Origin of the sequence: Exiguobacterium sp. SH5S13, assembly GCF_004337085.1 — a bacterium.
GTDB lineage: Bacteria > Bacillota > Bacilli > Exiguobacteriales > Exiguobacteriaceae > Exiguobacterium > Exiguobacterium aurantiacum_A.
Map to the genome: position 1 here is coordinate 1 of NZ_SJUS01000001.1, position 57671 is coordinate 57671.

Annotated in this window: 60 protein-coding genes (1 of these 60 running past the window's edge); 4 read left to right on the forward strand and 56 right to left on the reverse strand. The window is 53.4% G+C overall.

From position 1 onward, the window contains the following. Window positions 1–309 precede the first annotated feature (309 nt). From EVJ30_RS00005 to bshB1, 15 genes are all read right to left on the reverse strand, one after another. Window positions 310–1542 (reverse strand): MFS transporter, encoded by a 1233-nt coding sequence (locus EVJ30_RS00005; protein ID WP_131456095.1) that lies wholly within the window; start codon window positions 1540–1542, stop codon window positions 310–312. A 151-nt stretch (window positions 1543–1693) separates the two neighbouring features. Beyond that, complete coding sequence (gene nth, locus EVJ30_RS00010; RefSeq protein ID WP_131456097.1) at window positions 1694–2353, reverse strand: endonuclease III; 660 nt, start codon at window positions 2351–2353, stop codon at window positions 1694–1696. Continuing rightward, on the reverse strand, window positions 2353–2940 hold the full coding sequence (locus tag EVJ30_RS00015) for a DnaD domain-containing protein (protein ID WP_070327409.1): 588 nt from the start codon (window positions 2938–2940) through the stop codon (window positions 2353–2355). The genes nth and EVJ30_RS00015 overlap by 1 nt, the downstream gene beginning before the upstream one ends. A gap of 61 nt (window positions 2941–3001) precedes the next feature. Beyond that, window positions 3002–4303 (reverse strand): asparagine--tRNA ligase, encoded by a 1302-nt coding sequence (gene asnS / locus EVJ30_RS00020; RefSeq protein ID WP_131467743.1) that lies wholly within the window; start codon window positions 4301–4303, stop codon window positions 3002–3004. 20 nt (window positions 4304–4323) lie between these two features. Further along, entirely contained in the window at window positions 4324–5511 is a 1188-nt protein-coding gene (locus EVJ30_RS00025; RefSeq protein ID WP_131467745.1) for a pyridoxal phosphate-dependent aminotransferase, read from the reverse strand. 22 nt (window positions 5512–5533) lie between these two features. Then, complete coding sequence (locus EVJ30_RS00030; RefSeq protein WP_236635467.1) at window positions 5534–5980, reverse strand: hypothetical protein; 447 nt, start codon at window positions 5978–5980, stop codon at window positions 5534–5536. A 29-nt stretch (window positions 5981–6009) separates the two neighbouring features. After that, the gene (locus tag EVJ30_RS00035) at window positions 6010–6195 is read right to left on the reverse strand and encodes a YpmA family protein (RefSeq protein WP_016509977.1); all 186 of its coding nucleotides are present in this window, start codon (window positions 6193–6195) and stop codon (window positions 6010–6012) included. A gap of 64 nt (window positions 6196–6259) precedes the next feature. Beyond that, window positions 6260–9127 (reverse strand): ATP-dependent DNA helicase DinG, encoded by a 2868-nt coding sequence (dinG, locus tag EVJ30_RS00040; RefSeq protein WP_370250771.1) that lies wholly within the window; start codon window positions 9125–9127, stop codon window positions 6260–6262. Between the two features lie 59 nt (window positions 9128–9186). After that, on the reverse strand, window positions 9187–9570 hold the full coding sequence (gene panD, locus EVJ30_RS00045; RefSeq protein ID WP_070327414.1) for an aspartate 1-decarboxylase: 384 nt from the start codon (window positions 9568–9570) through the stop codon (window positions 9187–9189). A 5-nt stretch (window positions 9571–9575) separates the two neighbouring features. After that, entirely contained in the window at window positions 9576–10406 is an 831-nt protein-coding gene (panC, locus tag EVJ30_RS00050) for a pantoate--beta-alanine ligase (protein WP_131456109.1), read from the reverse strand. Then, the gene (panB, locus tag EVJ30_RS00055) at window positions 10403–11239 is read right to left on the reverse strand and encodes a 3-methyl-2-oxobutanoate hydroxymethyltransferase (protein WP_070327416.1); all 837 of its coding nucleotides are present in this window, start codon (window positions 11237–11239) and stop codon (window positions 10403–10405) included. Before panB ends, panC begins: the two co-directional genes overlap by 4 nt. Window positions 11240–11453: 214 nt before the next feature. Continuing rightward, window positions 11454–12416 carry a biotin--[acetyl-CoA-carboxylase] ligase gene (locus EVJ30_RS00060; protein ID WP_131456111.1) on the reverse strand — a complete coding sequence of 321 codons (963 nt, stop codon included), beginning with the start codon at window positions 12414–12416 and terminating at the stop codon, window positions 11454–11456. Further along, complete coding sequence (locus EVJ30_RS00065) at window positions 12389–13528, reverse strand: CCA tRNA nucleotidyltransferase (RefSeq protein ID WP_131467747.1); 1140 nt, start codon at window positions 13526–13528, stop codon at window positions 12389–12391. Before EVJ30_RS00065 ends, EVJ30_RS00060 begins: the two co-directional genes overlap by 28 nt. Further along, complete coding sequence (gene bshA, locus EVJ30_RS00070) at window positions 13525–14646, reverse strand: N-acetyl-alpha-D-glucosaminyl L-malate synthase BshA (protein ID WP_131456115.1); 1122 nt, start codon at window positions 14644–14646, stop codon at window positions 13525–13527. The genes EVJ30_RS00065 and bshA overlap by 4 nt, the downstream gene beginning before the upstream one ends. Further along, the gene (bshB1, locus tag EVJ30_RS00075; protein WP_131467749.1) at window positions 14643–15326 is read right to left on the reverse strand and encodes a bacillithiol biosynthesis deacetylase BshB1; all 684 of its coding nucleotides are present in this window, start codon (window positions 15324–15326) and stop codon (window positions 14643–14645) included. The genes bshA and bshB1 overlap by 4 nt, the downstream gene beginning before the upstream one ends. 113 nt (window positions 15327–15439) lie before the next feature. Here bshB1 and EVJ30_RS00080 point away from each other — a divergent pair, with 113 nt between their 5' ends. Then, window positions 15440–16315: a YitT family protein gene (locus tag EVJ30_RS00080; protein WP_016509982.1), complete on the forward strand. Its 876-nt coding sequence runs from the start codon at window positions 15440–15442 to the stop codon at window positions 16313–16315. A gap of 60 nt (window positions 16316–16375) precedes the next feature. Here EVJ30_RS00080 and EVJ30_RS00085 read toward each other — a convergent pair whose 3' ends face one another. From EVJ30_RS00085 to prsW, 27 genes are all read right to left on the reverse strand, one after another. Further along, window positions 16376–16840 (reverse strand): GreA/GreB family elongation factor, encoded by a 465-nt coding sequence (locus EVJ30_RS00085; protein WP_131467751.1) that lies wholly within the window; start codon window positions 16838–16840, stop codon window positions 16376–16378. Between the two features lie 50 nt (window positions 16841–16890). Next, the gene (locus EVJ30_RS00090; RefSeq protein WP_131456121.1) at window positions 16891–17574 is read right to left on the reverse strand and encodes a zinc metallopeptidase; all 684 of its coding nucleotides are present in this window, start codon (window positions 17572–17574) and stop codon (window positions 16891–16893) included. Between the two features lie 38 nt (window positions 17575–17612). Further along, window positions 17613–18230, reverse strand: coding sequence for a DUF1405 domain-containing protein (locus tag EVJ30_RS00095; protein WP_070327423.1), 618 nt, complete (start codon window positions 18228–18230; stop codon window positions 17613–17615). Window positions 18231–18318: 88 nt separating this feature from the next. Continuing rightward, entirely contained in the window at window positions 18319–19113 is a 795-nt protein-coding gene (locus EVJ30_RS00100; RefSeq protein ID WP_070327424.1) for a menaquinol-cytochrome c reductase cytochrome b/c subunit, read from the reverse strand. Between the two features lie 33 nt (window positions 19114–19146). Beyond that, a complete protein-coding gene (gene qcrB / locus EVJ30_RS00105) occupies window positions 19147–19818 on the reverse strand; it encodes a menaquinol-cytochrome c reductase cytochrome b subunit (RefSeq protein ID WP_016509980.1) in 672 nt (223 codons plus the stop codon). Between the two features lie 16 nt (window positions 19819–19834). Beyond that, window positions 19835–20338, reverse strand: a complete 504-nt coding sequence (locus EVJ30_RS00110; protein WP_131456123.1) for a QcrA and Rieske domain-containing protein — start codon at window positions 20336–20338, stop codon at window positions 19835–19837. Between the two features lie 110 nt (window positions 20339–20448). Then, on the reverse strand, window positions 20449–20889 hold the full coding sequence (locus EVJ30_RS00115) for a DUF2487 family protein (protein ID WP_236635468.1): 441 nt from the start codon (window positions 20887–20889) through the stop codon (window positions 20449–20451). 166 nt (window positions 20890–21055) lie between these two features. Beyond that, complete coding sequence (locus EVJ30_RS00120) at window positions 21056–21589, reverse strand: ReoY family proteolytic degradation factor (RefSeq protein WP_016509965.1); 534 nt, start codon at window positions 21587–21589, stop codon at window positions 21056–21058. Window positions 21590–21613: 24 nt separating this feature from the next. Continuing rightward, the gene (locus tag EVJ30_RS00125) at window positions 21614–22885 is read right to left on the reverse strand and encodes a tetratricopeptide repeat protein (protein ID WP_070327427.1); all 1272 of its coding nucleotides are present in this window, start codon (window positions 22883–22885) and stop codon (window positions 21614–21616) included. Between the two features lie 35 nt (window positions 22886–22920). Beyond that, window positions 22921–24171: a 3-phosphoshikimate 1-carboxyvinyltransferase gene (gene aroA / locus EVJ30_RS00130; protein WP_131456125.1), complete on the reverse strand. Its 1251-nt coding sequence runs from the start codon at window positions 24169–24171 to the stop codon at window positions 22921–22923. Continuing rightward, a complete protein-coding gene (locus EVJ30_RS00135) occupies window positions 24171–25220 on the reverse strand; it encodes a 3-dehydroquinate synthase (RefSeq protein ID WP_131456128.1) in 1050 nt (349 codons plus the stop codon). The genes aroA and EVJ30_RS00135 overlap by 1 nt, the downstream gene beginning before the upstream one ends. Further along, window positions 25214–26377, reverse strand: coding sequence for a chorismate synthase (gene aroC, locus EVJ30_RS00140; protein ID WP_070327430.1), 1164 nt, complete (start codon window positions 26375–26377; stop codon window positions 25214–25216). The genes EVJ30_RS00135 and aroC overlap by 7 nt, the downstream gene beginning before the upstream one ends. A 10-nt stretch (window positions 26378–26387) precedes the next feature. Continuing rightward, complete coding sequence (locus tag EVJ30_RS00145) at window positions 26388–27167, reverse strand: CheR family methyltransferase (RefSeq protein WP_070327943.1); 780 nt, start codon at window positions 27165–27167, stop codon at window positions 26388–26390. 117 nt (window positions 27168–27284) lie between these two features. Then, the gene (gene ndk / locus EVJ30_RS00150; protein ID WP_131456130.1) at window positions 27285–27701 is read right to left on the reverse strand and encodes a nucleoside-diphosphate kinase; all 417 of its coding nucleotides are present in this window, start codon (window positions 27699–27701) and stop codon (window positions 27285–27287) included. A gap of 91 nt (window positions 27702–27792) precedes the next feature. Next, window positions 27793–28728, reverse strand: a complete 936-nt coding sequence (locus tag EVJ30_RS00155; protein WP_236634003.1) for a polyprenyl synthetase family protein — start codon at window positions 28726–28728, stop codon at window positions 27793–27795. A 30-nt stretch (window positions 28729–28758) separates the two neighbouring features. Continuing rightward, a complete protein-coding gene (locus EVJ30_RS00160) occupies window positions 28759–29460 on the reverse strand; it encodes a demethylmenaquinone methyltransferase (protein WP_035386712.1) in 702 nt (233 codons plus the stop codon). Window positions 29461–29480: 20 nt separating this feature from the next. Then, on the reverse strand, window positions 29481–30053 hold the full coding sequence (locus EVJ30_RS00165) for a heptaprenyl diphosphate synthase component 1 (protein ID WP_131456134.1): 573 nt from the start codon (window positions 30051–30053) through the stop codon (window positions 29481–29483). Between the two features lie 127 nt (window positions 30054–30180). Continuing rightward, the gene (locus tag EVJ30_RS00170) at window positions 30181–30456 is read right to left on the reverse strand and encodes an HU family DNA-binding protein (protein ID WP_198010937.1); all 276 of its coding nucleotides are present in this window, start codon (window positions 30454–30456) and stop codon (window positions 30181–30183) included. Window positions 30457–30563: 107 nt separating this feature from the next. Beyond that, entirely contained in the window at window positions 30564–31265 is a 702-nt protein-coding gene (locus EVJ30_RS00175; RefSeq protein WP_201738317.1) for a hypothetical protein, read from the reverse strand. Between the two features lie 12 nt (window positions 31266–31277). After that, complete coding sequence (locus EVJ30_RS00180) at window positions 31278–31457, reverse strand: DUF2768 domain-containing protein (RefSeq protein ID WP_233589594.1); 180 nt, start codon at window positions 31455–31457, stop codon at window positions 31278–31280. Between the two features lie 101 nt (window positions 31458–31558). After that, entirely contained in the window at window positions 31559–32602 is a 1044-nt protein-coding gene (locus EVJ30_RS00185; protein WP_131456138.1) for an NAD(P)H-dependent glycerol-3-phosphate dehydrogenase, read from the reverse strand. A gap of 17 nt (window positions 32603–32619) precedes the next feature. After that, the gene (der, locus tag EVJ30_RS00190) at window positions 32620–33930 is read right to left on the reverse strand and encodes a ribosome biogenesis GTPase Der (RefSeq protein WP_035386714.1); all 1311 of its coding nucleotides are present in this window, start codon (window positions 33928–33930) and stop codon (window positions 32620–32622) included. A 129-nt stretch (window positions 33931–34059) separates the two neighbouring features. Next, entirely contained in the window at window positions 34060–35208 is a 1149-nt protein-coding gene (rpsA, locus tag EVJ30_RS00195; RefSeq protein ID WP_070327437.1) for a 30S ribosomal protein S1, read from the reverse strand. 141 nt (window positions 35209–35349) lie between these two features. Continuing rightward, window positions 35350–35973: a lysophospholipid acyltransferase family protein gene (locus tag EVJ30_RS00200; RefSeq protein ID WP_131456140.1), complete on the reverse strand. Its 624-nt coding sequence runs from the start codon at window positions 35971–35973 to the stop codon at window positions 35350–35352. Further along, window positions 35970–36647, reverse strand: a complete 678-nt coding sequence (gene cmk / locus EVJ30_RS00205) for a (d)CMP kinase (protein ID WP_070327439.1) — start codon at window positions 36645–36647, stop codon at window positions 35970–35972. Before cmk ends, EVJ30_RS00200 begins: the two co-directional genes overlap by 4 nt. Before the next feature lie 74 nt (window positions 36648–36721). Beyond that, window positions 36722–37387, reverse strand: coding sequence for a flagellar brake protein (locus tag EVJ30_RS00210; protein WP_070327440.1), 666 nt, complete (start codon window positions 37385–37387; stop codon window positions 36722–36724). A 19-nt stretch (window positions 37388–37406) separates the two neighbouring features. Next, entirely contained in the window at window positions 37407–38063 is a 657-nt protein-coding gene (prsW, locus tag EVJ30_RS00215; RefSeq protein ID WP_131456142.1) for a glutamic-type intramembrane protease PrsW, read from the reverse strand. Between the two features lie 108 nt (window positions 38064–38171). Here prsW and EVJ30_RS00220 point away from each other — a divergent pair, with 108 nt between their 5' ends. Together EVJ30_RS00220 and EVJ30_RS00225 are read left to right on the forward strand one after the other, a co-directional pair. Beyond that, entirely contained in the window at window positions 38172–39143 is a 972-nt protein-coding gene (locus EVJ30_RS00220; protein ID WP_070327442.1) for an asparaginase, read from the forward strand. 28 nt (window positions 39144–39171) lie between these two features. After that, window positions 39172–40182, forward strand: a complete 1011-nt coding sequence (locus EVJ30_RS00225) for a YpdA family putative bacillithiol disulfide reductase (RefSeq protein WP_131456327.1) — start codon at window positions 39172–39174, stop codon at window positions 40180–40182. A gap of 76 nt (window positions 40183–40258) precedes the next feature. Here EVJ30_RS00225 and EVJ30_RS00230 read toward each other — a convergent pair whose 3' ends face one another. The 6 genes from EVJ30_RS00230 to EVJ30_RS00260 form a co-directional block, all read right to left on the reverse strand. Next, window positions 40259–41527: a Glu/Leu/Phe/Val family dehydrogenase gene (locus tag EVJ30_RS00230; protein ID WP_131456144.1), complete on the reverse strand. Its 1269-nt coding sequence runs from the start codon at window positions 41525–41527 to the stop codon at window positions 40259–40261. A gap of 147 nt (window positions 41528–41674) precedes the next feature. Next, window positions 41675–42592, reverse strand: a complete 918-nt coding sequence (locus EVJ30_RS00235; RefSeq protein ID WP_131456146.1) for a D-alanine--D-alanine ligase — start codon at window positions 42590–42592, stop codon at window positions 41675–41677. 96 nt (window positions 42593–42688) lie between these two features. Next, window positions 42689–43270, reverse strand: coding sequence for an adaptor protein MecA (locus tag EVJ30_RS00240; protein WP_071399645.1), 582 nt, complete (start codon window positions 43268–43270; stop codon window positions 42689–42691). Between the two features lie 60 nt (window positions 43271–43330). Beyond that, the gene (locus EVJ30_RS00245) at window positions 43331–44188 is read right to left on the reverse strand and encodes a MerR family transcriptional regulator (protein ID WP_131467753.1); all 858 of its coding nucleotides are present in this window, start codon (window positions 44186–44188) and stop codon (window positions 43331–43333) included. A gap of 415 nt (window positions 44189–44603) precedes the next feature. Further along, the gene (locus EVJ30_RS00255) at window positions 44604–46031 is read right to left on the reverse strand and encodes a RecQ family ATP-dependent DNA helicase (RefSeq protein ID WP_131467755.1); all 1428 of its coding nucleotides are present in this window, start codon (window positions 46029–46031) and stop codon (window positions 44604–44606) included. After that, window positions 46015–47037, reverse strand: coding sequence for a YpbB family protein (locus tag EVJ30_RS00260; RefSeq protein WP_236635953.1), 1023 nt, complete (start codon window positions 47035–47037; stop codon window positions 46015–46017). The genes EVJ30_RS00255 and EVJ30_RS00260 overlap by 17 nt, the downstream gene beginning before the upstream one ends. A 144-nt stretch (window positions 47038–47181) precedes the next feature. Here EVJ30_RS00260 and EVJ30_RS00265 point away from each other — a divergent pair, with 144 nt between their 5' ends. Next, complete coding sequence (locus tag EVJ30_RS00265; RefSeq protein WP_016510114.1) at window positions 47182–47430, forward strand: ferredoxin; 249 nt, start codon at window positions 47182–47184, stop codon at window positions 47428–47430. A 38-nt stretch (window positions 47431–47468) separates the two neighbouring features. Here the strand turns inward: EVJ30_RS00265 and EVJ30_RS00270 are convergent, their stop codons facing one another. The 8 genes from EVJ30_RS00270 to EVJ30_RS00305 form a co-directional block, all read right to left on the reverse strand. Continuing rightward, window positions 47469–48278 (reverse strand): thermonuclease family protein, encoded by an 810-nt coding sequence (locus EVJ30_RS00270; RefSeq protein ID WP_131467757.1) that lies wholly within the window; start codon window positions 48276–48278, stop codon window positions 47469–47471. Between the two features lie 83 nt (window positions 48279–48361). Beyond that, window positions 48362–49321 carry an ABC transporter permease gene (locus EVJ30_RS00275; protein ID WP_070327452.1) on the reverse strand — a complete coding sequence of 320 codons (960 nt, stop codon included), beginning with the start codon at window positions 49319–49321 and terminating at the stop codon, window positions 48362–48364. Further along, the gene (locus tag EVJ30_RS00280; protein ID WP_131456154.1) at window positions 49318–50382 is read right to left on the reverse strand and encodes an ABC transporter permease; all 1065 of its coding nucleotides are present in this window, start codon (window positions 50380–50382) and stop codon (window positions 49318–49320) included. The genes EVJ30_RS00275 and EVJ30_RS00280 overlap by 4 nt, the downstream gene beginning before the upstream one ends. Next, on the reverse strand, window positions 50379–51905 hold the full coding sequence (locus EVJ30_RS00285) for an ABC transporter ATP-binding protein (protein WP_131456156.1): 1527 nt from the start codon (window positions 51903–51905) through the stop codon (window positions 50379–50381). Before EVJ30_RS00285 ends, EVJ30_RS00280 begins: the two co-directional genes overlap by 4 nt. A 61-nt stretch (window positions 51906–51966) precedes the next feature. After that, window positions 51967–53052, reverse strand: a complete 1086-nt coding sequence (locus tag EVJ30_RS00290) for a BMP family lipoprotein (RefSeq protein ID WP_131456329.1) — start codon at window positions 53050–53052, stop codon at window positions 51967–51969. Window positions 53053–53183: 131 nt separating this feature from the next. After that, complete coding sequence (locus EVJ30_RS00295) at window positions 53184–53903, reverse strand: GntR family transcriptional regulator (protein ID WP_016510124.1); 720 nt, start codon at window positions 53901–53903, stop codon at window positions 53184–53186. Between the two features lie 404 nt (window positions 53904–54307). Continuing rightward, complete coding sequence (locus tag EVJ30_RS00300) at window positions 54308–56497, reverse strand: FtsK/SpoIIIE family DNA translocase (protein ID WP_236635469.1); 2190 nt, start codon at window positions 56495–56497, stop codon at window positions 54308–54310. 61 nt (window positions 56498–56558) lie between these two features. Further along, window positions 56559–57671, reverse strand: partial view of a ribonuclease J gene (locus tag EVJ30_RS00305; protein WP_070327456.1) — the 3' portion only. Its footprint extends 555 nt past the window's final position; only the last 1113 of its 1668 coding nucleotides appear in the window; its start codon lies off the right edge, out of view; the stop codon is at window positions 56559–56561.

Sequence of the window (57671 nt, forward strand, 5' to 3'; positions counted from 1 at the left end):
TGGCATCATCGGGATCGCCTCCAGGATGTGTAGTTATAGCCAGTTTAGTCCGAAACGGCAAGGACGTACAGCGTCGCCCCGAGGGCACGCCGACTCCCGGGGGAACAGCGGGCAAGGCGAGACCCAGCAGCGACATCGTCGCGATGCGGCTCGCTGACCGCCCCCAGGAAAGCGGCGTGCCGGACAGGGCGGCTCGAAGGGCAATGAAAGCAGATGAGCGTCATCCCATCCGGGACGACGCTCATCTGCTTAAAAACATTTGAAGTTTTTCAGTGCCCTCAGCCATCTACGAGGCGATTTTTATGTTGCTCAATCTTGCGGACGAAGCCCCGGTAATGTCTCACGCAGTCTTTTGAGCGCAATCAGTCCAGCCATGAACGGGAGCAGTGCCACAATCCCGATTGCCCAATCAATTGACAGCACGTCGGTCAATAAACCAGCCAACAACGCCCCAAACGCATAGCCACTGTCTCGCCAAAACCGATAGACGCCCATCGCTGACGCTCGCCAGCTCGGCTCGGCCACGTCACTGATTGAAGCTTGGAGCGTCGGATAAACCATCGCCGTCCCGATGCCAAGCAAAACGGCGGCAAACATCCAGAGCGAATAGTCGTTGACGAGCAGGATCAGCCAAAGCGATCCCGCCTGGACCCACATCCCTCCGACAATCAACCCTTTTCGTCCGATGCGATCACTCAACCCACCTGTGAACAGTTGGACCAACCCCCATGCGGCCGGATAGATGGCGACGATCAGACCAATCTCCGATAGATTCAGCCCTTTATAGGCGAAGTAGATCGGAAACAACCCCCACGCCATGCCGTCCTTTAGATTCGTTGAAAGTCCTGCCAGCGTCAGGCTCGAGAGCGAACGGTCTTGCCAAGTCGTCGTCAAGAACACGTCTTTGGCCGAGCGTTTCTGTCCCGTTCCCACACCTGTTGACTGCAAGTGCAACTGTTGTCGCGTATCTTTGACAAAGATTGATAACGTGAACCCGATGACGACGATCAAAATCCCCACGTAAAACGGTTCCGGCCGGTTGCCGTACGTACTGGCGATGAATCCTGAGACCGCGGCCATGGTAGCGACCCCGACATAACCGGCAAATTCGTTCAAGCCGACGGCAAGCCCTCGTTCCATCGGTTTAGCCAAATCAATCTTCATGTTGACTGTCATCGACCACGTCAAACCTTGATTGATCCCTAGTAACACGTTGGCGACGATGATCATCCACCAAGACGTCGCAAAGATGACGAGTAACGGGACGAACAAACCAAGTCCCCAACCAACTAATAAGACTTTCTTGCGACCGAACCGGTCTGCGATCGCCCCGGCAAAATAGTTGACGATTGCTTTTGAGAAACCAAAACTGATAATGAATGACAGCGCCGCGCTCGTCGACACTAATCCAAAATCTTCTTCCCCGATTACAGGCAGGATGGTCCGTTCAAGACCGACCATCGATCCGACGAAGAAGTTCGTCACGACGAGCATGATAAAGTTCATCCGATTTTCATGTATGCCGATTCGTGTTTGAGTCATTAAACGTGCCCCCCTTGCCTTTCAGTCGATCTGTAGAATTGAACGATTGTATCGTTTCGATGTTGACTAGATCGAGTATAGCAAAAAATACCCCCATACGTATAAAAAGCGTCTTCCCGATTCAAAAATCAGGAAGACGCTTGCGTCATCATTATCCAGTCGCTTGCTGCGACTTCATCCGCTTCTTGCCTTCGCGGCACATATGCAAGAGCGGACACGTCTCGCAGCCGGGCCGTTGTGCCTTGCAGTGATACCGTCCGAAAAAGATAAACTGGTGGTGGAGCTGTGACCAGTCTTCACGGGGAAACTTCTTCATGAGCGTGTCTTCGACTTGACGGACGTTGTCTTTCCAACGGCAGATGCCGAGCCGTTTGGACACACGCTCGACGTGGGTATCGACCGCGAACGCCGGTTCATGAAAGGCGACCGACAAGACGACGTTCGCCGTCTTGCGCCCGACTCCAGGCAGCGCCTCGAGTGATTCCCGGTCGTCCGGGACGATGCCTCCGTGCAGATCAAGAATTCGCATCGACAGCGCTTTGACGTTTTTGGCCTTGTTTCGAAACAGACCGATTCGTTTAATGAGCGACTCGATTTCCGCTACGTCAGCCGCAGCCATCGCCTCGACCGTCGGGAACGCCTCGAACAGTCCAGGCGTCACTTGGTTGACGAGCGCGTCCGTCGCCTGCGCGGACAGCGCCACGGCGACGACGAGTTCGAACGGGTTGCGGTGGGTCAGCTCACAATGGGCGTCCGGGAACATTTGCCGCATCGTCTCCGAGATTTCGTTCAATTGAGCTCTCGTCAACATCACTTTTTCCTCCGTTGATACTCGACCAAGTCTTCGAGTGACTCGACTTTATGGTCTTGCCAAACGCTCAAGATTTTATCCATGTACTTGAAGTTGCGGACGTTACGCAGTTTCGCCTCGCGGAGCGCGGCCAAAATGAGTTCTTCACTGAAACCGTCTTCGGTCAACCAGCCGACGATTTGCTCGATCTCAAACGGCGTGATCGTCCCGAACTCCCGCTCGAACGTATGGATGAGGTTCTCGTTTAGCGACTGCGTATTTTTTTCAGGGGCGCCGTCTTCTTCGAGTGCTTGGAAAAGAGGGAGCAGACTGTATCGCTCCACTTCCGCCGACGCATCGATGGCGACGAGCTCTTTTTGCAGCAGCCCGAGCAGAACAGAGCGTGCCTCGCTCTCGGGAACGTTCATCCGGTCGCCGAGCTCGCTCGGAAGCGGCATCTCGATGCCTTCTCCCGTCAACTCCAACAAGTGGACGACGAGACAAAACTCGACCGGGTTGAGATTGAGACGACGTGCATCGGTGAACAGCTTCCTCGGAACGACGACCGGACTTTGTTCAAACAGCTTGATCAGATTATGTGCATCCATGTCGCACATCCTTTCTAGACAAATCAATCGGGGAAGACAATTAGTCATCCCCGATTGGCGATTATGGGTGAATTCGGTTCAATAGACGTGGGAACGGAATCGCTTCACGGATGTGTTCGATTCCGCTGATCCAAGCGACGGTCCGTTCAAGACCGAGCCCGAAGCCCGAGTGTGGGACCGAGCCGTACTTACGCAACTCAAGATACCAGTCATACGCATCAGTCTCATCAAGTCCTTCTTTGGCGATCTCTTCTTTCAAGCGGACATAGTCGTCTTCACGCTGCGAGCCGCCGATGATCTCGCCGTAACCTTCAGGTGCGATCAAATCGGCACAAAGGACGAGTTCAGGGTTCTCTGGGTCGACTTTCATGTAGAACGGCTTGATTTCTTTCGGCCAATGGGTGATGAACACCGGCAAATCATGCGCGTTGGCGATCGCCGTCTCATGCGGCGCCCCAAAGTCATCCCCGTACTCGATGTCATCGAAGCCTTCTTCTTTCAAGAACGTGATCGCGTCCGTATAACGAATACGTGGGAACGGCGCTTGAACTTTTTCAAGCTTCTCCAAGTCGCGTCCGAGCAACTCAAGCTCGTTCCGGCAATGGTCAAGCGCTGACTTCGCGATGTATGACACATAACGCTCTTGCAGATCAAGACTCATATCATGGTCGAAGAATGCCATCTCCGGCTCGATCATCCAAAACTCGATCAAGTGACGACGTGTCTTCGATTTTTCAGCGCGGAACGTCGGACCGAACGAGAACACTTTGCCGAGCGCCATCGCTGCGGCTTCCATATATAACTGACCTGTTTGCGACAAGTAGGCCGGCTGACCGAAGTAGTCCGTCTCGAACAACTCGGTCGTCCCTTCCGGCGCGCTCGACGTGATGATCGGCGGATCGATCTTGACGAATCCTTCTTGGTTATAGAACTCGTATGTGGCCCGGATCAATTCGTTCCGGACTTTCATGATCGCGTGCTGGCGACGCGACCGGAGCCAGAGGTGACGGTTGTCCATCAAGAACTCCGTCCCGTGTTCTTTCGGTGTGATCGGATAGTCGATCGATTCCGAGATGATTTCCATCGCTGTCACTTCGAGTTCGAAGCCGAGCGGCGTCCGGCCGCCGTCCGATTTGACGTTCCCCGTCACCCAGACTGACGTCTCTTGCGTCACGCCTTTTGCGAGGGCGAACAGTTCTTCCGCGACTTCTGCTTTGACGACGACGGCTTGGGCGAACCCGCTCCCGTCCCGGAGTTGAAGGAAGGCGATTTTACCACTCGAACGTTTGTTGGCGATCCAGGCACCGACCCGGACCGATTGTCCTTCATAATCTTTAAATTGGCTAATTGAAATAGTTGTCATGTTCATATCCATCCTTTCGCTTATCGAGCGCTACTCTTGATAAAGTTTTCCACTCGATCGAGCGCTTCTAGTACTCGCTTCAATTCTGTTGCATAAGACAAGCGGACGTAATCGTCCTGCCCAAAGCCCGATCCCGGCACGAGCGCGACGAATGCTTCACCGAGCACTGCTTCGCACCATGCGTCGACCGAGTCGTAGCCGCTCATCGACGCGGCTTGTTTGGCGTTGGCGTATAAGTAGAATGCCCCTTGCGGTTTTAGGCACGTGATGCCTGGTATGTTGATCAATCGCTCATAGACGATTTCAAGGCGCTCTTCAAATGAGACCCGCATCATCTCGACGTCATCTTGCGAGCCGTTGTACGCCTCGACGGCCGCCGCTTGGGCGATCGACGTCGGATTCGACGTCGAGTGCGATGCGAGGTTCGTCATCGCTTCGATGATCGTCTTGTCTCCGATCGCGTACCCGATGCGCCACCCGGTCATCGCATGTGACTTCGAGACCCCGTTGATGATGATCGTCCGCTCACGCATGTCAGGAAGCGTGGCGATCGAGACGAACTTGCTATCGCCATAGATGAGCTTCTCATAGATCTCGTCACTGACGACGAGCAGGTCGTGGCGCTTGACGACTTCGGCGAGTGCGACCAACTCTGACTCCGTATAGATCATACCGGTCGGGTTGGACGGGCTGTTCAAGATGACCGCTTTCGTCCGGTCTGTGATGGCGGTTTCAAGTGACTCTGGCGTCAGCTTGAACGTCGTCGCCTCGGTCGTCTCCACATAGACCGGGACACCGTCGGCAAGTTTCACTTGTTCCGGATAACTCACCCAATACGGGACCGGGATGATGACTTCATCACCTTCGTCGAGAATCGCTTGGAACAAGGCGTATAACGCATGTTTCGCCCCTGAGGCGACCATGACCTCGTTACGCTCGAACGTGAGGTCGCTGTCGCGTTTCGTCTTCTCGATGATGGCATCTTTTAAAGCGACCGTTCCGCCTGAAGGCGTATACTTCGTATCGCCGTCACGTGCAGCCTTGCATGCGGCCTCAATAATTCGTTCAGGCGTATTGAAGTCCGGCTCACCGGCCCCGAGCCCGATCACGTCTTGTCCCGAGGCTTTCAGCGCTTTCGCTTTCGCCGTGATCGCGAGCGTCGTCGAAGGTGTTAACTGTTTTACACGTCTTGCCAATAGATGTTCCATCGATATCCTCCTCTAATCTCGTTCAGTTCGAATCCGCCAGTTGGACCCGTCTTACAAAGTCTCCGGTTTGAAGCGTGTAATAGGAATACGTATACGTCGCCCCTGATTTCGTCACGACTTCGATGAGCGCACGCTCATCGAACCCGTACTTACAACTGACGAGCATACCACCGGTCTCCTCGAGCGAATCGGCACAGACTTGATCTAAGTCGACCGACGCGATCTCACGTGTCTCGATCGGTTGCTTGCTGTCGACCGGCACGAACAGGACACGGTCCGTCTCCTCGAAGACGACGTACGGTTCCGTCCCGTTAAAGAGCTCAGCCCGTTCGATCCGGACCGTCGGCTGTTCGGCCTCAAGACGATTGCGCGCTTCCGCGATCATGTTTTGTTTTGTCCGTTCCGTATGACCGACCGTGAACCAATAAATCCCACTAAACACGATGACGACACCGATGAGTGCCGTCATAAGAGCAACCACTACTTTTTTCTTCCGCGTCATTCTGTCCGATAGATGGTGAACACCATCTCTTCTTTCTTCGGATCATTCACTTTTTTCTCTAATGCAAGACCGAACATCAAATCTTGGCTCTTCAGTGTACGATTCAATAGGTCGACGATTTTGTACACGTCTGCCGTCGGCTCGATCCGAACGGTCGCGAGCGTCTCAATATTCGAATTCATGTTTACTCCTCCTTCAAAACACTATACCCATCATTATAAAGCGATAATTTCACGCTGCCTAGCGTTATCTCTGATTTCCTAGAGTCGTCTCTTCTTTCTCATCTAAAAACAGTTCGAGCTCGGCCAGTGACGTCTCGAGCGATCCTTCGATCCGGTCGACGGCCGGGAGACTATTGAGAAACTGTTTCCCGTAACGCGTCGTCTCGACACGGCGGTCGAAGACGAAGATGGCGCCGTAATCCTCTTTCGAGCGAATGAGGCGACCGACGCCTTGTTTGAAGCGGATGACCGCTTGCGGAAGTGACAGTTCAAAAAACGACGACTTCCCGGTCGCTTCAATTTTTTCGGACCGCGCCTGAATGACCGGTTGGTCGGGCGGGGCGAACGGGAGACGCACGATGACGAGGCAGGTGAGCGCCTCTCCCGGGATATCGACCCCTTCCCAGAAGCTGGCCGTCCCGAACAAAATCGACTGATCGATTCGTTTGAACTGCTTCGTCAAACGGCTGCGCGAGCCGCCGCTGACGCCTTGGGCAAGCAACGTATACGCGTCGTCTAGCTGATGTCTCACCGCCTCGTGCGTCAAACGTAACAGCTCGTTCGACGTGAACAAGACGAGCATGCGTCCTTTCGTCACGTTGGCAATCCGGGCAATCGAAGCGGCGATTTGATCGACGAAATGCGGCAACGGCACTTCGTTGATCAACGGGATGTCTGACGGGACGAACAATTTCGCCTGTTTCTTGAAGTCAAACGGCGAAGCGAGGACGACTCGTCTCACGTCCTGCCCGTCGAGACCGAGCCTGCGCTCGATAAAGCCGAAGCGACCGGACACGGTCATCGTCGCCGACGTCAAAATCGTCGGTCGTTTCGCAAACAAGCGCTCATGGAGCAACGGTCCGATTTCGACCGGTTGCGTATAGACCGAGGTCAATTTGCGGTTGGCCAAGTTCAACTCGACCCAACTGACAGCGTCGTCGTCGCGGGTGAGCATCGTTTCATACAGCACGCTCTCAATCTCTCGCACGTCACCGATGAACGCCTTCAAGTCACCGATCACGGCGCGTTGCTTGAACGTCATATGCTCTTTATGCTCATCGAGAAGACGAAGCATCTGCCGGAGCGACATCCGAAGCGTCCGTAAACGGTTCTCAAGCCGCTTCGCCACTTCACGGATCGGTCGGAACACGTCACCTTCCCGTTCGAAGCGAACGGTTTGCCGTTGATCTTTTTTCTTGCCGAGCGACTGGAGCGCCGTCAACAGGTCGTCTAGTTCGACATCGACTTGGGCTAACGCCTGGTCGGTCTCTTTACTGAACGCTTCCGTCTCTTCGGACACGGACGTCAAGTCGGCAAGTTGCAGCAGCCGGGAATGGAACTTTCCGTCGGCCCCGTAGCCGAACCATTTGAATAAGCGATCGAACTGGATCGCGTCGAACGTGACGCCGAAATGATGCGAGGCGACCTCTTCGACTTGATGCGCCTCGTCCAAGATGAGCGGCGTGTCGGTCGGGAGAATCCCGGCCTGATGCTGCAGATCCGAGAAGAGCAACGCATGATTCGTGACGATGATATCCGCCTCTTTCGAACGCAGGACGGCCCGCGTGAAGAAGTCACGGCTATACCATGGGTCAAAGCGGCCGAAGTCCGTTGCCGCGTCGGCTTGAATGAGCCGTTTGAACGAAGCCGGCCCTTGTGTCGCCGCTCCAGGGAGTGACAACTCTTCCAAGTCCCCTGTCTCCGTCTCGGTCAACCAGACGAGCACCATCGCCTTGCACATCGCCGAGAGCATCCCGTCATTCGTCTCCTCGAGCACCATCTCAAACTTCCGGAGATCAATATAGTTGCGTCTTCCTTTCAGAAGCGTGAACTCGATTTCCGGGAAGATAGCTTTTAAGATCGGCAAGTCCCGGTTGAGCAGCTGTTCTTGTAATTGGATCGTATGCGTGCTGACGACGACCGGTCGTTTCGTCTCAAGGGCGTGATGCGCGCTCGGGATCAAGTAGGCTAACGTCTTGCCTGTGCCGGTCCCGGCCTCGATGAGAAGCGTCGCCTCATCGTCGAGCGCCTTATAGACGTGCCGCATCATCTCGAATTGACTTTGTCTCGGTTCGAATTGGTCGAACAGTGACGGAAGCGTCTCTTCGATCGTCCGATGAAGGAACGGTTCGAACGGTTCGCGCTCGACCGCCGGCTCAAACGAATCAGTCAGGCGACGGAGTGCGATTTTCCGGTGGATATCGTACGTCGTCTCGTCATCTGGCCGAATACCAATCTCGACGATGAGATCATCGAGCAACGGCTCGATGTTGCTCGTCCACGACTCGGACAGACGGCGCAACTGTTTTAGCGTCACGACCGGTAGCGTCCGCAGGCGATTGAGTTGTTGAATAAACAACTCCGCGGTCGCCTCGGCATCGCTGAGGGCGCGGTGCGCGTCCGTGTGCACCAAGCCGAACGTGTCGGCGAGCGACTCGAGCGCATGGCTTTCAAGTGTCGGATACAAGATGCGCGCGAGTTCGACCGTATCGATGGCCCGCCCTTGGAAAGGTAAATATCCTGCCAGTTCTAAACTCTCATTTAAAAAATTCAAATCAAACGAAACGTTGTGGGCAACGAACACTCGCCCATCTAACATCTTCCAAATATCAGGGATGACGTCTTCAAACGCCGGAGCGGACGCCACATCCTGATCTGTTATCGTCGTCAACTGCGTGATAAAAGGAGGGATTGGACGACTCGGTCGAATCAACGTACTGTAGCGCTCAATCACTTCACTACCTTGTACGACCACCGCCGCGAATTCAATCAGTTCATCGCCGGATTTGACGGAATGACCGGTCGTCTCTAAATCCACTATCACATAAGTGTCCATAACATCCATCCCATCTTCGGCACGCTCGTGCTTTCTGTCTCTTTCTGTCTGTCTCATCTTACCATAGAACGATGCACGAAAAAACGGGGTTGCCTCTAAGGGCATCCCCGCTCTGTTCATAGAATCGTATGTGCGATTTCTTCATATAACAGTTGATCGACTTCGTTGCGATCGTTCAACACCGCAACTTTCGGACGATGCGATCTCGCCTCTTCAGCCGTCATCTGACCGTAGGCCATGATGATGACGACATCGCCGACTTGGAAATGGCGGGCCGCCGCCCCGTTTAGGCAGATGACGCCTGAACCGCGCTCACCCTTGATGACGTATGTCTCAATGCGGGCGCCGTTATGGTTGTTCGTGATGTGGACGTGCTCATTTTCCATAATCCCGACCGCGTCCATCAAATCCTCATCAATCGTAATCGAGCCGACGTAGTGTAAATTCGCCTCGGTCACGGTCGCCTTGTGTAGCTTGGCGTGCATAAATGTTCGAATCATTTGATTCACCCTCTCTTCCAAATCGTATTATCAATCAAGCGGGCGCGTTCAAACTGCACCGCCACTGCAATCAACAGTTCTGTCGACGAGTCTGTCACGTGCGAAAGCGTCGGATAGTCGACCAGTTCGACATAGTCGATCGTACTGTTCGGGATTGCCGACAGCCGTTCGACGAGCCGTTCTTGTACCGACGTGATCGCGTCCCCTTCAGTCAACGCGTCACGCGCCTCGATGAGTGCTCGATTGATGTCGCTCGCGTCAATCCGTTCCGTTTCAGACAAGTAGACGTTACGCGACGACTTGGCGAGTCCCGAGTCCTCACGAATGATCGGACAGCGGATAATCTCGACCGGCACGAAATAGTCCCGAACGTATCCCTCGATCAGTGCGACTTGTTGGGCGTCCTTCAAGCCGAAGTAAGCACGCGTCGGCCGCACCAAGTTGAACAGTTTTGAGACGACCGTCAACACACCGTCAAAATGACCGGGCCGGCTGGCGCCGCATAAGACGTCGGCTCCGGTACGCACCGTCACGCGCGCCATATCGAGCGGATACATCGTCGCGGTATCCGGATAAAATAGTACGTCTACCCCCGCTTCTCGCGCCAACTGTTCGTCCCGTTCAAAATCTCTCGGATAACGATCAAGGTCTTCATTCGGCCCAAATTGGGTCGGATTAACGAAGATGCTCATGACGACGCGATCGTTTTCGCGTTTGGCCGCCTCGACGAGACTCAAGTGTCCTTCATGCAGGTAACCCATCGTCGGCACAAAGCCGACGGTCAACCCGTCGGACAGAGTTTCACGTAACGACATCGGATCGGTGACGATCCTCATGCTTTGCCACCGTACAACGTGTCGAGCAGCGTCTCATCCATCGTGAACGTGTGGCGTTCGAGCGGGAACGAGCCGTCTTTCGTCGCTTGAACGTAAGAGCCGATGGCACTCGTCGCGACCGCGTTCACATCGGCGTAAGCCTCGACGAATTTCGGGAGACGGTCGACCCCATACTTCAAGACGTCGTGATAGACGAGTACTTGGCCGTCGACGTCGGCACCGGCACCAATCCCGATGACCGGGATGTGAAGCGCTTCGGCGATTTTTTTGGCGAGTTGATGCGGCACGCACTCGAGGACGAGCATTTTGGCCCCGACCCGTTCGGCCTCGAGGCTGTCGTTGATCAGTTGCTCGGCATCCTCAAGTGACTTCCCTTGGACCTTATAGCCTTCGAGCACACCGACCGATTGTGGTGTGAGCCCGAGGTGGGCGACACAAGGCATGCCGACTTTCGTCAATCGTTCGATCGTCTCGAGCACTTCGCCCGCCCCTTCAAGTTTGATGGCGTCGGCATGTCCGTCTTGGAACAATGTCGCCGCCGCTTGAAGCGTTCGGTCGAAATCACCGTGATACGTCGCGAACGGCATATCGACGACGACGAACGTGTCCTTCGCCCCGCGGCGCACCGCTTTGGCATGGTGGACCATATCATGAATCGTCACCGGGATCGTCGAGTCGTAACCGAGCACGACCATTCCTAGTGAGTCTCCGACGAGGATGATGTCCACTCCCGCCGCTTCGGCCAGTTTCGCCGACGGATAATCGTAAGCGGTCAACATGACCAACTTCTCTTCTTGCTTCATCTTTTTCAATAATGAAGTCATCGTATGCATATGTTCTCCTCCTAAATGTGGAGACAGGAAAGGAAAAACGCCTTCTTACACGATTGGCAAGAAGGCGCACGAAAACAAACTCAAGGTTGAGTGTCCTTCTGTCCCTGTCAAAATGATCAAGGCAGACAATTAACTAAAACGACGGTCTGCAATTCCGGTACACTTCTTGCGATAGCGTCCGACACGTTCATTATAGACCACGAATACGTTTCCATCAATCATTCCAGACTGCGATTTCAGCGGAATAGATGGCTTCGATGGCACCATGACGCTCGAGCAGGAGCGCCCCCTGTTCTGAGATGCCGCGCATGATACCGCGTTTAGACTCCCCCGAGGCGGTCAACGTCACTTCTTCATTCAAATAAGCGGCGTGCTCTAGCCAGTTGTCGCGGACCGGGCCGAACCCGGATTCGAGCAACGCGTCATATTCGGTCTCGAGCTCGGCCAATAGATCGGCGAGCACTTCACTGCGTCGTAATGCGACGCCCGTCTCCAATTTGATCGACGTCGCCCGGTGAACCAAGTCAGTCGGGATCGACTCCGTATTGACGTTCAATCCGAAGCCGAGGATGACGGCTTGGATGCGGTCGCCTTCAGTTTGCATCTCGGTCAAAATCCCGCCGATCTTCTTCCCGTTCACGAGAAGGTCGTTCGGCCATTTGATAAATGCCGGGACGCCTTGTTGCCTTAGCGACCGGGCGAAAGCGCTCGCCGCCATGAGCGTCAGCTTCGACGCTTCCCGAATCGGCAGCGCCGGACGAAGGATGATACTAGCCGCGATATTGACGTGGCTCGGGTTGTGCCAACTGCGCCCAAGTTGGCCGCGCCCTGCCGTCTGTTCTTCGCTGATGACGAGCGTCCCCTCAAGCGCCCCTTTTTGGGCGAGTTCGTGGGCGATGCGCTGCGTCGTGTCGACTTGGTCGTAGGCGTAGACGTGTTGCCCGAACCGGCCGTGCCGAAACGAGACGAACGCCGGTTCATCGAGTCGGTCCGTCCGTCCGAACAGTTGATACCCTTTACGCGGGATCGTTTCGATGTCGTAACCGTCTTGTTTTAACGTCTCGATATGTTTCCAAATGGCGGTACGTGAAATATTTAATTGGCGGGCCAATTCTTGTCCGCTCCAGACCGCCCCGTCCTGGAGCAAGTTTAAGACCTTTCCTCTCGTTGAAGCCACATGATCGCCTCCTCTCGTAACGTTTGTTCCTCATTGGCTAATTCGCCGAGGACGACGCGCCGTTCGAGGTCGGCGAGCAAGTGCTTGATCCGTGCGCCGCTCGCCCCGACCTGTAGCGCATCGCGACCGTCGAACCGGAGCTCCCGCCGTGACTGGATCGGGAGCATACGTTTCAAGGCGTCGGACGATTCCGTGCTCCCGGTCATCCGCAAATACGTCTCGAGCGTCGCTTGATCTGTCTCATACACGGTGAACGTATCGAGCCCGGAGTCGAACAGGTTGGCCAATACGCCCGCTTCCCGCTTCAAGGCGTTCGAACGCTTCCATGGCGAGAGCCAACGGATGTCCCCGGCGTGATAGACGAATAGCGCCCAGCCTCCGACCGCGTTGACCGGTGCCCGCCTGTCGGCGATGACACGACGGACGAGCTGTTTGGACACGTCCGGTAAGTACTGATGGATGCCGAGCTCGACAAGGTCGGTCAGCGCCCTGCGGTAAGCAGGTCCCGTCATCAACTTCTCGAACTCGATGGCGATGCGTTCCATCGCGATGTCTTGCAATTTGTGGCCGAGCGTCCGCGCCGCGCTCCGCACATCATCAGCGAGCGTGAAGTCGAGCTGGGACATGAACCGAAACGCGCGCATGATCCGGAGCGCGTCTTCCCCGAACCGTTCGTACGGGCTCCCGACGGTCCGGATGATCTGCGCCTCGAGGTCGAGCCGGCCGCCGAACAAGTCGACGACGTTGCCGTCATGGAACGCCATCGCGTTCATCGTGAAGTCGCGGCGCAACATGTCCTCTTCGAGCGTGACGCCGAGCGAGACGTGGTCCGGGCGTCGCGAGTCCGAATACGTCCCTTCCGAACGGAACGTCGTCACCTCGAACGGATGATGGTCGAGGATGACCGTGACCGTCCCGTGATCGATTCCGGTCGGGACCGATTTCGGGAACAGTTTCATGACGTCTTCCGGCAACAACGACGTCGCGATATCGATGTCGTCGGGAAGCGTGCCGCGCACGTAGTCACGAACGGCACCGCCGACGATGTACGCCTCGCCCCCGTGGTCGTTGATTTTTTTTATGATTTGTTTTGCATATTCCCATTCTGTCATCGGCGCACCACCTGTTCGTATAGTCGTTCATATTGCGTGACGATGTCTTTAGACGCGAACTGTCTCGCTTTCACGAGACCGCCGGCACGCAGTTTCGCATGGAGCGCATCGTCGAGCAAGATCGCTTCGAGCGCGGTCGTGGCCGCTGTGACGTCGCCGCGCGCGACGACAAAACCGTCCGCTCCGTCCGTGATCACTTCCGGCAAGCCCCCGGCATCGCTGACGACCGATGGGACGCCTGTCGCTAACGCCTCTAGAGCGACGAGACCGAACGCCTCTTTGTCCGACAACAGAAGATGGACGTCACTGATCGACAACAACGCCGCGACTTGTTCTTGTTTACCGGCGAAGATGACACTGTCTTCGAGCGCCATCTCGCTCACGAGTCGACGCATCGCCCCCATGAGCGGTCCGTCACCGACGAGGAGCAACTTCTTGCCCGGGACGCTCATCCGCTGGAACGCCTCGAGCACGAGGTCGATCCGCTTCACTTGCCGGAAGTTCGAGATATGGATGACGACGCGGTCGGCTGCTGACAAGCCGTAACGTTCACGGAGCGACGGCTCGGCTTGCGGCTGATAAACCGATTCGTCGATAAAGTTATGGATGACATCGATCTCAAGGTTGGCATCGATCCGCTCAAGCGTCTCGCGCTTCAAACTGTCGGACACGGCCGTGATCGCGTCCGACTGGCGTAAACCGTACAGGATCGCCGGTTTCAACTCTTCATCTTCCCCGAGCACCGTAATGTCGGTGCCGTGGAGCGTCGAGACGATCGGCGTCTTGCTCTCGGCCATCTCGCGCCCGAGCGCGGCACAAACCGCATGGGGCACCGCATAGTGCGCGTGGATGACGTCGAGGCCGAACGCACGGATGACGCTCGCGATCTTCGAGGCGAGCGTGATATCGTACGGCGGATAGCGGAACACCGAGTACTGGTTGATCTCGACTTGGTGGAACGTGATGTTCGGATGATACGCGTTCAACCGGAACGGGATGCTCGACGTGATGAAATGGACGTCGTGGCCCCGGTCGGCGAGTTTCATCCCGAGCTCGGTCGCGAGGATGCCTGAACCTCCGACCGACGGATAACAGAGGACTCCGATACGTAGCTTCATGCGAGCTCACCCGCCCGCGTGACGACGTACGGTTTGACGGTCATGAGCCCTTCGGCGTAGTCCGTGCCGATCAAGCTACCGAAGTGACGGTCGCGCGCGACGACGCGGTCGACGTACGCATCGGTCAACGGTGTGTCGACGCCGTCAACAGGTGTGAACTGACTCGCGTATGACGTCAACGCGTCCACTTTTTTATCGATCGTCGCCGTGATGTCGATGCAGACGTCCGGTCGCACGTGGGCGTTGATCATGTATTGATAGACGCTGTCCGGACGGTAAGCCGGGACGTCGGGCATATATTTGCGAATCCCGGCGTTGAACAACGCCTCTTCGACGAGACGGGCGCACGCCCCGTGGTCGGGATGGCGGTCGACGCCGTACGGATAGAGCAGATGCGTCGGTCGTTCGGTCCGGATCAAGCGGACGAGCGCTTCAATTTGGTCGGCTGTCCCGAGCAGGCCACGGTCAGGGAAACCGAGATTGATGCGACGGACGCCGAGAATTCTATCGGCTGTTGCCGCTTCCTGTGCCCGCGTGACGACATCGCCGTTCGACGACAGTTCGGCCCGCGTCAAATCGACGTACAGGACTGGGATGCGATCACCCGTCCACTGGGCCGTCATGCCGGCGATGCCGATTTCGATATCGTCCGGATGGGCCCCGATTGCTACTATTTTCATAAAAAATCACCTCTTCTGTGAAAAGTATATCGGACTCACTGTCGAATGTCATATGTTCAGGGTAGGCAATCCACAGGTTTTTCGAGTACGCTTATGGATAGGAGGTGAACCACATGACGGTACAATTACCGATTCGGTTTCGCAATATATTCTTTATTCTCATCGGTTCATTCATTTTTGCGTTCGGCGTGTTTCATTTTAACGTCCAAAACAACTTGGCCGAAGGCGGTTTCACCGGGATCACGTTGATTCTGCGCGGCTTGTTCGGTTGGTCGCCATCGATCACGAACTTGGCGCTCAATCTGCCGCTCTTCTTCGTCAGCTACAAGCTGCTCGGGCGGACGACGTTCATCTATACGCTCGTCGGGACGTTCAGCTTTTCGCTCTGGTATGGGCTGATCGCCAAGTACTCGAACCTCGTCATCGATTTGACCGATGACATGGTGCTCGCGAGTTTATTCGCCGGTCTGTTCATCGGCGTCGGTCTCGGCATCATCTTCAACAACGGCGGGACGACCGGGGGGATCGATATTATCGCTCGCCTCGTCCAACGTTACGTCGGTTGGTCGATCGGCAAGACGTTCCTCGTGTTCGACTTTTTCGTCATCGTCCTCAGTTTGACGTATCTCGACATCCGCGAGGCGATGTATACGCTCCTTGCCGTCTATATCGGCGCCCGCGTCATCGATTCGATGCAGGAAGGCACGTATGCCGGTAAGGCCGCGATGATCATCAGCGACCACCGGACCGCCATCGCCGACGGCATCCACGCGACGATGAACCGCGGGACGACCCGCCTGCTCGCGAAAGGCGGCTATTCGAATAAAGAGCTCGAAGTGATTTACGTCGTCGTCGGACGCAACGAGGTCAACCGCCTCAAGACGATCGTCAAACAGATCGACCCGCACGCTTTCGTCACGTTCCATCACGTATACGAAGTCGGCGGCGAAGGATTCACGTTCGACGAGAATCGCGTACCGCTCAAATAAAAAAGACGAACACATTCCTAATTTGGGGATGTGTTCGTCTTTTTTGTGCGGACGCCCTCTCTATCGTTCGATCCGTTTGATTTCAAAGTAAAGGGCACCGCCCGGCGAATCGATACTAGCCGTCTCCCCGACTCGTTTTCCGATCAAGCCGCTTCCGAGTGGGGACGAGACCGAGATCGTCCCGTTCGCCAAATCAGCCTCGAGCTCACCGACGATCCGATACGTCTCGTCCTCACCGTCCGGCAGTTCCCGGATCCATACCTCCACTCCGAAACCGACGCGATCCGTTGGCGCATCTTCCTCGATCATCGCGTCGGCAAGCACGCGCTCGAGTTCAACAATTTTCGCCTCGATGCGCTCCTGTTCCCGGATCGCCTCAAAGTACGTCACGTCTTCTCTAAAGTCACAAAATTTGCGCGCCGTCTTCACTCGTTCGAGCGCCTCGCTCCGACCGCTTCCGCGGAGCGACTCGAGCTGTTCGATGAGACGGAGACGGCCTGACTTCGTCAACTGTGGTTTTGCCATACAATTACCCTCCTCATACAAAAAAATCCCGTCAGTCGACGGGATCGATTCTATTCATCACGTGGCATAAAGACGATCAGTGCGAGACGGATCAGTTCGGCAACCGCGACAAGTGTCGCTGCGACATAAGTCCAAGCAGCCGCGTTCAACACTTTACGGGCACCTGACTCTTCCGTCGCCGTCACGATCCCGTGGCTCGTCAGTTCGGTCATGGCGCGTTTCGAGGCGTCAAATTCGACCGGGAGCGTGACGAGTTGGAACAAGACCGCCCCGAGCATCATGACGACACCGAGCTGGGCGAGTCCCATCGCACCTAAGAGGAAACCTCCTATGAGCAGCGGGAACGACAAGTTTGACGTGATGTTCACGACCGGCACGAGCCGATGGCGGACACGCATCATCTTATAGTCCGTCGCGTCTTGGACGACGTGGCCGATCTCATGGGCCGCGATCGCTGCCGACGAAATCGTTGATCCTTGATACACTTCGCGCGACAAGCGGACGACTTTATGTGTCGGGTCGTAATGGTCACTCATCAAACCGTCGACCATCTCGATGCGGACATCGTGTACACCGTTTTGTTTCATGATGAAGTCAGCGACTTGAGCGCCGGTGACACCGCTTTGAAGTGGTTGTTGTAAAAACTTTTTGTACGTACTTTTCACTCGCATCTGGGCCCATAACGGGATGAGCATGATCAGCGCGAGATAGAAAATATAGCCACCTAATGACATTTTCTATATCACCTCTGCGTATATTTGATATCTCGATTTTACATTCTTATGAACTTATTATCAAGCGAAGCGCGCAGGATGAGTCGGTATCCCACAAAAAAACATATTCCCGTCAACCAGAACGACCCGTAGCCGATCCACATAATATGCTCGGCGAGCGACGGATAACGCGGCCATTGTCCGAGCACGTAGTCGACGACGTCGTTATGGATGACCCAGATGAGCGTCAAGACGAACGACGACACGGTCCAACGCATGAACGGGGCGTATAGAAACGCCTGGACCGCCATCGCACCGTGAGACAGCATGAGCATGACGGCCATGAGCACGATGAACGTATCCGCGTCGTCTCCTAGCTTCATGAGAAACAAGACGTTCATGACGACGGCCCAGACCCCGTATTTAACGAGTGTGATGAAGGCGAGTGTCTCGATGAGCGGTGAACTTTTCTTGAGCAGCCACAGCGCCAGGACGATTGTGAAAAATAGTGACGCCGTCGGGCTGTCCGGTACGAACGGCCAATAGATGAGCGGCGTGTCGCGAAGCTGCGGTTCATACCAGACGTATCCGTAAATCGTGCCGAGCAGATTGACGATGAAGAGGAATGTTAACACGGCTTTATGTTTTAGAAAGGGAAGCAACAGCGTATAGTTCATGAAATCATTCCGTCCTTTTTTTCTTTATTGTAGCTTGCGTGACCGATAAGTAAAAGAGTGTAGCCCATAGGGGACTACACTCGATTGCTTACTGGTTATTTTCGCCGCCTTCACCGTATGAGGCGAGGAACTCGGACATGGCTTGGAGGTCTTCATCCGAACCGTCCCACTGACCGGCCGGCATCGTGCCGACACCGTTGACCGCGATCTCCGCGATCTCTTCAGCCGTGTAGGCCGTTCCGATGAGTCCTGGAGCTGCCGCCCCGCCCTCGAGGTTTTGACCGTGGCAGTTCACACAAGACTGGGCTGCATAAATCTCATAGCCAGGTGCGGCTGTGTCGATTTCCGGACCTTCACCCGGTACGACTAAGATTCCTTGCTCATGAACTTGATCCCAATGCGTCGTTTGAACAGATTCCCACGTCAAGTACATGATCGAGAGAATCCCGAGCAGCATGAAGCTGATCGCGACCGGTCGTTTGGCCGGCCTGCGCTCGATTCCTTGGTCGAGCCACGGTGCGATCAAGAGCGCCGTGAACGCGACCCCAGGCAAGATGACCGTTCCAAGAAGGATCCAGTCCCCCGCCGCGAATTGATACTTGAGCAATTGATACAAGAACAAGAAATACCAGTCCGGTAACGGAATGTATGACGTGTTCGTTGGATCGGCGATGTTTTGGAGCGGTGCTGCCTCGACGATCGTCAAGGCGATGAATCCGATCAAGAAGACCGAACCGACCATCCACTCTTTAAGCAAGAAGTTCGGCCAGAACGCTTCTGTGCGTCCTGGATATTCAGAATAGTCTTTTGCAATATTTTGTTTCCGATTCCCGATTCCTACTCGAGAGTCGGTTACAAATTTCATCCCTTTACCGCGATGCATATCGTTTCTCCTCCTTTTTGTCTTCGAATCGGCTTATAGCGGTCCAGATATTCCTTGTTTACGAATCATCAGGAAGTGGGCTCCGAGGAGTCCGAACAAGGCCGCCGGTAAGAAGAAGACGTGAATGGCGAAGAAGTTCGTGAGCGTCCGTGCCCCGACGATCTCACCACCGGCGAGAAGGGTCTTGGCGATTCCACCAATGACAGGAACACTTTCGGCAATTTGAAGCGTAACTTTCGTTGCGAACAACGCTTTCATATCCCAAGGTAACAAGTAACCTGTAAGACCGAGCGCCAAGACGACGAAGAACAAGAGGACTCCGACGACCCAGTTGAGTTCGCGTGGTTTCTTATACGACCCGGTGAAGAACACGCGGAGCGTGTGTAAGAACAACATGACGATCGCGACCGATGCGCCCCAATGGTGCATCCCACGAACGATTTGTCCGTGTGCGATTTCGTTTTGTAAATAATACACCGATGCGTGGGCATTGATGATATCTGGAACGTAGTACATCGTCAAGAACATCCCTGACAGAATTTGAATCACGACCGTGAAAAATGTCAGACCGCCGAAGCAATAAACAAATGCTGAAAAGTGATGGGCAGGGTTGACGTGTTCCGGTACTTCATGGTCAGCGATGTCGCGCCATAACGGCGTGATGTCGACGCGTTCATCGACCCAATCATAAATTTTTTGTAACATCGACTATTTCCCCCTCTCACAACTGTGCGACTGGACTGCCTAAGTATAGGAAGCCGTCTTTTTCTTCTTTTTCATAGCGTGCCAGCGGTGATGTCGGAGGTGTACCCGGAATGTTCGTTCCGTCTTTTTCGTAACGTCCGAAGTGACACGGACAGAAAAATTCTGACGGTCTTGTCGGATCTCCACCATAAGCTACTTGACAGCCAAGATGCGTACAGATTGGAGAGAGTGCAACTACTTCACCGTTCTCGTCTTTGAACACCCATGCTGAAAGTGTTTCTTCAAATTCATACCAAGCGTCTTGCGTTTGTTTTTTAAAGTCGACACGTTGCGGCTCAGTCGTGATGTCGTCAAGACTCATGACCTTCACTTTGTCGCCCGCACCCGATTTTTTCAAGACCGGATCGATCGCAAAGTTGACCATCGGACTGATCAATGTTGCCGCCATAAAGCCACCTACACCAGTTAACGTATACGTTAAGAACTGACGGCGTGTGACTTTTGACCCATTTTGAGCCATTTCGTTCCCCCCTCATTCGTGTGCATAACCCCATAATTCTTTATGCATTCTTCACAAAAATTTCTCACTCACCAAAATAGTATATCAATAAAACCTCTACGTCAACCGCTTCATGTCGCCATCCAACGGCCCGAAAGCTCTGTAATGACTTGTGTCGCAAAATTTTGGACCATCGTGTGCGACTGCTCCCCCGACATGCCTTTCAAGGCAAGCGGCGGAACGAATATGACCGGTAACTCGAACGCTTTGAAGCGAACGTCTGAAGAGATGAACAACACGTGGGTAAACCCGGCCGTCGTTGCTTTTGTCATGACTGCGCGTGCAAGTTCATACCCGGCCTCGACATCGAGATAGCTAAGCGTCGGATTCAGCATCGTCCGTCCAGACAGCTGTCGTTCGGTTTCAAGCGCCACCGCTTGGACGACCTCGTAGCTTTCGGCTTTACGCACCATCTCCTCATCAAACGCCAGTTCGACGAGTGGGACGATGAGCGTATCGACGTATTGGCGTTCGGTCAGCGATTTCAACGCATCCATGCCATCGAACCTCATCTTCCTCCTCCTCTCTTTAGAAGACATACATCATCATGTCCATTGTAGCGTACCTACATTCGCTTCCTCTCGAAAGTTATGAACGAAATGTGAAATTATTGTGTATTCCTACGTCATTAATATACCAAAAAACAAGCGCTTCCCATAACGGAAGCGCTTGTTTTTTCTAAAATAATTTCGATGCTCTCACTTGATGAAGTTTGCTCGTCAAATTACGAAACAGCTTCTCGTCCCGGCGATCAAGCGCCTCGTCGATCTCGACGAGCAGACGCTCTTCCTCGAACTGGGCGACCGATGCTCGAATGACCGTCTGGGCCGAGTTCGTCACTTCGTCTTTAATCTCGGCGACAGGCTCAAACGGATTGAGCTCGACGATGTCGATCCAACTCTCATCAATCATCATCCCTTGAAAGTTAAGTTCGACATAAATCGTCCCGTCGTGGAGCCGAATGTCATGGTACGCCTTTTCCGGATTGACCGTGATGAGGTCACCTCGTCGGTAACGGAACGGTTCCCCTTCGAAGCCGTACGCCGTCATGACGAGGCTGCGCGGTGAAACCGAGGCGTTCGTCACGAAATGAACGTTCCCAAGTTTTTCAGGATGTCTAAGCCAATAATCAATGATCCATTTGGCCTCTCGCTTACGAAGCGTATGATGAGCGAGGAATCGCTTTAAAAAATTCTTTTTCCGCTCGACCATATGACCCCATCTCCTTTATATTGATTAATCGCGATCCGTCAACAAGTCGATCCGCTCTTCGAGAATTTGGCGGTCGATCATATCCACGGTGAGCGCAAGCGTTTGCTCGAGCACACGCTGCGCCTTGTCACGCTGTCCTTCTTCTACCAATAGTGTAGCCCATTCAGTCGAAAATGACACGTCCTCTTTATAAACTTGTTCGATCGAGGTGTATAGATTGACGGCCTGCTCATAGTCCTCGAGTTCATAGGCGGCTTTCGCCTTGTACCACGTCATGAGCGTCGACGTCGAGTGCTCCTCGAGCGCATCGATCGTCTCGAGCACGGCTTCCATGTCTCCCGCTTCGAACAAGATTGACAACAGCAGTTCGGTCGCTTGAAGCGATTCCGGGTTCAAGGCGAGCGCTTCGCGAAGTTCATTGACCGCTTCGTCTGTGCGGCCTTGCTTCAAGAACAGCTTCGCTTTGACGGTGCGCAGCTCATCGTTATAGTCGTCACGGTCGATCCCTTGATCGATCACTTCGAGCGCTTCATCGATGCGACCGAGTTCCTCGAGCGCTTCCGTATACGGCAAGTAAAGCGATGTAAAGTCAGGGTCCATCAAGCGGAGCTCTTCGAACTGTTTGATGGCGACCTCATCACGCCCGATACGGTGGGCCGTCATCGCATGTCCGAACACGGTGTTCAGATTGCGGTTCTCTGTCTTCTCGAATTCATCGAGCGCTTCTTCGAACGAGCCGATCATCGTCAGTGCTTCGGCGTAATCGGCTTGATAGTCGAGCTCTTCGGGCAATCGCAAGTGCGGTAAGCGCGCATAGAGCGGTACCGCCTGTTCAAACGAACCGATCGAGGCGTATAGTTCGGCCAGCCCATAGACGAGCAGCGGCTCATCCGGATTCGCCTGTAACGCTTCCATCAATTTTTTGACCGCGACTTCGTCAAGTCCTTGTGATTGATACAAATCAGCTAACAAGACGAGACTTCTCATGTGCGCCTCTTTGTCGCTCGCATCGATCGTTTCAAGGACGGCAATCGCTTCTTCTTCCCGGTCGCTGTCGAGATACGCTTCAGCGAGCGACAGCGCCACGTGCGGGTTGCCCGCGTAGTCGACATACAGTGCTGCTAGTAAATTCACAGCCCGGTCGGCGAGGCCAAGTTCGAGATACAAGTCGGCAATCGCCAACCGATCTTCGTCCGAGCCTTCTGTCTCAAGCGCTTCAAGGTGCGCCAAGGCGTGCTCGGTCTCGCCTTTTTCGAGCATCTCGATTATATGGTTTAACACTGATTCGTCTAACATAATTAATTTCCTCCTACCACTTTCAGGTATTGCCGTTATTCTATCTCACGACCGAGCCGTTGTAAATCGTCACGAAAATGAGGGTAACTGATTTCAGAGGCTTCGATCCCGTCAATGATGACGGGTTCGTCGATCAGTAAAGCTGCCACTTGTAGCATCATCGATAGACGATGGTCCGAATGCGAGGACACATGACCAGCCTGAAGCCGGCTCGGGAAAACGCTGAACCCGTCTTCGGTCTCGCGGATATCGACACCGAGCGCCGCGAGCTCGCTCGCGACCGTCTTGATCCGATCGGTCTCTTTCACACGCAGTTCACCCGCATCCTTTACGACTGACGGGCTCGACGCCTGCGACGCGACAAGAGCGAAGAGCGGGAGTTCATCAATTTGTCGTGGGATGGCCTCGCCTTCGAGCGTCACCCCTTGAAGTTCGCTCGTCGTCACCGTCACATCTCCGACCGTCTCTTCCCCGAGTGGTCGCAGCCGAGTGATTTCGACGTTCGCCCCCATGCGCTCAAGTGTTCGTAAAAAGCCGATTCTCGTCTCGTTCAAACAGACGTCGGTCGTCGTCACACGGCTGTTTGGGACGATGGCGGCCCCAGCCCAGAAGAAAGCAGCCGACGACGGGTCGGCTGGCACGTCGACCGTCGCCCCGTCGAGGTGACTTGGCGATAGCCGGATCGTCCGCACGCCATCTTCGTTCGTGATCTCGACGCGTCCACCAAACAGTGGCAACATCCGTTCCGTATGGTCGCGTGACAGCATCGGTTCACGGACAATCGTCGTCCCGTCAGCGCGAAGACCGGCCAATAGGACAGCCGACTTCACTTGCGCGCTCGCGACCGGTAACGTGTAATCGATCCCGCTCAAGCGCCGACCCTTGATCCGAACAGGCGCGAATTCGCCGTCGATGTCGGCCCCCATCTGTCGAAGCGGTTCGGTGATGCGACGCATCGGCCGTTTCGAGAGCGAGTCGTCTCCGACGAGCGTGAACTCACCCGAGTACCCGGAGACGAGACCAGAGAGCAGGCGCATCGTCGTCCCCGAATTCCCGCAGTCAAGCGTGGCCGGAACGACTGACGCGACGCCTTCGATCCGGAGCCGCTCGTCGAGTTCTTCGACGCTTGCCCCGAGACTACGGACCGCATCGATCGTCGAACGGCAATCTGCCCCAAGGAGCGGATTCATGACGACCGTCTCCCCGCTCGCTATCGCACCGAATAAGATCGCGCGGTGCGTGATCGACTTATCACTCGGTACGCGAATCAATCCATTCAACCCCATCAGAACCACCCTTTCAACTGTATGTATGCTTCAGCAAGCCGCTCGGACGGCACCGCCTCAACGGTAGCCGCTTCACCGAGCAACACGAAACGGACTTGTCCATCCCGATTTTTCTTATCGAGCCCCATCACCGTCAAATACGTCTCGAACGGTTTCCATTCAACCGGGCTGACGCGGCGCGCCCGCATCCAAGCGGCGAGCTTACTGGCCCGATCCGTATCCCCTCCGACGAGAAAGGCGTATACCATGCCGTACAGCACCGCCTCCCCGTGCGACAGCCGATACCGTTCGACCGACTCTAAAGCGTGCCCGAACGTATGACCAAAATTGAGCCACGCCCGGACACCGTGTTCCCGTTCGTCTGCCTCGACGACGACACGTTTCACTTCAATCCCGCGCGCAAGCCACATTTCCCAGTCTAGCGCACCACCGGACAACGCCTGAAACAGTTCGTCCTCGAATGAAGCAGCGAGGACGTAACGTGACAAGTAAGCATGTTTAATCAACTCACCGAGCCCGCTCAAGACGTCACGATTGCTCAGCGTCTCGAGACGGGACACGTTATAATGCACACCGATCGGTTGATAAAACGCACCGATCGCATTTTTAGACAACGGGTGGTTGACGGCGACTTTGCCGCCGATCGCTGAATCATGGGCGAGCACCGTCGTCGGTACTTGGATGTAACGGACCCCTCGCATATACACACTCGCGAGAAAACCGGCCAAATCCCCAATCATGCCCCCGCCAAAAGCGACGACGAGCGTGTCGCGGTCACAACGTGCGGTCAACCCGTCTGTCACGAGTTTTTCAACGGTCTCGAGTGATTTCGAGCCGTCACCCGGCGTGACGACCGACCAAACGATCTGCGGATGGATGCCGGCTAGGCGTTGTTTGAACACCTTACCGTGTAGCGCATCCACCGTCCGGTCTGTAATGACCCATACCGTCGAGCAGGCCGTGAAATAATCCACGCGGTCCAACCAGGCGTCGCTGTGCTCAATCGACACGTCATAAGGGACTGATGCGTCAACATGAATCGTCACCACGACCGGATTTCCTCACGATACGACTCGACCCGCGACTGAATTCGTTTGACGGTGTCGTGTCCGAACGTCTCACACAACTCACGCGCGAGTTCGAACGCGACGACCGCCTCGACGACGAGTGACGCAGCCGGGACGGCACAAGCGTCACTTCGTTCGATTTGAGCGAGGAACGGCTGTTTCGTATCGATATCGACCGATTGCAGCGGTTTGTAGAGCGTCGGAATCGGCTTCATCACGGCACTGCAGACGATCGGCATCCCGGTCGTCATCCCTCCTTCAAAACCGCCTAAATGGTTGCTCAGTCTCGTATACCCGGACTCGTCATAGGCGATCGGGTCCATCACTTCCGATCCTGGACGATACGCCATGTCAAATCCATCGCCAAAGGCAACCCCTTTGATGGCGTTGACGCTCATGACGGCGCGGGCGATGGCCGCATCGAGCTTGCGATCATATTGAACGTAAGAACCTAACCCTGGGATGACGCCATGCACTTCGGTGCAGACGACGCCACCGAGCGAATCCCCGGCCGCTTTCGCTTCATCAATCAAACGCATCATCGCTTCACCGGACGTTTCGTCAGTCGTGCGTACAGGTGACGCTTCGATGACGGTCCGAAGTTCTTCGAGTGCTGCGTAGTGCTTCGGCGCGGACTCGATGCCGCCGATCACTTTCACATAGCTGACGAGCGACATGCCGACTGCGTCGAGCAACTGCTTGCTGAGCGCACCGACAGCGACGCGGGCCGCCGTCTCCCGGGCACTCGAACGTTCGAGCACGTCCCGAAGGTCTCGGTGGTCATACTTGAGACCGCCGACAAGGTCAGCATGTCCCGGACGAGGCCGCACGACCCGGCGCTTGATTTCAAACTCGTCGTCGACCGGCTCTGCCTGCATGACGTTCCGCCAATGCGCATGGTCTTTGTTTTCAATCCAAAACGAAACAGGGGCTCCGGTCGTCATCCCATGACGAACCCCAGCCCTCACCTCGATTTTGTCTGATTCAATTTGCATTCGGCGTCCACGGCCGTAGCCCGACTGACGTTTCGCTAACTCGCTGTTGATTGCCTCGACGTCGACGCTTAAGCCGGCCGGGACTCCTTCGATGATGACGGTCAATCCCGGTCCGTGTGACTCTCCCGCTGTCAAATAACGCATATGCGCCACCTCACTCCTCAAATTTTTCGTAGAAGAAACTTTGTTTCATCTTGTATCCGTAACGCTTCGGCTGGAAGATTTGTTCAGTCCCTCCGACGAAGAGGACCCCGCCCGGACGAAGCGAGCGGTGGAACGACTTGTACACTTTCTCTTTCGCCTCTTCCGTAAAGTAAATCAAAACGTTTCTACAGACGATCAAGTCAAAGTTACGTTCGTAGACGTCAGCGAGCAAGTTATGCTTTTTGAACGTCACGAGTTTTTTAATCTCGTCCGAGACAAAATAGTCGTCATCTCGACGGGTGAAATAACGATCTCGAAACTCAGGCGGCAAATCGACGAGCGCCCGTTCATGATACTTGCCTTGTTTCGCTTTTTCGATCACCAAGTCATCTAGGTCAGTTGCTGTGATCGTGAACTGGGCGGGTGACAAATGCTTCGACAATAACATCGCAAGTGAATACGGTTCTTCTCCCGTCGAACAAGCCGCGCTCCAGACCCGGAGTTTCCCTTGGCTTCTGCGAATGAGCTCAGGCAACACGTCCGTCTCGAGCTGTTGCCAGCGGACCGGGTTTCGATAAAACTCGCTGACGTTGATCGTCATCCGGTCTAAAAATTCGTCGTACAAACCTCGGTCTGACTCCATCGCTTTAAAATACTCGATAAATGTGGCGTAGCCCTTCTTCTCGCGGAGCGCGACCATTCGTCTTTTCATTTGTGCTTCTTTGTATAAATTCAAGTCGATTCCAGACTTTAAATAAAACTTTTTTACGAAGATCGCATAATCATTTATCACCAGTTCTAACCTCAATTCTTTCTCTTATCCTAGATCAGGTCGTGCCCGAACATACGAAAGCGCTTTAATGCAAATAGAAAAAGGGACAGGAGGCCCCCGTCCCTTTTATCGTCATCAAACGTGTGATGTTTCAGTGGCGAACCAGAGCGATAATTCTCTCTCGGCACTTTCCACGCTGTCTGAACCATGGATGACGTTTTGTGACATTGTCGAGGCCAGGTCGCCACGAATCGTTCCCGGTTGCGCATCGAGTGGGTTCGTCTTGCCAATCATCAACCGAGACACGGCGACGACGTTTTCGCCTTCCCACTCCATCGCGACGACCGGACCTGACGTCAAAAAGGCGACGAGCTCTCCAAAGAACGGTTTTTCCTTATGTTCCGCATAGTGTGATTCTGCAACCTCAACTGACGGCGTCAGCATTTCGAGACGGTTCAACGTGTACCCCTTTTGCTCAAAACGTGTGATAATTTCCCCAATCAAACCACGTTTCACCCCGTCAGGTTTTACCATTAAAAATGTCTTTTCCATACCCCTAGTCCCCCTAAATCAATGTGTGTACCATGTACTTTATCAGTTTACACGGTCACCTTCATTTTTGAAAGGGGTTACAAGGCGTGAATCACCATTTTCGCTTGCCGATATATTCGGCAATCTCAATCAACGACCGTTTGTCCTGAATGTCCGGCAGTGAATCGAGACGCTGAATCGCCCGGCTCACGTAACGATCGATCGTGCGTTGACTTCGCTCAAGCGTCCCGTTCCGTTGCACTTCGCGGACGAGCGTCCGGGTCATCTCATCGTTCGAGGCGTTCGTGACTTGCTGTAACCGCTCATAAAACACAGGATCTTCTGATGAATAGAAGAGCGGCAATGTTTTATGCCCATGCTTCAAATCCTCACCGACGGGCTTACCGAGTTGAAAACTCTTCGCCGTGAAGTCGAGCAAATCATCCGTCATCTGAAACGCCATCCCGATATCGTAGCCGAACAACCGAAGTTGTTTGACGACGTCAGGTGACGCCCCGGAGACGACGGCCCCGGCCGCGCAACTCGTCTCGATCAAGAGTGCCGTCTTCCGGGCGATCCGGTCCAAGTACCGCTTCGGGGATTGCGCCCAGTCATATTGGTCTTGAATTTGATTGATCTCGCCGATACAGATCAGTTCCATCGTCTCCGCCATGATTTGCATCACTTCCGGGGAATCGACTTCGGACACGAGCCGAATCGCTTCCCCGAACAACGTATTACCGGTATACATGGCGACGCTCTCGTTATAACGTTCCATCACGGTCGGTTTTCCGCGGCGCAGCGTCGCGTCATCAATCACATCATCGTGAACGAGCGACGCCATATGAATCAGCTCGAGGCTGGCCGCAACTTTCGTCAGACGAATATCATTCCCAGTCCCAAATCCGGCACTGAGCAATACGAACGCCGGACGGATCCGCTTCCCCCCGGCATCTAGCAATTGTTTCGATGCGGCTTCGATCACCGGATGTTCCGTGTGGACCCGCGTCGACAAAAACCGATCAATCTGTTCGATTTCTCGGTTCATGTGGCGATAAAGTCGCTTTAAAGACATCGTTCACCACTTCTTTCCTAGGTGCATGGCGCACGCACCACCGGAAAACGCCTTGACTTCGACTTGCTCGAACCCGGCTTCTTCAAACATGCGCTTTAACGTCAACCGGTCGGGGAACTGATCCGTCGATTCTTGCAGCCACTTGTATTGATCATACGACCCGGCAAACACTTTGCCGAATAGCGGCATGACTGAACCAAAGTAAAATTTATAGAGCCCGCTGAATAGTGGTGCCGTCGGTTGGCTCGTCTCGAGACAGACCACGGTCCCGCCCGGTTTTAAGACGCGGTGCATCTCCCGGAGGACCGTCATATAATCAGGTACGTTCCGAAGGCCAAATCCGATCGTCACATAGTCGAATGAATGATCTCCGAACGGCAACTCCATCGCGTTCCCGTGAATGAGTTCGATCATCGGATAATCAGCCACTTTCTCGTGTCCGACAGCAAGCATATTTTCAGAAAAATCGAGTCCTTTGACGACCCCGGTGTTTCCGGCCGCCTCGGCGAGTTGAATCGTCCAATCGGCCGTCCCGCAGCAAACGTCCAAACATTTCGCGCCCGGGAACACTTGCATGCGCCGCATTGTCGCTCTGCGCCACCATTTATGCAGACGGAAACTGATGATCGAGTTCATCGTATCGTAGCTTGGCGAGATCGTTTGAAATACTTCATATACTTTTTGCTCTTTCTCTTTCGGTTGCAACACGTAACACCCTTTCCGTTCTAAGCGACAGCATGCTCGAGTAGTGTCGATAGCTGTTCTCTTTTTTCTTGGCGCAGTTCTGTTGCCTTCTGTCCGATGATTTCTTTCCCGTACGATGTCAAATAAGATTGACCTAGCAGTTCGGAAAACGTTTTGATTAATCCGAAGTTCGCTTCCATCCACGTCACAACAGCGACGTCCGTCCCCAAGGCGAGTGTGCACTTCGCGCCATTCACAAGCTGCACGGTTCGACCGAAACGGTTGCTATAGTCCGCTGGAAACATCGCCAATATTTTATAAAATTGAGCCGAGGCGTAATCTCCGGCGAGCACTTTAAGTTGCCGTTCAAGGGACCCGTTCGGGCACTCCTTCACTTGATCGTGCAGCTCGAGTGCTTGATGGGCAAAATAAGTCGCAAGCACGAGCTGTCGATGTTGATGCGATTCGAGTTCAATCATGTCGATCATCCAACGAAGTAAAGGCATGTCGACTGCGGGTACAATCTCGTGTCTCGTCAAATACGGATGAGTCATACGTTGTTCGATTTGACGAGCAAGGTCGGTGACAACGCTTTCGTTTGTCAACTGTTCCATGCTATCCCCCCTCGTCCTCTTCGTTGTCATTCTGACATAGTATAGCACATTTTTGTCACATTCACGCCATGTGAACTTGCTTTCAACTACAAAAAAAGCCGCCTCTCGGCGACTTATGTATTGCTCATTATTTGACCGCATCTTTAAGCGCTTTACCTGCTTTGAAGGCAGGAACTTTGCTTGCAGGGATTTCGATATCTTCTTTCGTACGTGGGTTGCGACCTTTACGGGCAGCACGTTCACGAACTTCAAAAGTACCAAAACCGATCAATTGAATTTTCTCACCGCTTTGGAGTGCTTCAGTGATTGATTCAAACGTTGCTTCTACGATTTTCGTTGCGTCTTTTTTAGACACATCTGCTTTCTCGACAACTGCGTTGATCAATTCAGTTTTGTTCATCACGATTCACCTCCTCTCACAGAGAGTTTACGGGATTAATCATATCGTACAAACGTTGATATGACAACATTTTTTAAGCGAAAAGGTCAGAAGCGGACACCTTGCTCGACTCAATTGTTTAAAAACTCGACCTCACCTTGATCATTAATCGTATACCCTTGCGAATAAGCCGGGGCGAACGGTGCGTCATCGTAGAGCAAATAACGAATATCCTCTCCTACTTTCGGCTCTGCATCCGTATTCTCAAGCGCGGCTTCGATGTCAGCCCGGTAATCGACGAACAATTGACCAGTCCCATCCACATAGATCGGCAACTCGTTTTCTGTGTATGGGCTCGGGATGAACGGTTCTTCGGAGACGAAAACGAGGTCGTAATCGATCGTAAACTGATTCTTGCCGAGCGATCCTTTGAACGGATATTTCCCTTCTTTGACTCGGAACGAGTTGATATTCGTCTGCAGTTGTTGGAGGCGCTCGGTCACCCGCAAGTCAATCAGTTTGACCGTCGGCTCTGTCTCGGCGTCGACAAGGACGTATAAGAACAAGCCGCCCCCTTCGAAGCTGTTTGCCGGCGGGTCTGCCAAATAACCAGGGACGAGGCGGCTAAACTCGATCGGGTAACGTTCCATCAGCGGCGTCTCGGCCGGCTTTGTTTTGATCGGTAAGACACCGGTCGTCTCTTTGAACGAATCGACCGCCGTCTGGACCGATTGCAACTGGTCCTCATACGGCACGTTGTCGACTCGGTTTGTTTCCGGGAACATGCAGCCGGCGAGCAGCGTCGCCGCTGCCAAACTGACGACTAAAAACATTCGTTTCACGGTTTACCCTCCTGTCGGTCCAGAAGCGACCACATAAATCATAATGATCGTTCCGAATAGAAAAATCACGAATGCGACGACTCGAATGAGCACCGCAAACCAGCCTGAAAGTTTCGTGTGGCTGACTGCCACCATGAGCGCAGCGACGGCAAATGCCCCAATCCCCGCAAATGAAATCCACATCTTGATGAGTGACGGTGTCACGTCTATCCCCTCGACTTTCTCTATAAATCTTACTCCGTAATTTAGTGTAGCAAAAAAAACAAAGGAACTGAACGAAAACGTCAGTTCCTTTGTTCTTCATCGCCCTCAAAATGGAAAACTTCTTCCATTTCATGTTTTTGCGGGCGTCTCATCAACTTTTTCACTTCATCGTGCGGACTTTTTCCTTCGAACAGCACGTTGTAGAGCGCTTCCGTGATCGGCATGTCGACGCCGGCTTCGCGGGCAAGTGTATGCGCCGCTTCACAGGCACGCACACCTTCGACGACCATACCCATCTGATCGAGTACGTCTTCAAGCTTCTCTCCACGTCCGATGGCGTTACCAGCTCGCCAGTTTCGGCTGTGCTGTGACGTCGCGGTCACGATCAGATCACCGATCCCGGTCAAGCCCGAGAACGATGCCGGGTTGGCGCCGAGTTTGACACCGAGCCGGGCGATCTCGACGATGCCACGCGTCATGAGGGCAGCTTTCGCATTGTCGCCGTATCCGAGCCCGTCCGTCATCCCGGCGGCGAGGGCGATAATGTTTTTAAGCGCGCCCCCGTATTCCGCTCCGATGACGTCAGAGTTCAAATAGACTCGGAACTGATCGTTTGTGAGCAGTTCTTGAATCTCATCAGCGACAAATAAATCCTCACACGCGATCGTGATCGTCGTCGGTTTGCGGACGGCCACTTCCTCGGCGTGGGTCGGGCCCGTCAAAACACCGATGGCTCGACGTTTTGACGGATCGATCTCTTCAGCGATGATCTCAGACAACCGCTTATGCGTCTTCGGTTCGATCCCTTTTGCGGCATGAACGATCGTGACCGGTTCCGTGAGCAGATCGTTCACTTCACGGGAAACCGGACGAATCGCCGAGCTCGGGACGACGAGGAAAATAATCGAGCGACCGAGAACCGCCTCTTTCAAATCGGTCGTTGCCCGGATCGACGCCGGAAGCGGCACATCTTTCAAGTAAGTCGAATTCGTATGCGACGTGTTGATCTCATGGACGTGATCTTCCTCACGTCCGTAGAGCATGACGTCGTGTCCATTGTCAGCGAGGACGAGCGATAATGCCGTTCCCCAGCTTCCTGCACCAATGACAGCTACTTTTGCCATATGAGGCACCCCCATTACTAGTTTTTCTGACGAGCCACGATGTGAATCGGTGTACCAGTAAAGTCAAACGCGCGGCGAATCTGGTTATCTAGATAACGTTTGTACGAGAAGTGAAGCAACTCGGGATCGTTGACGAACAACACGAACGTCGGTGGCTCGATCGCCACTTGCGTCGCATAGTTGATCTTGAGTCGTTGTCCTTTGTCCGTTGGTGTCGGGTTCATCGCGACCGCGTCGACGATGACATCGTTCAACACGCTCGTCGAAATACGCTGACGGTGTGATTCGGCAACTTGATTGATGACAGGCAGAAGCGTCTGCAACCGTTTCGACGTGAGTGCCGATAAGAATACGATTGGCGCATAGTCGAGGAACAGGAATTCCTTGCGGATCTTCTCTTCCATCTTCTTCATCGTCTTGTCGTCTTTCTCGACAGCGTCCCATTTGTTGACGACGAGCACGATCGCTTTCCCTGCTTCGTGGGCAAGTCCTGCGACGCGTTTGTCTTGCTCGATGATGCCTTCTTCACCGTCGATGACGACAAGGACGACGTTCGAGCGTTCAATCGCCTTTTGGGCACGCATGACACTATAACGTTCTGTCGATTCATATACTTTGCCGCGCTTACGCATACCGGCCGTGTCGATGATGACGTACTCTTGGCCGTCACGTGTGAACGGTGTATCGATCGCATCGCGCGTCGTTCCGGCGATCGCCGAGACGATGACACGCTCTTCACCGAGAATCGCGTTCGTCAAACTCGATTTCCCGACGTTCGGGCGACCGATGAGCGAGAACTGAATGACATCTTCGTTGTATTCGTAATCGTCTTTGTCCGGCGCGAGTTCGAGGACACGATCTAACAGATCGCCAAGACCGAGCCCGTGTGTTCCCGAGATCGGGAACGGGTCGCCAAACCCGAGCGAGTAGAACTCATACATGAGCTCACGCATCTCGAAGTTATCGACTTTGTTGACGGCTAGCACGATCGGCTTGTTCGAACGGAACAACAAGTTCGCGACTTCTTCATCCGCTGCCGTGATCCCTTCACGACCGTTTACCATGAAGACGATGACGTCCGCCTCATCGATTGCGAGTTCGGCTTGATGACGCATCTGAACGAGAAGCGGCTCATCGCCGACCTCGATCCCGCCTGTGTCGATCAAATGAAACTTTCGGTTCAACCACTCACCCGTACCGTAAATACGGTCGCGTGTAACTCCCGGTTTGTCATCGACGATCGATACGCGATCACCGATGATCCGGTTGAAAATCGTGGATTTCCCAATATTCGGGCGGCCTACGATGGCCACTGCTGGAATTCCCATATAAACACCTCTTTAACTTTCATTCAAAAAATTATCGTTCTTATTTGCAACTGTACAATTATAGCACAGTCGAATATTAGTGACTATACAAAAAGAAGCGGGAGTATGACTCCCGCTTGAAGGACCGTCTTATTTAGAATCGTCCGAGGCGTTTTCACCTGTCAGTTCAGATACAGAGAATCCGCCTTGATCGCTATATTCGTCAAGCAGCGACTGCTCTTCATCATCGCGTGAACCGTCTTCTGATTCGAGTGCACGCATCGACAATGAGATTTTCTTCTCATCGAGATGGACGTCGAGCACTTTCACTTTCACTTCTTGTCCTTCAGACAAGACTTCAGATGGCGTCGCGATGTGTCGGTTCGCAATCTGAGAAATATGGAGCAACCCTTCGACTTGCGGCGCGACTTCGACGAACGCACCAAACGTGACGATGCGTTTGACTTTCCCCGCGATCACGTCCCCAGGTTGAATCTTGCCTTCAACCGATTCCCACGGTCCCGGTTGCGTCTCTTTGATCGACAATTTCACTTTTTCATTGTCGAGGTCAAGACCAAGTACTTTCACTTTCACTTTGTCACCTTCTGTGACGACATCACTCGGTTTTTCAACACGACTATGAGCCATCTCAGAAATATGGACGAGACCGTCGACGCCGCCGATATCGACGAACGCACCAAAGTCAGTTAGACGTTGGACGGTTCCTTCGATAATTTGACCGACTTCGAGCGATTCAAGCGTTTCCGCCTTCTTCGCACTCATCTCTGCCTCTGCCACTGCTTTATGCGACAAGATGACGCGGTTTTTTTCACGATCCATCTCGACGACTTTAACTGTAATCGGCTTGTGCAAGTATGATGAGAAATCTTCGACGAAGTGGTTTTCTACGAGTGAAGCCGGGATAAAGCCGCGGATGCCGATATCGACGACAAGACCACCTTTGACCTTATCTTTCACCATGACTTCAAATACTTCGCCCGATTCGAATTTTTCAACGATTTGATCCCAAGCTGCCTCGGCATCTACGTCTTTCTTCGATACGACAACCTCTTCATCCGTGACCTTTTTCACTTTGACACGGATTTCGTCGTTGACATGGAGTGATTCGTTTAAATCGTCTAAATGCATGCTTGATACTTCGCTGATTGGCAAAATCGCCTCGGTTTTGTAACCGATATCAATTAACGCTTGCTTGTCCTCGATTTTGACGACGATACCGGTCACGATTTGACCTCGATTAATTTCAAAATCAGGCATATCTTTCATTTCTTCGACCATTCCAACACTACCCCCTCACGATGAGTACAAAAAGGAGCGCCCTAAGGCGCTTAACACCTAGTATAAACTTCTTATAATTCGACAGATTTGTCAAGGTGTTATCAGGTTTGTTCCTCTCATTGCAACAGATTAAACCTGAAATTAGCGAACGTTCTGTGAATGGGTCATGTACAGTTCGGCGATTGTCGCCATGATCAAATCGGCGGCGTCTTGGGCACTCGCTTTGTCCGCTTTCAGTTGCGAGAAGTCGACCGGTTTGCCGATGACGACCTTCAACTTCGAACGGAACTTGTATTTACCGATGATCGCGATCGGAAGGACGGCAGCGTTTGAACGGAGGGCGAAAAAACCGACACCAGCCTGCGCCTTACCGAGCGATCCGTCTTTCGAACGGGTCCCTTCCGGAAAGATCGAGATGACCTCGTCCTCTTTCAACTTCTGAAGAACAGTACGTAGCGCTTGACGGTCTCCTTCCCCGCGTGACACCGGGATTTGCCCGGAGCGTGTCAAAATCCGTTTTAAAACCGGGACATCGAACAGCTCTTTTTTTGCAAAAAAACGAATTGGCCGTTGCTTCGGCACGGCACTGGCCAACAAGACGGGGTCCCAGTTCGACTGGTGGTTCGAACAGACGATGATCGAGCCGTCCTCAGGTACATTCTCACGACCGACATACTCGACGCGGAAGCTGAGCAGACGCATGATTCGAACGACGCCGACCGTTAACCGATACATCCCGAACGGGCCGTTATTGAGCGGCTTCATCGTCCGACCACCTGTTCCATGAGCTGTTCAACAGCCGTGACGACACCATCGATCGACAAATGGGTCGTGTCGAGGAAGTGGGCGTCATCCGCTTGACGGAGTGGAGCGACGACGCGCTCCGAGTCCCGCTTATCACGCAAGGCGATCTCTTGTTTCAATTGTTCGAAATCGCTCGGAAGACCTTTTGACACGTTCTCCTCGTGGCGACGACGGGCACGTTCCTCGACGGTCGCGGTCATGAACACTTTCAAGTCTGCCTCAGGCAATACGTGCGTCCCGATGTCGCGGCCGTCCATGACGATGCCGCCGTCCCGAGCCAAGTCACGTTGTAAATCCATAAGTGCGTCCCGGACCTCAGGCTGCCTTGCGACGAAACTGACGTTGTTCGTCACTTCACTCGTCCGAATGACTTCGGTCACTTCCTCGTCGCCGTCAAACACGCGTTGCCCGCTCTCGCTCGGGACGAGACGTAACTCCATCTTGCCGATCATCTCAGCGAGGGCAGGGCCGTCTTCTAATCCGACGTGTTGCTCGAGCGCGCGATATGTGACAGCACGGTAGATTGCCCCGGTATCGATGTACACGTAACCTAACTTTTTAGCGAGCGTTTTAGCGATCGTGCTCTTGCCGGCTCCTGCCGGCCCATCTAATGCGATTTGTAGCGGTTTAGTCATAAAAATTGGGTATCGGCTCATTCCGATACCCACCTCCTCTCGGTCGTTTGTTCCGAGAACATCATACCAGTTTTTTAACGTGAAGAAAATACGGAGCCGGTCCGTTTTCTGGCTTCGAGCTGGGCCCGGAAACAATAACGTAAAATCGTCTCCTGGTCACGAGGCGTCAAGTCCTCAAAACAAAGTGACAGCTCGTGCTTTACGGCCTGCTCTTGAACCCGGACGAGACGGCTCTTGACGCGGAACGTCTGGGGCGTCCCTCGCTCGTCCTCGATGCGGAATACGACGATGACCGACTCATCGACGTCGACCGGCGAACGGTTCGCCACGACACGCATCCCGCCGGCCGACACGTCAAGTGACGTCGTCTCGAATGACGGAAACGCTTCGCCGTCTGCCGCGAGCACCGTCACGTTGATCATCTCCGGCACGCGCAAGTACTCGCGACGTTGGACCCGCTTGATTTTTTTCTCATCCGGCAAGTTAAACGCATAGCGAAGCGTCAGCTGGGCGTCACTGATCCGTTTCGTGACGACTGAATCGAAAGCGTACAGTTGATCTTCGCCTTTGAAAAAGTACAATCGCATCGGTTCATCCTCATGCAAAAAAAACGTCTTTAACGTCGCAATCTCGCTCGGAGATTCGATCCAGACGACACCACCGTTAATGGCAGCGATTTTCGTCTTCCCTTCGTTTCTCCCTTCAACTTCAACTCGTAACTCTTGACCAACTTTTAACATGAACCCGTTCCCCTTTTATCTATTTGTATTGACGACGATTTGATCGATTTGCAGTGCGGACGAGCAAGAGCGCGACCATCCATAGAATGACGATATAGAGGACGGCCGGCATCTTATCCGTCGATTCAACGAGTAAGATATAGTCAAACATTCCGTGCAGCAACGTTGCCGACATGACAGCGGTGAACAGCCAAAACCGTTCATGCGCGGAGTGTTTGGCCCGACCGAGACAAAAGCCCATCGCCACGGCGAAGAGCGCATGGCCGCTCACCGGCAAGACGGCTCGCCAAATCGCAATCTCGAGTGAGTCATAAACCCACAAGTATAGAAAATTCTCCAACGTGGCAAAGCCGAGTGAACAGGCGACCGCATAGAGAATCCCGTCGTAGTAATCATCAAAAACTTTATGTATGTATATTGTATAATAGATCATGAACCATTTAAAAAATTCTTCTAATAGAGCGGTGGCGACGAACGCTTGCCAAAACGGGCCGACAAGGACCCCTTCTTCCACAAACGCATATTGGACGAACATGATCGGAAAGACAAGAATGGCACCGGCGACAAACGAACGAATCACATAGCCGAGCGGTTCCGCTTCCAACTCATGCCGTAAATAGAAGTAGGAAAGAAGGGCGAATCCTGGCGCAACCGCAGACAAGGCGATTGCAATCATGATGCATCTCTCCTTTCTATCGTTAAGCATACACTGAATAAGCCGAAAGAAAAAGTAGCTAACGCCTAGAAAATGGAAGAAAAGGACAAAAAAAGTTGGAGGTCGACTATGAATCATCTATTACTCATCCATACCGGCGGCACGATCGCGATGTCGCAGACCGGTTCGGGCCACGTCTCACCAAGTGAGGTCAATCCGATTGACGCGACGTTGCCGAAAGCGACCGACATCGCAAAAATTACGACGAAGCACTTCTCAAACATTCCGTCTCCTCATATGACGCCCGAGAAGATGCTCGAGCTCGCCCAGTTCATCGCGCAGCAGTTGACGCAAGACACGTACGACGGCGTCGTCATCACCCACGGGACTGACACGCTCGAGGAGACGGCGTACTTCCTGCAGATCACGCTCGGTGCCCCCGTGCCGATCGTCTTGACGGGAGCGATGCGCTCGTCGAACGAGATCGGATCGGACGGCGAGTTCAATCTTATAACGGCGCTCCGGGTCGCAAGGAGCGAAGCCGCACGTGGCAAAGGGGTGCTCGTCGTCTTCAACGGCGAGATCCACTCGGCGTTCAACGTCACGAAGACGCACACCTCTTCCGTCGACACGTTCAAATCGGTCCACTTCGGAAACGTCGGGATGGTGACGAAGGACCACGTCCTCATCTACAGCCAACCGACAACGAGACAGCCGAAGATGATTCCAGCGATCACGAAACGGGTCGCCGTGTTGAAAGTTGTCGCCGGCATGGAACCCGACTTGCTAGAAGCCGTGCTCGACCTCGGCTACGACGGGCTCGTCCTCGAAGTGCTCGGTCAAGGAAACGTTCCACCGTCAATCGTCCCGGCACTCGAACGACTCGTCGACCACATCCCGGTCGTCATCGTCAGCCGCTGTTTTAACGGTATCGTTCAAGACGTGTACGGGTATGAGGGCGGCGGTAAACAACTGAAAGAGATGGGTATCATCTTCTCGAACGGTCTCAATTCGCAAAAAGCACGGCTCCGTCTTCTCGTCGAGCTCGAATCAGGCTCGTCGCAACCGGTCATGGAACACAGCTTCAGCTTCCAGCAGTGACTTGCCATCTCAGCCTTCGTTCCATACAATGAGGGATGAGGTGATTTCATTGGACAAACACGCGATCATTGTCGGTGCCGGCCCGTGCGGCCTGTCGGCGGCAATCGAATTAGAACGGGTCGGTATCTCGTGCACAATCATCGAACGAGGCAACATCGTCGATGCGATTTACCGCTATCCGACCCATCAGACGTTTTTCTCATCAGCCACTTTGCTTGAAATCGGGGACATCCCATTCATCTGTAAAGACTTAAAACCACATCGCCAAGACGCGCTCGTCTATTATCGTGAAGTCGTGAGCCGGACCGGGCTTGTCGTCAAACCGTTCGAGACGGTCGAATCGGTCGACCGTCGTGCCGACAAATTCATCGTCCGGTCCCGTCACGACCGCCACGGCGTCACAGAACGCCTTGCCGACTTCGTCGTTCTCGCGACCGGGTATTACGGACGACCCCGCAAGTTAGACGTCCCGGGAGAAGAACTCCCGCACGTGACCCATTATTTCAAAGAAGCACATCCGTTTTATCGGCAACACGTCACCGTCATCGGCGGAAAGAACTCGGCGGTCGATGCGGCCATCGAACTCGAGAAAGCCGGGGCATACGTCACGGTGCTCTACCGCGGTGACGGCTATAGCCCATCGGTCAAACCGTGGGTACTACCCGCTTTCGACTCCCTCGTTCGTCATGAAAAAGTACGTCTTGAGCTCGAGGCCGAAATCATTCGCATCGAACAGGACCATGTCGTCTATCGACAACACGGCGAAGAGAAACGGGTCGCAACGGACCACGTCCTCGCCATGACCGGTTACTTGCCTGACCACGGGCTGTTCTCGGCAGCCGGTGTGCTCGTCGACGACGAGACCGGCGTCCCGCAGTTTGACGAGGCGACGTATGAGACGAACGTCGATAACCTGTTCATCGCCGGCGTCGTCGCGGCCGGAAACGATGCCAACAAAATCTTCATCGAAAACGGCCGTTTCCACGGCCAAGCGATCGCCGAAGCGCTTCGGGAGCGTATCGGTGTGACATCGTCATAAACTTGTTCAACTAAAATGAGGAAGGACCCGCAGCCGGGCCCTTCCTCATTTTGCGATGTTCATCGGCAAGTCGCTATCATACCCAGCCACGGAAGCGCGAGGCCTCCGCCATTTTACGGACACCGACCATATAGGCAGCGAGACGCATGTCGACTTTCCGGGCTGATGACGTGTTGTATACCGTATTGAACGAATGGACGAGCACTTTTTCAAGCTTCGTTTCGACTTCTTCTTCCGTCCAATAGTAGCCTTGGTTGTTTTGGACCCATTCGAAGTAAGAGACTGTCACGCCGCCGCTTGAAGCGAGAACGTCAGGGACGAGCAAGATGCCGCGTTCTGTCAAAATACGCGTCGCTTCGTTCGTCGTCGGTCCGTTCGCCGCCTCGACGATGATCGACGCTTTGATGTTATCGGCGTTATCTTCAGTGATCTGGTTCTCGATTGCGGCCGGGACTAAAATATCACAGTCGAGCTCGAGCATCTCTTTGTTCGAAATCGTGTTCTTGAACAGTGTCGAGATCGTCCCGAACGAGTCGCGTCGATCGAGCAAGTATGGGATGTCGAGTCCGTTCTCATCATGGATCGCGCCATATGCGTCACTTACAGCGATGACTTTCGCTCCCACATCGTGCATGAACTTCGATAAGAAGCTGCCGGCGTTACCAAATCCTTGGACGACGACGCGCGCGCCTTTCAACTCGATCCCCCGGCGAAGCGCTGCCTCCCGGATCATGATGGCGACACCTTTTGCCGTCGCCGTCTCGCGACCGTGTGAACCACCGAGTACGAGCGGCTTACCGGTGATGAAGCCCGGTGAGTTGAATTCATCGATACGGCTGTACTCATCCATCATCCATGCCATGATCTGCGAGTTCGTAAACACATCAGGCGCCGGGATATCTTTGGTCGGACCTACGATTTGGCTGATCGCCCGGACGTAGCCGCGGCTCAACCGTTCGATTTCACGGAAACTCATCTCACGCGGATCGCAAACGATGCCCCCTTTACCGCCACCGTAAGGAAGATCGACGATCCCAGCCTTCAAGCTCATCCATATCGACAGCGCCTTGACTTCTACTTCCGTCACGCTCGGGTGGAAGCGAATCCCACCTTTCGTCGGGCCGACGGCATCGTTATGTTGCGCCCGATAGCCAGTGAAGATCTTCGTCGAACCGTCGTCCATGCGGACAGGGATACGCACGGTCAACATCCGAAGCGGCTCTTTCAACAGCTCGTACATCTCTTCTGGATAACCGAGTTTCTCGAGCGCCTCGTGGACAACTTCCTGTGTCGATTCAAGGATGTTTTTTCGTTTTTGATGACCTTTTTCTTGATCCGTAATCATGAAGGTTTCCTCCCCTAAATTGTCAATTCTCCCCCAAGAATCAACCTCGTATTCGTTTAAAAGTATAGCCGATAAGCAAGCATTTTGAAAGGGTTTTACAAAAATAATGAAAGCGTTTTCCAAAAAGCGGAGAAGGGGAATCCCTTCTTATTTCTCTAAGGCGAGCGCGATGAAACGCTCTAGCAATTCACCGTAAGAAATACCGGCGACGTTCGCACTGTCCGGGAACAGACTGAGCGGCGTCATCCCCGGGAGCGTGTTCGTCTCGAGGATGTAGGCCAATCCTTGCTCCGACACTAAGAAGTCAGAGCGTGAATAGCCGCTGCAGCCAAGGGCACGGTGCGCCTCAATCGCGGCCGCTTGCACTTCTTTCGTCAACGCCTCCGGCAATTCCGCCGGACAGACGTGAATTGACCCGCCTTCCGAATACTTAGACTCGTAGTCGTAAAATTCATTCTTCGGGATGATCTCGATGACCGGGAGGGCGTGCTCGTTCCCACGGTTGCCGAGCACCGGAACGGTCAGCTCACGACCTTTGATGTACTGTTCGACCAACACGGCCGTATCACATTGGAACGCCTTATCGATGCCCGCGCGTAGCATCGACTCGTCGGTCGCAATCGTCAGTCCGTTCGAAGATCCCTCTTGCGCCGGTTTGACGACACAAGGAAACTCGCCGCCCCATTCAGCCACTTTCAAATCGAGGTCATCCCCTGCTTGGACGAGGACGTCACGGGCGACACGAATACCTGAAGCGGCGAAAATGATTTTCGCGCGTGCCTTGTCCATCGCGAGAGCCGAAGCCAAGACGCCCGACCCTGTATAAGGGAGCTGCGCCATCTCGAGGAGCGACTGGACGCGACCGTCTTCTCCATACTTGCCGTGCAGGGCACTGACGACGACGTCTGCTTGAAGCGTCAATAACTCTTCAGCCCGATCCGGGTGAAAATCGATAGCCACGACTTCATGACCCCGTGTCTCTAACGCTTCGATCATACCTTTACCACTCGTAAGCGACACTTCACGCTCACCCGATACTCCACCATATAAAACAGCGACTTTCATTATATCTCTCCTTCAGCTAACTTCTCAAAAATTCAAGTTTTATCATACCATGTGTCAGCTGAAAACAATAGAAACAGAATAGTAAAAAAGCCGTACTTACGCGAACGTATCGTACAGCTGTTTCACTGCTTGTTCAGTTTGGATGGTCTTCCCGTACTCCATCATGAGATACGGGCTGACGGTCGTCGTTTTGCCATATTCAGACAGGATGGCGGCGAGCCGCTCCTCGACTTGCGGTTTGAGAACTTCCACAAAATGTAAGTAGTAGCGGCCGTCATAATGATAGAGTGCCCCACCTTGGTCGGTATCTTGCATATGCGGAAACGCGCGAATCGACGCATTGATCACGTCTTCAATATCGTCAAACTGATAAATCAAATGGTGGATCACATCGATCGTCAACCGAATCTCGACTTGTTCTTGATCCGACTCCGCGACGACCGCATCGACTTTTTGAACATCGATGACGAGTCCATCGCGTGGAAACATCGTCACATTCAAGTCGACAGCACCTTGCGGCATGAACCCATATTCGGCCTCGGCCGTTTCAAGCAATTCCCGCCATAGTTCTTGACCGCTCTCTCCGACAATCGTATCGATGGCGATCCCTCGAATCGATAAGTCGCTCGCAGTCAAGTATACCCTCAAATGTTCTTTTGTCTGTTTTTCAAATCTCAAACGAAAACCTCCAAAGAAAAATCATTCTACTTAATAAGCTACTCCCGTTTTGTCGACCTGTCAAATGGTTGACAACCACTCGTTCCAAGCGTCAGGCGTATCTCCTAGAAACGCTCCTTCAAATTGCGACGCTTGTTGACTGACGGCGTATCCACCCGCACCGATGACGAGGTCCGGGTGCTCCGCTTGAATGTAACGCATCGCTTCTTGAAGATTGGCAATGTGCTCAGTCAACGTACACGAAAAGATTAAACATTTCGCATCGATATCATGGAGCGCTGTGCTCAAATCCTCTTTCGGGAACCCCGATCCGAGGAAAATGACGTCAAAGCCGTATTGTCTTAAATAGAGCGTCACGAACAAAAGGCCAATTTCATGCATCTCACCTGGGGCACAGACGCAAATGATCCGGGGCAAAAATGGATTCATCGGCATTTGAAGAGACAGCGTCGACAAGCGGGCTCGGAAAAAGGACGTCGCAAAGTGTTCGTGCGCGATCGTGATCGTCCCATTTTCCCAGCGTGTGCCGATATCCATCAGCAAAGGGCTAATGATATCTTTCGTCACTTTTTCAAAACTGAACGTGTTGAAGGCACGATTAATCAAATCGTGCGCTTTCCGTTCATCAAATTTGAGCAGCGCGTCCATTAATCCATCCTTCAATTCTTCGTCGTAGAGACGAGCAGGCTTTGGCTTCGGTGCCTCATGAAGTTGCTGAATCGCTTGCGAGACGGTCAACCCTTCGCGTTGTTTTTCAACGACCCATTTGATTTTTTCGACGTCTTGGTCGGAATACAATCGGTGACCTGAATCGGTCCGGCTCGGCTCGATAAACTGATAACGACGCTCCCAAGCCCGAATCGTCGTCGGGTTCACACCGGTCAATGACGCGACCGTCTTGATGGAGTACTTCGGCATAGCAGCCCTCCTCTCCTACAGGTTCTTCCCTTTCAGTATAGACCCATCATTTCAGCTTTACCTGTTTTATTGTGCAAATCTGTGAGAAACAGGTGTGACTTTTCCAATTCAAGTAAACCTCGCGAACATGTTGAAACAAAATAAAAAAATACGGCGTCTCCACCGTATCATCAGAAAAATAATGTATGACGTCCTATATATAAAAATGCGAGGATAATCGCAAACATCGTCAAAGTCAGCATCATAGCCAGCGGTCGTTTCAACCAATTATCATTTAATTTTTCTTTCCGCTCGTGCTCTTGCCGTTCCGACCGAGACGGCAACGTGTCCACGACTTTTTCACGAAGAGAATCTGCTTGGTTTCGATGTCGCAACGTGTGCCCTCCTTTACCTTTTTTATCATTTTACTATGATATCAATCAAAGGAAAAGATGCGCGCCAACCGATGTTTCCAATCTGTCACATTTTTAGACACAACTTGAACCGACGGCGGGAATGAAATCTCACCACAGACGTCACAGCAATCGGCTTGTTTGACCGGTTGCTCCGAGAAGTAATTCAGCAAGTAATCGCGCCGGCACTTCTTGATGAGCGCGTAGTCGATCATTTGGCCGAGCTGGCGGTACCGGGCCCGCTTTCTCTCTTTTACCCAATCGACCGCATCGGCAAGCGTGCGTTCGGCGAGCATTTGGTTTAGCAAGCCCCATACCGGATCTTCCTCGTTCATCTTCAACAGCCGCGGTAATTGCGACAAGCTCGTTCCGTTGTCCCGTTCTAGATAAGCCACGCGGATGTCTTTATCTTTCGGGTACTGTTGATCGATTAAAAACTGTTGGATCCGTTCATCCCCTTCGGCATACAGTAAGACGGCAAACGCCGGTTCGCCGTCCCGGCCGGCCCGGCCGATCTCTTGCATGTACGCCTCGAGCGTCGCCGGCAGTTGGAAATGGATGACAGAGCGCACGTTATCTTTGTTGACGCCCATCCCGAACGCACTCGTACATACCATGATCGCAACTTCATCGCGTAAAAATTGCGATTGAACGAGGCGCCGATCCTCGGTCGACATCCCGCCATGATAAAACAAGGCGTCATCGAGTTGAAGCGCGAGCGCTTCAGCTTCCCGTCGTGTCGCCGTATAGATGACGGCCGGTGTCGGCATTTCTCGAACGAGTTCGATCAGTCGCGGCATCTTTCGTTCCGTCTCGAGCCGTTCGACGATGAGACGGATCTCAGGTCGATTGGCCGAATGGACGAACTGGGACGGCGAGAATAAAGCTAATTTCTCGATAATATCCCGTTTCACGTTTTCCGGGGCCGTCGCCGTGACGGCCATGCATTGCGGGCTCCCGAGTTGCTTACGGAGCTCCCCGAGCCGTGCGTATTCCGGCCTGAATTCGTGACCCCATTGCGAGATACAGTGCGCTTCATCGATGACGAGCATTTGAATCGGAGTCCTTGCGAGCGCCCGGGTCACGTGCGGCACAGCGAGCTGTTCGGGAGATAGGTATAAGAACCGATAGCGCTTCAAATGATTCAGTATGTCTTGCTTCTCTTCTAACGTCTCCATCGACGTCAGTCTCGCCACGCCACGCTCGCCGCGCTCCCGAATATGGAGCATTTGGTCTTCGATCAACGACAAGAGCGGTGAGACGATAATCGTCAAGCCTTCATTCTTTAAATACGACGGGAGTTGGAACGTCAATGATTTCCCGGCACCCGTCGGCATGATCGCCAACACGTCCTGCCCTTCGGCGACCGCTTCGATGACGTCACGCTGTCCGGGACGAAACGTCTCGTGACCGAACACACGCTTCAACGTTTTTTCATACAAATGTCTCACCTCGTTTCAATCTCGCGAACACTAACCGAATTTGGAAGTAACTGAGATTGTCGGTTTTCTCGAAGATCGGCTTTAGCGCCCAGCTGTCTTCTTCCCGTAACCGTTCGACTTCGGCAATCGCGTCGGCTGGCACGAATTGATCGAGCGGGAAGTCGTCCAAATACATCGCCATCTCGACGACGTGGTCTTCGATCGTGCTCGTGCGCAGGCGCCTGATCGATTGTACTTGCGCGAACGCGCGACCGGCCGAAAACAAATCGAACGATTCACGCGCCGATAACGTCATCCGCTCATCCGACAATCCGTGGGCAAACCCTAGTATTTTGGCATCTCGCGGCACAGTCCGTAACAGCGCGTTCCATCCGGCCAAGAAATAAAGCCGTGCCGTCCGAGCATCGACGTCAAGGAGCGCCGCGATCTGTTCATACGTGTATCCCGTCTCGAACGCCCCGGTGAAACGATAGACGACTGCCGTCGCATATGGATCACCGACCGTTTCAAGCGCTGTTTCGAGTTCTTGATGAAACGAGGCGATCAGTTCTTTCCACTCTCGTTCCGTTCGCACGATTTGCTTGACCCACCGCTCGGCCATCCGATCGGCTTGAACCGGATAAAACGTGCGCTCGTGTTCGAGTGACATGAACGTCTGGATAAATAAACTGAGACGTTTCCATGTCATCGTCGTATAGTCCCGGTACTCGCCACCGAGCCGGTCAAACAACTGGCTGACCGCGTCCGGACTAGCGAGCATACTTCCGGCTTCGGTTAACGTGAACGTCGCCCGATTGAGCCAGCCTCTTTTCTCAAACGAGACTAACAGCTTCTCATAATCATATTTCGTATAAGGGAACAGTCCGAAAATCGGTTCAAGGTCATAAAAAAAAGCATCTTGGAGCGTCGTCGCCGAACGTTTTCCGTTTAAAACGTGAAACAGGCTACGTTCGCTGCGCTCCCCTTTTAAGCGTTGAATCGATAGGAGCAACACTCCGTCGGCTAAATGAACCATCCTTCCACCCTCTCTCATTATCACTATCCCTCCAAAACGTTATTCGTTTCCTCATTGAAATATTAGGGTATGTAGACTACAATTACTCATAGTCAGTAGAAAGTCATTTCTATGCAGAGAGACGAAATGTTTGGAGGGTTACAAATGGCAAAATTTACTATCGTTGACAAAGATACATGTATCGCATGTGGTGCTTGTGGAGCAGCTGCTCCCGACATCTTCGACTATGATGACGAAGGTCTCGCCTTCAACTTGATGGACGACAACACAGGCACAGTCGAAGTACCTGACGAACTGTCGGAAGATTTGATGGACGCGTTCGAAGGATGTCCGACCGACTCAATCAAAGTCGCTGATGAATCGTTCGATGGCGACGCACTCAAATACGAATAAGAGAGACATGTGTGTCAAGTTGACACACATGTCTTTTTTTAACGGGCCGCTCTTCTAAACCCGGCCGCCTCGGCCTCTCCTTCCGTACAGAACATTTCCTCCGGGTTCGTGCGTTCATAGCTCGCACCGCCCGGCACGTGATAAATTTTCTCGCCGTCCCGATTAATGTTCCCTTTAATGTCACACGCTTCGCTCGGCTCCGGTCGAGGTTTCGCCGGTCGCGCCGCTCCATGGTCGAAACCGTTGCCGGTCACGTAGTCCTCGATGCTCCAAATGCCGAGCAGCTCGCGCCGGGCAGCGCGTTCGACATCGCGGAACGCATCGATGTGCTGGGTGTTCGGGGCGTAAACGTACGCGACGCGTGCGAGACCGCGACGCAGCAGCTCTTCATTGAGCATCGCATCATCATACCATACGTAAGCGAGCGTCCGCTGATAGCGGTCGTAGCGCCCGACGTCGTACTCGAGGACGATCGTCTCACCTTCCGGTAACCAACGCGCGACGAACGCCTTCGCGTCCTCACCGAACGGTTGGACCGGCAACGTCGGATGACTCGTCTCAGGCGTGTCGACGAGCAGGAGTCGAACCGACTCGGTCGCACCGCTCTCAAACTCGACTTTAAGCGTATCGCCATCGATGACGCGGTCTAACGTGACCGTCTCCGTCTTGCCGATCGGCGCTCGGACTTTTGTCCCGACGTCCGCTGCCGGGTAATCCGACTCGAGTTCGACGAGCGATTCCGGCGGCTCGATTTGCTCGGCGAACCAGTCATCGACCGAGCAACCGGCTAACGAAACGCTCAGCACGAGAACGAGCAGTAGTTGCCACCATTGTTTCAATTGTCTCACCTCTACACCAGTATAACAAAAAAGGTTGTTTGACTTAAGCGTCAAACAACCTTGGCAAAACGAGACATATGTCCTTTCCCTCGTCAGCGCTTCCCTTTAATATACGGGATACCAACTGATCTCGGAGCGTCCGCTCGTCCGACGACACCTGCTAGGGCGAGGATCGTCAACGCGTACGGCGCGATCAAGAGCAATACTTGCGGTACGTTATTGATGACCGGCAAGTTACTGCCGATGATCGATAGCGCTTGGGCGAACCCGAAGAATAGACCAGCGCCCAGGGCACCGAGCGGGTTCCATTTTCCGAAGATCATCGCGGCAATGGCGAGGAAGCCTTGTCCGACGATCGTCGTCCCACTGAAGTTGGTCGTAACCGTGACGGCATAGACCGCACCAGCCAAACCACCGAACGCACCTGAGAGCATGACGCCCATGAAGCGCATCTTCGTGACGTTGATTCCCATCGTGTCCGCCGCCATCGGATGTTCACCGACTGAACGAAGACGAAGACCGAACGGCGTCTTAAAGATGACGAACCAGACGACGAACGCGAGGATGATCGCGATGAACGACGTGTATTGGACGTTGATGAAGAACATGCGGAGCACCGGGATGTCTGACAGAATCGGCACGTTCTCTTTGGCGATCCGATACTCGATGAAATCGGTCTGTCCTTTATTGTAAAGAACCCGAACGACGAAGATGGCGAGCCCGACGGCGAGCATGTTGATCGCGACACCGAGAACGGTTTGGTCAGCCCGCCAGAGGATGGCAGGAACGGCCAAGAACAGCGAGAACAGCGCGCCGACGACCATGGCGATCAACAGTGAGAGCCACGGGCTGAGCCCGCCAAATCCCATATCGGTCAGTGTGAGCGTGACGATGATCCCCGTCGCCGCACCGATGACCATGATGCCTTCTAGAGCGATGTTGACGACACCCGAACGTTCACTGAAAATGCCGCCGAGCGCCGCGATGATGAGTGGAGTCGCATAGGCTAACGCAACCGGAACGACGATGTAGAGTACTTCTAAGAAGCTCATTTTTTCTCCACTCCTTTCTTACGGTTTCCTTTAAGTTTTTCAATCACATAGTTTAAAGCATACCCTGACGCCACGAAGATGACGATGGCGGCAATGATGACTTTGACGAGTTCAGACGGGATGTTGGCCCCGAGTTGCATCGCAAGTCCGCCGATGTTGAGACCGGCGAACAAGATGGCTGCCAGGAAGACACCGACCGCCGTGTTCGCACCGAGCAGGGCGACAGCGATCCCGTCGAATCCGACGCCGGTGAACGACGCGCTGAGCGTCATTCCGTTGAACGTCCCGAGACCTTCCATCGCGCCGGCAAGTCCGGCGAACATTCCAGAGATGACGAACGAGAGAATGATGTTCCGGTTAACGCTCATCCCCGCATACTGCGAGGCGTGTTTGTTAAATCCGACGGCACGAAGCTCATACCCGAGCGTTGTCCGTTGCAAGATGTAGTAGTAGACGATCGCTGCGAGCACGGCGATGAGAATACCCCAGTGCAGACGCGAGAACGTCGTCAATTCTTGCAGCAACGGCGAGGCGAGCGAGGCCGAGTCTTTAATATCATCGGTCCGTTCGTTCGTCACACCGATGACGCCACGCAAAATCGCGTTCGTCGTGTAGAGGGCGATATAGTTCATCATGATTGACGTGATAACTTCATGGACGTGGAACTTGGCTTTCAAGAAACCAGGCACGAACGCCCATAGCGCTGCCGCGAACATGGCCGCGAGAAGCGCGAGCGGCAAGTGAATGAACATCGGTAAGTCAAAATTGATCCCGACATAAACCGCTGCCACCCACCCGATCAAGACTTGACCTTCGACACCGATGTTGAACAGTCCGGTCCGGAAAGCGAACGCGACGGCCAAACCTGAGAAAATGAGCGGTGCTGCCGCACGGAGCGTCTCACCGATCGCATACGGGCTGCCGACCATGCCGCTGAACAGTGATGAGAACCCTTGGACCGGGTTGTAACCACCGATGAGCATGACGATCGCACCGACAAGTAGTCCCATCAAGATCGACAAAAGCGGGATAAGAAGTCGATTAAATTGTAGCTTGTTCATACTGTTTCTTCCCCTCTCTTACCGCCGGCCATCAAGAAGCCAAGCTCTTGCTCGGTCGTTTCTTTCGGGTCGCGAATTCCGACGATCTTTCCTTCGTATAAAACGGCGATCCGGTCGGAGACGTGAAGGATTTCTTCAAGCTCGAACGAGATGAGCAGGACGGCGCGTCCTTTCTCCCGTTCTTTAATGAGTTGCTCGTGAATGAATTCGATGGCACCGACATCGAGCCCCCGCGTCGGTTGCGCGGCGATCAACAAGTCTGGTGACCGGTCGACCTCTCGGGCGATGATCGCTTTTTGTTGGTTACCGCCAGATAACGCGCGGGCCGGCACGTCGATTGATGGAGTTCGGACGTCAAACTTCTCAATCAACGCTTTCGCTTTCTCAGCGACGGCTTTATAGTTCATCAAGCCACGCTTTGAGAACGGCTCTTTATAGTACGTTTGGAGCACCATATTGTCACGGATCGAGTAGTCGAGGACGAGTCCGTGCTTGTGACGGTCTTGCGGGATGTGCCCGACACCGGACTCTGTCACTTTACGCGGCGTGAAGCCGGTCACGTCTTTCCCGTTCAATAAGATTTTACCTGCTTCAGGCTTTTTCAGACCTGAAAGCGCTTCAATTAATTCAGTCTGACCGTTCCCGTCAATCCCGGCGATACCGAGAATCTCCCCAGAACGAATTTGTAAATCCAAGCCTTCGACGACTTTCAGTCCGCGGCTGTCTTTGACGACGAGCTGTTGAACGTCGAGCACGACTTGCTGTGGATCTGCCTTGGAATATTCCGCATCAAAGTTTACTTCACGCCCGACCATCATCTCGGCTAAGCTATCTTCATTCACGGTCTCGTCGACTTCGACGGTACCGATATAGCGTCCGCGACGAATGACCGTACAACGGTCGGCGACTTGCATGATTTCTTTTAATTTATGCGTGATCAAGATGATCGATTTGCCTTCTTCAATGAGACGCTTCATGATTTGAATGAGTTCTTGGATTTCTTGCGGCGTCAAAACAGCGGTTGGCTCATCAAAAATCAAGATTTCAGCCCCGCGGTAGAGCGTTTTCAAAATTTCGACACGCTGTTGCATCCCGACCGAAATATCTTCGATTTTGGCATCAGGATCGATGCGAAGACCGTATTGCTCCGAGATGTCCATTACTTTTTTACGAGCCGTCGCCCGGTCGACTGTCAATCCACTTCTCGGTTCAGACCCGAGGATGATGTTCTCGGTCACCGTGAACTTCTCGACGAGCATGAAGTGTTGGTGTACCATGCCGATTCCAAGTTCGTTGGCGATGTTCGGATTTTCAATATTCACTTTCTCCCCGCGCACTCGAATCTCTCCACCTTCTGGTTGGTAGAGACCGAACAAGACGTTCATAAGCGTTGATTTCCCGGCACCGTTCTCGCCGAGCAGCGCATGAATCTCGCCTTTGCGAAGTTGGAGGGTGATGTTGTCGTTGGCTACGAACGTTCCGAACTCTTTGCGAATATTGAGCATTTCAATTACATATTCCAAGAAAGTCCACCCCTAACTTTAAGTAAAGGGAGACCGCATGGGTCCCCCCTAACTCAATGAATTATTTTACTGTCTTCATGAACTCTTCGAACTCAGCGTCAGTCGCTGGCGCCGTGAGTTCTCCGTCGATCAACTGTTGACGGTACTCTTCTACTTTGTCAAGAATCTCAGCAGATACATGCTTGTCAGATGTTTCAGCGATACCGACGCCGTCATCTTTCAAACCAAATTCGATGATCTCGCCACCTGGGAAGTTTCCATCCATCGTCTGTTTCGATACTTCGTAAGTCGCCGTATCAACACGTTTGACCATTGAAGTAAGGGTTACATCTTCAGGAAGTCCTTCTTCGTACTGGTCACGGTCAACTCCGATGACCCATACTTTTTCACCGTTCTTCTTACGGTTTTTCGCTTCTGTGAAGACACCGACACCCGTTCCGCCTGCTGCGTGATAGATGATGTCAGAGCCTGCTCCATACATACCTGAAGAGATTGCCGTTCCTTTTTCAGCTGAGTTGAAGTCTTCAGCGTACTTGACGTCAATTGTCGCGTCTGGGTTGACGGCCATGACACCCGCTTTATATCCGTTCTCGAACTTCTTGATCAAGTCTGACTCGACGCCGCCGATGAAGCCGACTTTGTCCGTTGTCGTTGTGAGACCTGCGACGACACCGACGAGGAACGAACCTTCTTGTTCTTTAAACGTGATTGACGCGACGTTCGGTGCGTCAACGACCATGTCGACGAGCGCAAAGTTGTTGTCCGGGAACTGCTCGGCCACTTTCTTGATGTCTTCACCCATCAAGAAACCGATACCGTAGATCAAGTTGAAGTTATCGCGTGCCAATTGCTGCAAGTTTGGCTGATAGTCCGCTTGTTTCGAAGATTGAAGATATTTGTAGCCTTCGTTTTCAGTCAAGTTGTTGTCCGCTCCGAACTTTTGAAGACCTTCCCAAGCTGATTGGTTGAACGATTTGTCGTCAACGCCGCCAGTATCGGTTACCATCGCGACTTTGAAGTCGCTGCCTTCGCCGCCTTCGCCGTTTGAAGTAGTACCCTCGTTGTCATCCCCACCGCATGCTGCGAGTACTGTTGAGAGCGTGAGACCTGCTGCTAAAGCTGAAAGAATCGTTTTTTTCTTGTTCATCATCGTCGTGTTTCCCCTTTCGGATCATAACAATTAAGGTTGTCATGTCATCAGTCGTCTTTACACCGGTATAAGAAAGCGCTTTCACGCCATTCCCCAAAAATAACCATTTCCGCCTTACAAGAACTTGCTTAGACGCGTTTGCGAACGACGTGGAAGTCGAAGCGGTCCGCTCGGAAAAAGTTTGCCGAATCGAGCAACGGTAAATCGCTCTCATCGTAATGCAGTTGTTTTAAAGCGAGTAACGGTTGGTCCGTTTGAAGTTGGGTCGAGATCTCTGAACTGACACTCGGTTCGATGTGCGTGATCGCGTATGCGACCCGACGTCCTACCTCTTTTTCAAGCGCATCGAATAACGACTTTCCTTCTGTCAATGCTTCAGGATTAGAAACGAGATGGGCTGGAATTTTATCCACGCAGTATACGACCGGTGTTTCATCTGCGTAACGAATCCGGACAATCCGATAAATCGGTGAGTTCGGTTCAATTTTCAGACGCTCAGCTTCTCTCTCTGTCGCTAACACTTTTTCGGCCACCAATACTTTTGTTCCTGGTGTCATCTTGGCGCGCATAATCATGTCCGTCACACTGAACAGTTCCTCGATCCCAGAAGTGAATGGGGGTTTTGAACTGATGAATGTCCCGACACCATGTTTCCGCACGACAAATTTCTCGTCTTCGAGAATGCGAAGCGCTTCTCGGAGCGTCGCTCGACTGACTCCTAGTTGCTTCGACAACTCGAATTCTGAAGGAAGTTTCTCTCCTTCACGATAGACACCATCGTCGATATCCTGCTTGATTTTCTCAATCACGCGAAGATAGAGCAAGCGATGATCGAGCTTGATCGACATGGGCCTCACCACCTTTACCTATTTCTTACCAGTGCTCAGACATCTGACGTATGAATGTCCTTGCCAATTCTAAGTATAGGGATTCCGCAAAAAGAACGCAATACTTTTTTGTTCGGAATCAAGGAAATGTTTTAAAGCCAAGGGATTATGTATACCACTTAGTCTATATTACCTGTTCTACGAGTTTTTGAAAAGAAATCGTAAAATGAAAACGGTATTAAAAAATGAAAGCGTTTCAACGTTTTCAGTAGTATGTCTCAATAGGTCATATAGTCCAGATGTGCTATATAACTTCTACTGTACATGTTTATCCGACGCGAGGTAACTGAATTGACGATACTTTTAAAAACAAACAAAAAACGAACTATTTCGAACGCATTCGTTCTTATAGTTCGTTTTTAGTATTATGCATCTTGTTGGTTAACGAGTACTTTCCGTGGCTTCGATCCTTCCGAAGGACCGACGTACCCTGCTTGTTCGAGCGAATCAATCAAGCGGGCCGCCCGGTTATAACCGATTCGGAATCTTCGTTGAATCATCGAAGTCGACGCCGTTTCTTGCGTCAAGATGAATTGGACGACTTCTTCGAACAACGAGTCGTCCGAGTCGATCGTCGTCACTTCTTCTTCTTTTGGCATCATCGCCTCGACGTACTGGGCCCGCTGCTGGGCGATGACATGGTTGACGACCGTCTCGACTTCCTGATCAGAGACGAACGCCCCTTGGACGCGTACCGGCTTGTTCATTCCGTTCGCGAGCATGAGCATATCACCTCGACCAAGTAGCTTCTCAGCTCCCCCGCCGTCGAGGATCGTTCTTGAATCGGTCGCTGACGAGACCGCGAACGCGATCCGGGACGGGATGTTCGCTTTAATGACACCCGTGATGACGTCGACGGATGGACGTTGCGTCGCCAGTACCATATGGATACCGGCCGCTCGCGCCATCTGGGCGAGCCGCATAATCGCGTCCTCGACATCGTTTGAGGCGACCATCATCAAGTCGGCCAACTCGTCCACGATGACGACGATGAACGGGAGCCGTTTAGCGTCTTCGTCCTCTGACTTGTCGACGAGGTCGTTGTAGCCCTCGATGTTACGGACACCGTAGCGGCTAAACAGCTCGTAGCGGCGCTCCATCTCGGCAACGACTTGCTTGAGCGCTTGAGCCGCTTTTTTCGGATCCGTCACGACCGGCGTCAATAAATGTGGGACGCCGTTATAGACGTTCAACTCGACCATCTTCGGGTCGATCATCATGAGGCGGACTTGATCTGGCCGCGTCCGCATCAAAATAGACACGATCATCCCATTGATACAGACCGACTTCCCGGAGCCGGTCGACCCTGCGACGAGTAGATGAGGCATCTTGTTCAACGCGATCGTGACCGTCTCACCGCTAATACTGCGACCGAGCGCGACGAGGAGCGGTGCCTCATCGCGTTTGACAGGCTCCGCTTCTAACACTTCACGCAGACAGACCGGCGCGACTTCTTGGTTCGGGACTTCGATGCCGATGGCCGCCTTCCCTGGGATCGGTGCTTCGATGCGAATGTCTTTGGCGGCAAGTGCGAGTGCGAGATCATCACTCAATGAAGTGATCCGGCTCACTTTGACGCCGATGTCCGGTTGCAGCTCGTACTTCGTGACAGTCGGACCGAGATGGATTTTGAGCACTTTCACCCCGACGCCGAACGACTTGAGCGTTTGGACGAGTTTCGTCGCGTTCGCCTTCAATCGTGCGTTCTCCCCTGACAAGTCGGTCACGACCGGTTCACTTAAAATCGTGAACTTCGGCAATTCGTATGTCGCAGACACGTCCTGAGCCGCTGTCATCATCATGTCCTCGGTCGGAAGATCTGATACGACCTCGCTCTTCACGGTCTCGTCAGACGCTTTCTGACGCTTCTCGGCGTCGACGGTCTCACTAAACCCGACAATCGGGATATCATGCATGACGATGGCGTCCGCCTCGGCCTCCACTTCTTGAGGCTTGGCTGTTGACTCGGACGCGCGTGCGTCGACCCGCTTCTTCTCAGTCGGTTTCGGTTTGGCGGGTGTACGTTCCCGGTCACGCCATTCTTGTTTAACCGCAACGAAACTTTCGAGCAACCGGTTCCCGATCGTCCGCCAAATCGCCGGAGACAGAAGCGAGATACCGACGACGAGGCTGCTGATGCCAAGGAAGATAATCCCGAAGTCCGATAGTAAGTATTGGTTCAATCCGTAGAGCGCCCCGTTCACCACTCCCCGTTCCGTTCCCCACACCATGTCCCCGAACAATAGGAAGGACACGAACAGCAAGAAGATGCCGGCTCGTTGGATCGGACGGAAATCGTTCAAGAATACGAGCAAGATGAATGCGACGATCAAATATGTGAGTGCACCCCAGCCCCCAAACAGCGTCGTCGCAAACGTCGCTGTCTGAGTCCCGACCCAGCCGAACTCGAACAGCGAAAAGATGAACGCGATCATCGACAAGATAAAGCCGGCCCAACCATATGTACGAAGTGGGATTGGCTGTTTCCGCTTACGATTCCTCGTCGTCGGTCGCGGCTTACGCTTCACCGGGGTCTTTCTCGTTTTTTGTGCCAACTTCTATTCCTCCTAAAAAAAGAGGCAAAAGTCAGATGACTTTTGCCTCGATCTCAATTCTTTAAATTTCCATGATGATCGGCAAGATCATCGGACGACGTTTCGTCTGTTCAAACAAGAAGACGCTGAGCCGCTCGCGGATATTTGATTTCAATTCGGTCCAATCACTTCCAGCTTCGAGACTCTTCTCAATCTGTTTCGTGACAATCCGGTTTGCTTCTGAGATCATCACTTCTGATTCGCGCATATAGACAAATCCACGCGAGATGAGTTCAGGGCCTGAAATCAACTTCTTCTGTTTACGGTTCAACGTGACGACACAGAGGACGACACCGTCTTGCGACAAGAGGCGACGGTCGCGGAGAACGATATTCCCGACGTCCCCGACACCGATTCCATCGATCAAGACGTTGCCGGCAGGAACTTTACGGCTCATCCGGGCTTTGCGGCCCGTGAACTCGACGACGTCACCTTTCTCGACGATAAAGATGTTACTTGAATTGATCCCGACCTGTTGGGCGAGTTTCGAGTGGGCCATCTGCATCCGGTACTCCCCGTGAATCGGGAGGAAGTATTTCGGCTTGACGAGGTTGAGCATGAGCTTGAGCTCTTCAGCCGAACCGTGACCGGATACGTGCACTTTACGCTGGTTATAGATGACGTTCGCACCAGAACGGAATAAGAGATCGATCGTTTTCGAGACCGATTTTTCGTTACCCGGAATTGGCGTCGCCGCGATCACCACGGTATCATTCAAGCGAATATTCACTTGTTTGTGGGCGTTACGCGCCATGCGCGTCAAAGCCGCCATCGGCTCACCTTGTGAACCGGTCGTCAAGATGACGACTTTATCGTCCGGCAAACGGTTCACTTGCGAGAGCTCGACGAGCGTCTTCGGCTTGAAACGAAGGTAGTTCAGACGTTGTGCGACTTCGACGATGTTGACCATGCTGCGTCCGACGACTGCGACTTTACGGTCGTTCGCCTCGGCTGCAGCAAATACTTGTTGCAAACGATGGACGTTCGAAGCGAACGACGCGACGATCACACGCCCCTCGGCTTGATAGATCACATCGTTTAATTCAGCACCGACTAACGATTCAGACCCTGTTTGGCCTGGTCGTTCCGCGTTTGTTGAATCTGACAATAAACAGAGCACACCGCGCTGACCGAT

Bases quoted from the DNA above. Each gene is read 5' to 3' on its own strand.
- EVJ30_RS00155 (WP_236634003.1), bottom strand. From the start codon at position 28,728: ATGAACCGAGAAATCGAACAGATTGATCGGTTTTTGTCGACGCGGGTC.
- EVJ30_RS00260 (WP_236635953.1), bottom strand. From the start codon at position 47,037: ATGGTTCATTTAGCCGACGGAGTGTTGCTCCTATCGATTCAACGCTTA.
- EVJ30_RS00265 (WP_016510114.1), top strand. From the start codon at position 47,182: ATGGCAAAATTTACTATCGTTGACAAAGATACATGTATCGCATGTGGT.
- aroA (WP_131456125.1), bottom strand. From the start codon at position 24,171: ATGGGGTTGAATGGATTGATTCGCGTACCGAGTGATAAGTCGATCACG.
- EVJ30_RS00030 (WP_236635467.1), bottom strand. From the start codon at position 5,980: ATGACGGCACTCATCGGTGTCGTCATCGTGTTTAGTGGGATTTATTGG.
- asnS (WP_131467743.1), bottom strand. From the start codon at position 4,303: ATGACAACTATTTCAATTAGCCAATTTAAAGATTATGAAGGACAATCG.
- EVJ30_RS00200 (WP_131456140.1), bottom strand. From the start codon at position 35,973: ATGAAGCCGCTCAATAACGGCCCGTTCGGGATGTATCGGTTAACGGTC.
- EVJ30_RS00235 (WP_131456146.1), bottom strand. From the start codon at position 42,592: ATGAAAGTCGCTGTTTTATATGGTGGAGTATCGGGTGAGCGTGAAGTG.
- EVJ30_RS00230 (WP_131456144.1), bottom strand. From the start codon at position 41,527: ATGATTACGGATCAAGAAAAAGGTCATCAAAAACGAAAAAACATCCTT.
- EVJ30_RS00280 (WP_131456154.1), bottom strand. From the start codon at position 50,382: ATGAACAAGCTACAATTTAATCGACTTCTTATCCCGCTTTTGTCGATC.
- aroC (WP_070327430.1), bottom strand. From the start codon at position 26,377: ATGCGTTATTTGACAGCGGGAGAGTCACACGGACCGGGATTGACCGTC.
- EVJ30_RS00100 (WP_070327424.1), bottom strand. From the start codon at position 19,113: ATGCATCGCGGTAAAGGGATGAAATTTGTAACCGACTCTCGAGTAGGA.
- EVJ30_RS00065 (WP_131467747.1), bottom strand. From the start codon at position 13,528: ATGACAGAATGGGAATATGCAAAACAAATCATAAAAAAAATCAACGAC.
- EVJ30_RS00175 (WP_201738317.1), bottom strand. From the start codon at position 31,265: ATGTTTTTAGTCGTCAGTTTGGCAGCGGCGACGCTGCTCGCCGGCTGC.
- EVJ30_RS00180 (WP_233589594.1), bottom strand. From the start codon at position 31,457: ATGTGGATTTCATTTGCGGGGATTGGGGCATTTGCCGTCGCTGCGCTC.
- prsW (WP_131456142.1), bottom strand. From the start codon at position 38,063: ATGATTGCAATCGCCTTGTCTGCGGTTGCGCCAGGATTCGCCCTTCTT.
- EVJ30_RS00185 (WP_131456138.1), bottom strand. From the start codon at position 32,602: ATGGCAAAAGTAGCTGTCATTGGTGCAGGAAGCTGGGGAACGGCATTA.
- EVJ30_RS00085 (WP_131467751.1), bottom strand. From the start codon at position 16,840: ATGGCAAAACCACAGTTGACGAAGTCAGGCCGTCTCCGTCTCATCGAA.
- EVJ30_RS00120 (WP_016509965.1), bottom strand. From the start codon at position 21,589: ATGGTCGAGCGGAAAAAGAATTTTTTAAAGCGATTCCTCGCTCATCAT.
- rpsA (WP_070327437.1), bottom strand. From the start codon at position 35,208: ATGGTCGAAGAAATGAAAGATATGCCTGATTTTGAAATTAATCGAGGT.
- cmk (WP_070327439.1), bottom strand. From the start codon at position 36,647: ATGACTAAACCGCTACAAATCGCATTAGATGGGCCGGCAGGAGCCGGC.
- qcrB (WP_016509980.1), bottom strand. From the start codon at position 19,818: ATGTTACAAAAAATTTATGATTGGGTCGATGAACGCGTCGACATCACG.
- bshB1 (WP_131467749.1), bottom strand. From the start codon at position 15,326: ATGAAAATAGTAGCAATCGGGGCCCATCCGGACGATATCGAAATCGGC.
- EVJ30_RS00165 (WP_131456134.1), bottom strand. From the start codon at position 30,053: ATGGAACAGTTGACAAACGAAAGCGTTGTCACCGACCTTGCTCGTCAA.
- EVJ30_RS00115 (WP_236635468.1), bottom strand. From the start codon at position 20,889: ATGAGGTTCGATGGCATGGATGCGTTGAAATCGCTGACCGAACGCCAA.
- EVJ30_RS00015 (WP_070327409.1), bottom strand. From the start codon at position 2,940: ATGGATGCACATAATCTGATCAAGCTGTTTGAACAAAGTCCGGTCGTC.
- bshA (WP_131456115.1), bottom strand. From the start codon at position 14,646: ATGAAGCTACGTATCGGAGTCCTCTGTTATCCGTCGGTCGGAGGTTCA.
- EVJ30_RS00095 (WP_070327423.1), bottom strand. From the start codon at position 18,230: ATGAACTATACGCTGTTGCTTCCCTTTCTAAAACATAAAGCCGTGTTA.
- EVJ30_RS00005 (WP_131456095.1), bottom strand. From the start codon at position 1,542: ATGACTCAAACACGAATCGGCATACATGAAAATCGGATGAACTTTATC.
- dinG (WP_370250771.1), bottom strand. From the start codon at position 9,127: ATGAGACAGACAGAAAGAGACAGAAAGCACGAGCGTGCCGAAGATGGG.
- EVJ30_RS00220 (WP_070327442.1), top strand. From the start codon at position 38,172: ATGAATCATCTATTACTCATCCATACCGGCGGCACGATCGCGATGTCG.
- EVJ30_RS00080 (WP_016509982.1), top strand. From the start codon at position 15,440: ATGACGGTACAATTACCGATTCGGTTTCGCAATATATTCTTTATTCTC.
- EVJ30_RS00210 (WP_070327440.1), bottom strand. From the start codon at position 37,387: ATGTTAAAAGTTGGTCAAGAGTTACGAGTTGAAGTTGAAGGGAGAAAC.
- panC (WP_131456109.1), bottom strand. From the start codon at position 10,406: ATGAGGATCGTCACCGATCCGATGTCGTTACGTGAAACTCTGTCCGAC.
- der (WP_035386714.1), bottom strand. From the start codon at position 33,930: ATGGGAATTCCAGCAGTGGCCATCGTAGGCCGCCCGAATATTGGGAAA.
- EVJ30_RS00245 (WP_131467753.1), bottom strand. From the start codon at position 44,188: ATGCCGAAGTACTCCATCAAGACGGTCGCGTCATTGACCGGTGTGAAC.
- EVJ30_RS00125 (WP_070327427.1), bottom strand. From the start codon at position 22,885: ATGTTAGACGAATCAGTGTTAAACCATATAATCGAGATGCTCGAAAAA.
- EVJ30_RS00090 (WP_131456121.1), bottom strand. From the start codon at position 17,574: ATGTCATTAGGTGGCTATATTTTCTATCTCGCGCTGATCATGCTCATC.
- panB (WP_070327416.1), bottom strand. From the start codon at position 11,239: ATGCATACGATGACTTCATTATTGAAAAAGATGAAGCAAGAAGAGAAG.
- EVJ30_RS00275 (WP_070327452.1), bottom strand. From the start codon at position 49,321: ATGAGCTTCTTAGAAGTACTCTACATCGTCGTTCCGGTTGCGTTAGCC.
- EVJ30_RS00225 (WP_131456327.1), top strand. From the start codon at position 39,172: ATGAGGGATGAGGTGATTTCATTGGACAAACACGCGATCATTGTCGGT.
- EVJ30_RS00290 (WP_131456329.1), bottom strand. From the start codon at position 53,052: ATGAACAAGAAAAAAACGATTCTTTCAGCTTTAGCAGCAGGTCTCACG.
- ndk (WP_131456130.1), bottom strand. From the start codon at position 27,701: ATGGAAAAGACATTTTTAATGGTAAAACCTGACGGGGTGAAACGTGGT.
- EVJ30_RS00295 (WP_016510124.1), bottom strand. From the start codon at position 53,903: ATGTCGATCAAGCTCGATCATCGCTTGCTCTATCTTCGCGTGATTGAG.
- EVJ30_RS00110 (WP_131456123.1), bottom strand. From the start codon at position 20,338: ATGGCTCAAAATGGGTCAAAAGTCACACGCCGTCAGTTCTTAACGTAT.
- EVJ30_RS00035 (WP_016509977.1), bottom strand. From the start codon at position 6,195: ATGAATTCGAATATTGAGACGCTCGCGACCGTTCGGATCGAGCCGACG.
- nth (WP_131456097.1), bottom strand. From the start codon at position 2,353: ATGTTGACGAGAGCTCAATTGAACGAAATCTCGGAGACGATGCGGCAA.
- panD (WP_070327414.1), bottom strand. From the start codon at position 9,570: ATGATTCGAACATTTATGCACGCCAAGCTACACAAGGCGACCGTGACC.
- EVJ30_RS00025 (WP_131467745.1), bottom strand. From the start codon at position 5,511: ATGGAACATCTATTGGCAAGACGTGTAAAACAGTTAACACCTTCGACG.